Source organism: Alteromonas sp. P256, from assembly GCF_036864455.1.
Classification (GTDB): domain Bacteria; phylum Pseudomonadota; class Gammaproteobacteria; order Enterobacterales; family Alteromonadaceae; genus Alteromonas.
Genome location: NZ_JAZETM010000004.1, coordinates 57,672 through 115,342, shown reverse-complemented (window position 1 = coordinate 115,342; position 57,671 = coordinate 57,672). Strand labels below are relative to the sequence as shown.

Annotated in this window: 48 protein-coding genes (2 of these 48 cut by a window edge); 29 read left to right on the top strand and 19 right to left on the bottom strand. The window is 43.7% G+C overall.

Translation table 11 applies throughout. From position 1 onward, the window contains the following. Together V7R39_RS08350 and V7R39_RS08345 are read right to left on the bottom strand one after the other, a co-directional pair. Positions 1–254, bottom strand: partial view of a DUF6174 domain-containing protein gene (locus V7R39_RS08350; RefSeq protein WP_334029976.1) — the 5' portion only. It extends 511 nt beyond the left edge of the window; only the first 254 of its 765 coding nucleotides appear in the window; it begins with the start codon at positions 252–254; the stop codon falls past the left edge of the window. Positions 255–463: 209 nt separating this feature from the next. Beyond that, positions 464–1,711 (bottom strand): DEAD/DEAH box helicase, encoded by a 1,248-nt coding sequence (locus V7R39_RS08345; protein WP_334030218.1) that lies wholly within the window; start codon positions 1,709–1,711, stop codon positions 464–466. A gap of 781 nt (positions 1,712–2,492) precedes the next feature. On the opposite strand from V7R39_RS08345, the gene V7R39_RS08340 reads away from it, so the two are divergent. From V7R39_RS08340 to V7R39_RS08320, 5 genes are all read left to right on the top strand, one after another. Further along, entirely contained in the window at positions 2,493–3,566 is a 1,074-nt protein-coding gene (locus V7R39_RS08340) for a PQQ-dependent sugar dehydrogenase (protein ID WP_334029974.1), read from the top strand. Positions 3,567–3,774: 208 nt separating this feature from the next. After that, complete coding sequence (locus tag V7R39_RS08335) at positions 3,775–4,257, top strand: GNAT family N-acetyltransferase (protein WP_334029973.1); 483 nt, start codon at positions 3,775–3,777, stop codon at positions 4,255–4,257. Positions 4,258–4,470: 213 nt separating this feature from the next. After that, positions 4,471–4,710 (top strand): hypothetical protein, encoded by a 240-nt coding sequence (locus V7R39_RS08330; RefSeq protein ID WP_287008913.1) that lies wholly within the window; start codon positions 4,471–4,473, stop codon positions 4,708–4,710. A 244-nt stretch (positions 4,711–4,954) separates the two neighbouring features. Further along, positions 4,955–6,787, top strand: a complete 1,833-nt coding sequence (locus tag V7R39_RS08325; protein WP_334029972.1) for an Lnb N-terminal periplasmic domain-containing protein — start codon at positions 4,955–4,957, stop codon at positions 6,785–6,787. 42 nt (positions 6,788–6,829) lie between these two features. Further along, entirely contained in the window at positions 6,830–7,276 is a 447-nt protein-coding gene (locus tag V7R39_RS08320; RefSeq protein ID WP_334029970.1) for a DUF3015 family protein, read from the top strand. A gap of 115 nt (positions 7,277–7,391) precedes the next feature. Here the strand turns inward: V7R39_RS08320 and V7R39_RS08315 are convergent, their stop codons facing one another. From V7R39_RS08315 to V7R39_RS08295, 5 genes are all read right to left on the bottom strand, one after another. Next, a complete protein-coding gene (locus V7R39_RS08315; protein ID WP_334029968.1) occupies positions 7,392–8,249 on the bottom strand; it encodes a PA4780 family RIO1-like protein kinase in 858 nt (285 codons plus the stop codon). A 144-nt stretch (positions 8,250–8,393) separates the two neighbouring features. Next, positions 8,394–9,299 carry a sensor domain-containing diguanylate cyclase gene (locus tag V7R39_RS08310; RefSeq protein ID WP_334029967.1) on the bottom strand — a complete coding sequence of 302 codons (906 nt, stop codon included), beginning with the start codon at positions 9,297–9,299 and terminating at the stop codon, positions 8,394–8,396. A 110-nt stretch (positions 9,300–9,409) separates the two neighbouring features. After that, positions 9,410–12,730: a tetratricopeptide repeat-containing hybrid sensor histidine kinase/response regulator gene (locus V7R39_RS08305; RefSeq protein ID WP_334029966.1), complete on the bottom strand. Its 3,321-nt coding sequence runs from the start codon at positions 12,728–12,730 to the stop codon at positions 9,410–9,412. 5 nt (positions 12,731–12,735) lie between these two features. After that, complete coding sequence (locus tag V7R39_RS08300) at positions 12,736–12,939, bottom strand: hypothetical protein (RefSeq protein WP_334029965.1); 204 nt, start codon at positions 12,937–12,939, stop codon at positions 12,736–12,738. Between the two features lie 13 nt (positions 12,940–12,952). Beyond that, positions 12,953–13,783: an SAM-dependent methyltransferase gene (locus V7R39_RS08295; RefSeq protein WP_334029964.1), complete on the bottom strand. Its 831-nt coding sequence runs from the start codon at positions 13,781–13,783 to the stop codon at positions 12,953–12,955. A 346-nt stretch (positions 13,784–14,129) separates the two neighbouring features. Between V7R39_RS08295 and V7R39_RS08290 the strand changes: the two genes are divergently transcribed. From V7R39_RS08290 to V7R39_RS08260, 7 genes are all read left to right on the top strand, one after another. Then, positions 14,130–14,606 carry a hypothetical protein gene (locus tag V7R39_RS08290; protein ID WP_334029963.1) on the top strand — a complete coding sequence of 159 codons (477 nt, stop codon included), beginning with the start codon at positions 14,130–14,132 and terminating at the stop codon, positions 14,604–14,606. A gap of 5 nt (positions 14,607–14,611) precedes the next feature. Continuing rightward, a complete protein-coding gene (locus V7R39_RS08285; protein ID WP_032097230.1) occupies positions 14,612–14,821 on the top strand; it encodes a helix-turn-helix transcriptional regulator in 210 nt (69 codons plus the stop codon). Between the two features lie 85 nt (positions 14,822–14,906). Further along, positions 14,907–15,878 (top strand): S41 family peptidase, encoded by a 972-nt coding sequence (locus tag V7R39_RS08280; RefSeq protein ID WP_334029962.1) that lies wholly within the window; start codon positions 14,907–14,909, stop codon positions 15,876–15,878. A gap of 170 nt (positions 15,879–16,048) precedes the next feature. Beyond that, the gene (locus tag V7R39_RS08275) at positions 16,049–17,005 is read left to right on the top strand and encodes a YihY/virulence factor BrkB family protein (protein ID WP_334029961.1); all 957 of its coding nucleotides are present in this window, start codon (positions 16,049–16,051) and stop codon (positions 17,003–17,005) included. Between the two features lie 97 nt (positions 17,006–17,102). Next, positions 17,103–19,082, top strand: coding sequence for a RecQ family ATP-dependent DNA helicase (locus V7R39_RS08270; protein ID WP_334029960.1), 1,980 nt, complete (start codon positions 17,103–17,105; stop codon positions 19,080–19,082). Positions 19,083–19,108: 26 nt separating this feature from the next. Beyond that, positions 19,109–20,155 (top strand): mechanosensitive ion channel family protein, encoded by a 1,047-nt coding sequence (locus V7R39_RS08265; protein ID WP_334029959.1) that lies wholly within the window; start codon positions 19,109–19,111, stop codon positions 20,153–20,155. 82 nt (positions 20,156–20,237) lie between these two features. Next, positions 20,238–20,804: a YaeQ family protein gene (locus V7R39_RS08260; protein ID WP_334029957.1), complete on the top strand. Its 567-nt coding sequence runs from the start codon at positions 20,238–20,240 to the stop codon at positions 20,802–20,804. Positions 20,805–21,217: 413 nt separating this feature from the next. Here V7R39_RS08260 and V7R39_RS08255 read toward each other — a convergent pair whose 3' ends face one another. After that, complete coding sequence (locus V7R39_RS08255) at positions 21,218–21,958, bottom strand: glucosaminidase domain-containing protein (RefSeq protein WP_334029956.1); 741 nt, start codon at positions 21,956–21,958, stop codon at positions 21,218–21,220. A gap of 710 nt (positions 21,959–22,668) precedes the next feature. Between V7R39_RS08255 and V7R39_RS08250 the strand changes: the two genes are divergently transcribed. From V7R39_RS08250 to V7R39_RS08225, 6 genes are all read left to right on the top strand, one after another. Further along, complete coding sequence (locus tag V7R39_RS08250) at positions 22,669–23,169, top strand: hypothetical protein (protein ID WP_334029954.1); 501 nt, start codon at positions 22,669–22,671, stop codon at positions 23,167–23,169. A gap of 235 nt (positions 23,170–23,404) precedes the next feature. Next, a complete protein-coding gene (locus tag V7R39_RS08245; protein WP_334029953.1) occupies positions 23,405–24,799 on the top strand; it encodes a TolC family protein in 1,395 nt (464 codons plus the stop codon). Then, on the top strand, positions 24,799–26,550 hold the full coding sequence (locus V7R39_RS08240; protein WP_334029952.1) for an efflux RND transporter periplasmic adaptor subunit: 1,752 nt from the start codon (positions 24,799–24,801) through the stop codon (positions 26,548–26,550). Before V7R39_RS08245 ends, V7R39_RS08240 begins: the two co-directional genes overlap by 1 nt. Continuing rightward, positions 26,543–29,755 carry an efflux RND transporter permease subunit gene (locus V7R39_RS08235; protein WP_334029950.1) on the top strand — a complete coding sequence of 1,071 codons (3,213 nt, stop codon included), beginning with the start codon at positions 26,543–26,545 and terminating at the stop codon, positions 29,753–29,755. Before V7R39_RS08240 ends, V7R39_RS08235 begins: the two co-directional genes overlap by 8 nt. A gap of 64 nt (positions 29,756–29,819) precedes the next feature. Then, positions 29,820–30,488, top strand: coding sequence for a PepSY domain-containing protein (locus tag V7R39_RS08230; protein WP_334029948.1), 669 nt, complete (start codon positions 29,820–29,822; stop codon positions 30,486–30,488). Positions 30,489–30,517: 29 nt separating this feature from the next. After that, positions 30,518–31,642, top strand: a complete 1,125-nt coding sequence (locus V7R39_RS08225) for a PepSY domain-containing protein (protein ID WP_334029947.1) — start codon at positions 30,518–30,520, stop codon at positions 31,640–31,642. Positions 31,643–31,659: 17 nt separating this feature from the next. On the opposite strand, the gene V7R39_RS08220 is transcribed toward V7R39_RS08225, so the two are convergent. Together V7R39_RS08220 and V7R39_RS08215 are read right to left on the bottom strand one after the other, a co-directional pair. Beyond that, entirely contained in the window at positions 31,660–32,295 is a 636-nt protein-coding gene (locus V7R39_RS08220; protein ID WP_334029946.1) for a hypothetical protein, read from the bottom strand. Between the two features lie 52 nt (positions 32,296–32,347). Next, a complete protein-coding gene (locus tag V7R39_RS08215) occupies positions 32,348–32,506 on the bottom strand; it encodes a hypothetical protein (RefSeq protein WP_334029945.1) in 159 nt (52 codons plus the stop codon). 172 nt (positions 32,507–32,678) lie between these two features. On the opposite strand from V7R39_RS08215, the gene V7R39_RS08210 reads away from it, so the two are divergent. After that, positions 32,679–33,566 carry an SDR family NAD(P)-dependent oxidoreductase gene (locus tag V7R39_RS08210; protein WP_334029944.1) on the top strand — a complete coding sequence of 296 codons (888 nt, stop codon included), beginning with the start codon at positions 32,679–32,681 and terminating at the stop codon, positions 33,564–33,566. A gap of 105 nt (positions 33,567–33,671) precedes the next feature. Here V7R39_RS08210 and V7R39_RS08205 read toward each other — a convergent pair whose 3' ends face one another. Beyond that, positions 33,672–33,899 (bottom strand): hypothetical protein, encoded by a 228-nt coding sequence (locus V7R39_RS08205; protein WP_334029943.1) that lies wholly within the window; start codon positions 33,897–33,899, stop codon positions 33,672–33,674. A gap of 312 nt (positions 33,900–34,211) precedes the next feature. Here V7R39_RS08205 and V7R39_RS08200 point away from each other — a divergent pair, with 312 nt between their 5' ends. After that, a complete protein-coding gene (locus tag V7R39_RS08200; RefSeq protein ID WP_334029942.1) occupies positions 34,212–37,484 on the top strand; it encodes a WD40/YVTN/BNR-like repeat-containing protein in 3,273 nt (1,090 codons plus the stop codon). A gap of 111 nt (positions 37,485–37,595) precedes the next feature. Then, positions 37,596–39,740 carry a TonB-dependent receptor plug domain-containing protein gene (locus V7R39_RS08195; protein ID WP_334029941.1) on the top strand — a complete coding sequence of 715 codons (2,145 nt, stop codon included), beginning with the start codon at positions 37,596–37,598 and terminating at the stop codon, positions 39,738–39,740. A 52-nt stretch (positions 39,741–39,792) separates the two neighbouring features. Here V7R39_RS08195 and V7R39_RS08190 read toward each other — a convergent pair whose 3' ends face one another. Continuing rightward, positions 39,793–40,353, bottom strand: coding sequence for a PepSY-associated TM helix domain-containing protein (locus V7R39_RS08190; RefSeq protein ID WP_334029940.1), 561 nt, complete (start codon positions 40,351–40,353; stop codon positions 39,793–39,795). A 616-nt stretch (positions 40,354–40,969) separates the two neighbouring features. Between V7R39_RS08190 and V7R39_RS08185 the strand changes: the two genes are divergently transcribed. Further along, a complete protein-coding gene (locus V7R39_RS08185) occupies positions 40,970–41,659 on the top strand; it encodes an SDR family oxidoreductase (protein ID WP_334029939.1) in 690 nt (229 codons plus the stop codon). 79 nt (positions 41,660–41,738) lie between these two features. On the opposite strand, the gene V7R39_RS08180 is transcribed toward V7R39_RS08185, so the two are convergent. Further along, a complete protein-coding gene (locus V7R39_RS08180; protein ID WP_334029937.1) occupies positions 41,739–43,367 on the bottom strand; it encodes a methyl-accepting chemotaxis protein in 1,629 nt (542 codons plus the stop codon). A gap of 391 nt (positions 43,368–43,758) precedes the next feature. Here V7R39_RS08180 and V7R39_RS08175 point away from each other — a divergent pair, with 391 nt between their 5' ends. The 3 genes from V7R39_RS08175 to gloA all read left to right on the top strand — a co-directional run bounded on the left by V7R39_RS08175 (position 43,759) and on the right by gloA (position 46,501). Further along, a complete protein-coding gene (locus V7R39_RS08175) occupies positions 43,759–44,673 on the top strand; it encodes a dienelactone hydrolase family protein (RefSeq protein ID WP_334029936.1) in 915 nt (304 codons plus the stop codon). Between the two features lie 435 nt (positions 44,674–45,108). Beyond that, positions 45,109–45,786, top strand: a complete 678-nt coding sequence (locus V7R39_RS08170; RefSeq protein WP_334029935.1) for a DUF1456 family protein — start codon at positions 45,109–45,111, stop codon at positions 45,784–45,786. Between the two features lie 142 nt (positions 45,787–45,928). Continuing rightward, positions 45,929–46,501, top strand: a complete 573-nt coding sequence (gene gloA / locus V7R39_RS08165) for a lactoylglutathione lyase (RefSeq protein ID WP_334029934.1) — start codon at positions 45,929–45,931, stop codon at positions 46,499–46,501. A 100-nt stretch (positions 46,502–46,601) separates the two neighbouring features. On the opposite strand, the gene V7R39_RS08160 is transcribed toward gloA, so the two are convergent. The 4 genes from V7R39_RS08160 to V7R39_RS08145 form a co-directional block, all read right to left on the bottom strand. Beyond that, positions 46,602–47,789 (bottom strand): M56 family metallopeptidase, encoded by a 1,188-nt coding sequence (locus V7R39_RS08160; protein ID WP_334029933.1) that lies wholly within the window; start codon positions 47,787–47,789, stop codon positions 46,602–46,604. After that, complete coding sequence (locus tag V7R39_RS08155; RefSeq protein ID WP_334029932.1) at positions 47,782–48,162, bottom strand: BlaI/MecI/CopY family transcriptional regulator; 381 nt, start codon at positions 48,160–48,162, stop codon at positions 47,782–47,784. The genes V7R39_RS08160 and V7R39_RS08155 overlap by 8 nt, the downstream gene beginning before the upstream one ends. Before the next feature lie 277 nt (positions 48,163–48,439). Then, the gene (locus V7R39_RS08150; RefSeq protein ID WP_334029931.1) at positions 48,440–50,425 is read right to left on the bottom strand and encodes a class I adenylate cyclase; all 1,986 of its coding nucleotides are present in this window, start codon (positions 50,423–50,425) and stop codon (positions 48,440–48,442) included. 88 nt (positions 50,426–50,513) lie between these two features. After that, a complete protein-coding gene (locus V7R39_RS08145) occupies positions 50,514–51,089 on the bottom strand; it encodes a DUF4136 domain-containing protein (protein WP_334029930.1) in 576 nt (191 codons plus the stop codon). Positions 51,090–51,314: 225 nt separating this feature from the next. Between V7R39_RS08145 and V7R39_RS08140 the strand changes: the two genes are divergently transcribed. After that, positions 51,315–52,232 carry a hypothetical protein gene (locus V7R39_RS08140; protein WP_334029929.1) on the top strand — a complete coding sequence of 306 codons (918 nt, stop codon included), beginning with the start codon at positions 51,315–51,317 and terminating at the stop codon, positions 52,230–52,232. On the opposite strand, the gene V7R39_RS08135 is transcribed toward V7R39_RS08140, so the two are convergent. After that, positions 52,148–53,809, bottom strand: coding sequence for an isovaleryl-CoA dehydrogenase (locus V7R39_RS08135; RefSeq protein ID WP_334029928.1), 1,662 nt, complete (start codon positions 53,807–53,809; stop codon positions 52,148–52,150). The genes V7R39_RS08140 and V7R39_RS08135 overlap by 85 nt on opposite strands. Positions 53,810–53,969: 160 nt before the next feature. On the opposite strand from V7R39_RS08135, the gene V7R39_RS08130 reads away from it, so the two are divergent. From V7R39_RS08130 to V7R39_RS08120, 3 genes are all read left to right on the top strand, one after another. Then, on the top strand, positions 53,970–54,791 hold the full coding sequence (locus V7R39_RS08130) for a PaaX family transcriptional regulator (protein ID WP_334029927.1): 822 nt from the start codon (positions 53,970–53,972) through the stop codon (positions 54,789–54,791). 37 nt (positions 54,792–54,828) lie between these two features. Continuing rightward, positions 54,829–55,941 (top strand): hypothetical protein, encoded by a 1,113-nt coding sequence (locus V7R39_RS08125; protein WP_334029926.1) that lies wholly within the window; start codon positions 54,829–54,831, stop codon positions 55,939–55,941. 314 nt (positions 55,942–56,255) lie between these two features. Continuing rightward, positions 56,256–56,723 (top strand): DUF3718 domain-containing protein, encoded by a 468-nt coding sequence (locus tag V7R39_RS08120; protein ID WP_334029925.1) that lies wholly within the window; start codon positions 56,256–56,258, stop codon positions 56,721–56,723. Positions 56,724–56,926: 203 nt separating this feature from the next. On the opposite strand, the gene V7R39_RS08115 is transcribed toward V7R39_RS08120, so the two are convergent. Continuing rightward, a protein-coding gene (locus V7R39_RS08115) for a M24 family metallopeptidase (RefSeq protein ID WP_438823529.1) crosses the window boundary here: on the bottom strand, positions 56,927–57,671 show its 3' portion. It continues 596 nt past the right edge of the window; the window shows 745 of its 1,341 coding nt (coding positions 597–1,341); its start codon lies beyond the right edge, outside the window; it ends in the stop codon at positions 56,927–56,929.

Genomic DNA, 57,671 nt, shown 5'->3' with positions numbered 1-57,671 from the left:
CTTTCTTTGATAGTTTGCGACTCAACTTGATTTGCATTAACTACCACCAACCGTGGCCGAGTGTTGTCGGCAATACAAAAGCATGAAATGCTGAAATCAAATTGATAGTTGTCGATGTTCGCACCCTCCCACTTCGCGCGACTGGCATTAAGCTCGCTAAGTGTATCGTTAGAGTCGCTATTGCAAGCAACCAGTAGAAATATGGCAGTGCAAGTAGTCGTAAGAATGGCACTATAGCGTGTTAAGTTATTCATATCAGTTCACTATTTTGAACGGGAAGTAATAAGTTATTGGCATTGAATTTGTGATTTTGATTTGGCAGAGCTGAGTTAACAGAGCTCAATAATATTGCAAACACCGCCAAATTAATCAATAGCTGTGTCGTTGTTTTTTTGTTCAAGTTGCGCCTTCTGCTGCTCAGACCTGCAGCGAATTACACCGTTTAAAAGTACATTTTTGAGTGCTATCTGCGCTTTTTACGCCCTTTCGATTTTCTTTTGCCTATGGGCTTATCAAAAGCTTCGAAATTGCCGTATGCATTTTCTTCTACTTTATCCTTTTTAACCGCTGGTGGTTTTGGCTTTGGTGTAAAATCATTAATAAACGTCTTTTTAAATTGCCGACCAGTAAGGCGTTCAATTGACCTTAGCTGCTTCGTCTCGTCGTCGCTATAAAGTGAAATAGCTAAGCCCTTTGATGATGCTCTGCCCGTTCGGCCTATTCTATGAATGTAGTCTTCAGGCACATAGGGTAAATCAACATTAATAACACACGGCAACTGCTGAATATCGATGCCTCTGGCGGCGAGGTCGGTACCTATTAATACTTTTAGATTACCATTTCTAAAGCCATCTAACGCTTGCGTGCGCGCGTGTTGCGTTCTATTAGCATGGATAGATTCTGCAGCAATACCCATTGCTTCCAATTCGCTTCTTAGTTCATCTGCACCGCGTTTAGTGCGAGTGAAAACCAATACTTGAGACCAGTCATTGCTTCTAAGAAGATGAATGACGAGCTCGTGCTTTCGCTCCTTATCTACCGGGTGCAATATTTGCGTGATATTTTCAATATGATCGTGAGCCGTTGCCAGCTCAATTGTCATAGGTTTGTTGAGCATAGTGGCAGCTAGTGCCTTGATTTCTTTTGAGAACGTGGCTGAAAATAGCAGCGTTTGACACTGTTTAGGTAAGAGACTTTGTATAAAATGAATATGCTCAACAAAACCCAAGTCCAACATGCGATCGGCCTCATCAAGCACCAACATTTTGATGTGCTCAAAATTAATATCGCCTTGTTTGTATAAGTCGACTAAGCGGCCAGGTGTTGCAATTAGAATGTCTACCCCTTGCGCAAGCTCAAATTTTTGAGGCTCAATGCGTACACCTCCAAAAACGGCCGTCGAACGAATATTCATCCCTTCGCTATAGCTTTCAACATTCTTCGCAACCTGCGCTGCGAGTTCTCGCGTTGGTGCAACAATGAGCGCTTTTACACCATGTGGTTTTGAAGGCTGCGTATTTGCCAGTAAATGCAACATTGGCAGTGAAAAGCTCGCAGTTTTGCCAGTGCCTGTTTGAGCTATTGCAATGACGTCTCGTCCATTGAGTACTGCTGGAATAGCGTGTTGTTGAATAGGAGAGGCACTCGTGTAGCCCTTTTCAGTAACAGTAGTGACCAATTCGGTACACAGACCTAATTCGCCAAATGACATTGGAGACGATATGAGAGAAGACGCAGAAGATGACTGGGACGAGGGCATAAAAGAGATATTCACAATGTTAATAAATTAGCAATATGATACGTGTTGTAGAGCAATGATGCGTGATTATTTGTCGACTTATTTTCTCTGTCTGTTCAAAGGAGCCCGTTAAACGTGGTGTTTTGTTTGCGCGGTGCTACGCTTAATAAAAATGAGGTGGATGCCTTCACGCTTGAACGCATTGAACACGCAGAGGTGCCACATTAAACTGAAGATTTATACAACAAGATAGTCAGGATTACTGACTGTGGTCAGTTGATATAGACTTTAGTTGAGCCTAACCGAATTGAGATTCGTAAACATAACCTATAATTATCATTTGTCTGCCATATGTCCATTTGACTAGCCTTTTGTAGCAAGTATTTGCGTTTAGCTTTTGTGTCTAGTTGTTGGGCTCGGTCTTTTGTGAGTAGTAATGGATGCACAAAATGAGTGGCAAGCATACGAAGTTCAACAGGCTCGTAGCGAATAGTGTAATAGCGCGGACATGGCATGTGACATTGATGCTGTGAGTTCACGAGCTTTAACTAAGATTCAACATCAGGATGAGACGATGATTCTTCACAAAAACATGCAAAAGAGAAATCTTCAAAAGAAAAACGCGCAAAAACAATCCGTTAAAACGCGATCAGTTAGTATCCAAACCTTGCCGCGGAAAATAGCATTAATTTGTACGCTAGTTGCAACCTCATACGGGGCCTTAGCTCAGTCTCACTCACCAACGCAGGTGAAAATGATCGGCAGCGAAGGCACGGTGCTGATGGGCAGCGCAATAACATCGTTTGATAATCCTTGGGCGATGGCGTTTTTACCTGATGGCCACAGCTTGGTGACAGAAAAAACAGGTGCAATGTGGTTGCTTGATGAAAATCAGCAAAAGCGCGCTAAAGTCGACAATGTGCCTGAGGTTAACGCACGTGGGCAAGGTGGCCTGGGCGATGTAATTGTGCATCCAGATTTTGCATCGAACAATACTATCTACGTTTCCTATGTAGAGCGGGATGCTAACGATGACGCGTTTAGTGGAGCCGTTGTCGAGCGCGCTACGCTCACCATTAATGATAAGGGCGCAAGTCTATCGAACAGAGAGCTAATTTGGCGTCAATCACCAAAGGTAACTGGAAACGGACACTACTCACATCGCATGGCGTTTTCCCCTGATGGTTATTTGTTTATCAGTTCTGGTGAAAGACAAAAGTTTACGCCTGCGCAAAATATGGCGATGAACTTAGGTAAAATTGTACGCCTGAATGCAGACGGAAGCGTGCCAGAAGATAATCCTTTTTATGGCAATGGTGCCCTAACCGAACAAATATGGACACTAGGTCACCGCAATCCTCTGGGTATTGACTTTGATGCGCAAGGCAATTTATGGTCTCACGAGATGGGGCCTCGTCACGGTGATGAACTAAATATCATCGAGAAGGCACGTAACTATGGTTACCCAACGGTGTCGCAAGGCGATCATTATTCTGGCGTGAAGATCCCAAACCACGAAGACATTCCTATTTTTAAATCGCCGGAAAAAGCTTGGGTACCAGCGATAAGTCCTGCAGGCTTTATTATTTATAAGGGTAGTTTACATAAAGATTGGCAAGGCGATGGTTTTATCGGCGGTCTGTCTTCACAAGCCTTAGTTAGAGTTAGCTTTAACCAGGATGACAAAGGTAAGTGGAATGTTGATGAAGCAGAGCGTTACGAATGGGGCAAAAGAGTACGTGAAGTTGAGCAAGATGGTATGGGCAACATATACGTACTTGAGGACAAAGAGGGCGGACGCCTTATAAAGCTTCAGAAAGCTGATTAAATGAGTACGACCAGTGCTTTGGCGGCATAACATTTATTGGCACAGCATTTAGTGACAAAGCATATAGCGACATAGCGCTTGGTGGCATTATTTGTGATAAAACGAAACTTGGTAACGCGGTTTTTGTTACAGTCATAAGTAATGTAGATAGCGTTAGGGAGGACAGTTTGCAGACCGCTCCCTAACCTCACCAAAAGGTTACGCGTTAATGGAAATAAAAGAAGCCTCTATTCAAGACTTTGATGTTATATGGCCTATTTTTCATGAGGTCGCAAAAGCGGGCGAAACCTATGCGTTTCGCACAGACAGCTCAAAAGAAGAAGCACTTAATATCTGGGTCAAAACTCCCCGCAAAACTTACATAGCATTGGATGACGGTGAGGTGGTCGGTACGTATTATCTTAAAACTAATCACGCAGGCCCAGGGGTTCATGTTTGCAACTGTGGTTACATGGTTGCGGCGTCAGCAAGCGGAAAGGGAGTAGCAACGGCCATGTGTGAGCATTCTCAGTCCATGGCAAAAGAGTTAGGTTATAAGGCAATGCAGTTTAACTTTGTTGCTTCAACTAACGAGGGTGCCATACGCTTATGGCACAAACTTGGGTACGACACTGTTGGGCGGTTACCCAACGCATTTAATCACCCGAAAAGAGGGTTTGTCGATGCGCTGGTTATGTACAAGTGGCTTTAAACCAGCACAGTAAACGTTGTAATACATTTCTACATTCTATCTAAAACTTGAATTTAAAACCCGGTTTCAAAAAATTATCTCAAGGCCTGGTCTCGAGGCTTAGTCCACGGCTTTAGTTACAAGGCTCAGTGCTGAGGGGCAACTTCAACGCTCTTATTCAAACAAATAGGGTGGATAAGCATCACAAATCAATCAACATGTTAAGGACAATACATGACTTTTAACACATCAGACAGTAATCCAAATAATGAAAGTAACCAAAACGACCAGTCCATCGGCGACTTTGCTGCAATAAAAACGTCAATTGCCAATGGCGACATTGATGAAGTTAAAGCGAGGCTAGACGGTAAATCTCTTAAATCACTGGAAAAGGACTATCTAGTAGACCTTGCGAAACTAAGTGGTAATAGTGACATTGTTGATACATTAGAAGCCATGCCGGAAGCTAAGTAATCGATAGTGCTTTTATAACGTTGTATTAGTTAAATTGGTACTATATAAAAAGCCAGCCGTGAGTCGTAGTGTGAACTGGCTTTTTTCGTATCAATATTCGCCCCAATCTCTCATTTTGCATCGTTTTTTAAATTACAGCTTGTATATCTGCATGGCTGCAGGCATATTTATCCCCTTTTTGCATTTAGAGAGTTAACTGTCAGCACTGGCATTGTGAACTTAAATGGATTTATTGTAGGAACTGGTGTTGTATACCTTTTTCATTCGTTGTTGTATTTTGCTTCTCTCAACTGTGTCTCTTGCTTTTGCTGCAAACGTTACGCTTGATGTAGATAGCGCTGCGTCGCAAAGCGTGTGGAAACAACTGTTGCATGCCGAGCAAACAGCAGTGTCGTTACATGCTAGCGGTGAAAACTTTTACTTAGCAGAAAACGGCTTCAAGTATCCCCAAGCAGAGCTTAAAGCAACGATAAGCGCTTTTGCTAACGAGCCAACTAGCCAATGCCAGTTCCCTGCGCGTAAGCTTTTTATTAACAAGCACCTGCCTGAGCTGAGTTTTCCTGATGTTAAATGCCCTCAGTATCAAGAGTACTTAGATGCTTTTTCAACCCAAAGCGCAAGCCTCATATTTGCTTCAGGTTATTTAGGTAACCCTGCGTCTATGTTTGGTCACGTGTTTTTAAAGTTTAATAGCGGCTCAGAAGAGGGGTTATTAGACAACACGTTCTCTTATGGTGCCAAGGTTCCAACTGATGAAAATAAGCTGGTTTATATCACTAAAGGAATATTTGGCGGATACCAAGGCAAGTTCTCAAATCAGAAGTACCATCACCACCATTTAACGTATAGCGAAACAGAGCTGCGTGACATGTGGGAGTACAAGCTCAATTTAACTCAAGACGATATTCAATTTTTGCTAGCCCATTTGTGGGAGCTAGAAAATGCCACTATGACCTATTACTTTTTTGAGCAAAACTGCGCCTACCAACTGGCAAAGTTGCTTGGTTTAGTGTTCGATAAGCCGCTTATTGCTCCCAACAAGATATGGGTGATGCCGTTTGATTTAGTGGTGATGATGCAGCGCCATCAGAGCGATCGAATAATGTTTAGTGACGTTATCTACCACGGTTCACGTCAACAGACTCTGTACGATCGCTGGCAACAGCTAAACCCTCGAGAACAGCAAGTACTGCTAACCCTATTGGAAAACGCACCTCAAGAGGCGCATCAACAGCTTGCATCGCTAACGGATGCGTCTGCAATACGAGTAATAGATACACTCTACGACTATTTTGCATTTATTGAGCAAAAAGAAGACGACCTTACCGATATCCAAAAAGCGCAAAAGCGGCAGGCCATGATAAAGCGATTTTCTATGGCACCTGTGAAGACGAGTTGGGATGCAGTGAAAAGGCGTCCTCCCCATGAGGCGCAGGACACTACTCGTATCGGCTTAGCGCTTTACGACTCGTCAGCGGGTGGTATGGCCGGTGAGCTAAATTTTCGCGCGAATTATTATGATTTACTAACGCTTAATCCGGGGCGAATTCCTTATTCTGAACTCACCACGTTTAATTTACGCCTTCGGTATCTTGAGGCAGAAGGACTGTCGGTTAAGGAGTTTACACCGGTACGCATTATTAACCTCAATGCATCTGAATCTGGGTTACCACTAGATAGCAACTGGGCTTGGAAGTTAGCTTTTGGCTACCGCGACCAAGCAAATAATTGCGTGGATTGTGGCGCGGGTTACATAGACAGTTTTATAGGGAAGTCTTGGGTATTTCGCCACAACCTTGTGGGATATGCGGCACTCAGTACTTCCATTACGAGCTCTAATCTGAATGGCGGCTTTATTGCTGTAGGTTCAGAAGTGGGGGGCGTGGCACATGTTACGCCTGAAATAGCAATGTCATTGGCAGTGGGCCAACAATGGTTTGTAAATCAACCATCAAAGGACCTGCACTATCTCTCAATATCAGCACGATACTTAATTAATCAGCGCTGGGATGTGAGAGTTAATATTGATAATAAGCAAGGTACTGACTTTGGCGTGCTCATTTCGCATTATTATTGAAAATCAAATAAAAAATAAATTTTAAAATCAGAGGAATAATCAATGTTTAAAAAATTAACACTTGCAGCACTTCTTACGACTACTGCTTTTGCTGGAAATGTAGCAGCTGATGACCACATCAATGCGTGGAAACACTGTGGTATTGGCGCTATGATTTTTGACGACAATGGCACAGCAGCTGCTATCTCGAACATCATTTGGGATTTAGGAACTACTGCGGTTTCTTCAAAAATTTCATCTGTTGATTCATGTGAAGGCAAAATGGCAACTGCAGCTATTTTCATTCAAAACAACTTCAACAATGTCATTGAAGAGACTAGCCAAGGTTCTGGCGCACACTTAACGGCAATGCTTGATATTCTAGAAGTCAACGAAGCGGATCGTGCAGAAGTGGTTACTGCTGTGCGTGCTGAAATGGCAGTATCTGTTGCAGCAAACGAAGCGGCTAACCCAGAAGCTTTCTACAACGCTGTTGTAGCAAACATCTAATAGTGCTGGGCAGTGGCCTATTTACCTGTAAAACCAGGTAAAAGTGCCGCTGCCCCAATTTAGCTTTCGTCGTTAGCTGATGTCGCCTGTAAATAGTTGCGGCTTTTGAGAGCGATTACTCAGCATCATCCGTAAAGTTGATACGCGCTAGGCGTTCTTTTTCTTCATCTTCAGCAGCTTGAATCTCTTCAAGAATGGCACCCACATCCGCATCTTCGTCATCATCTTCAAATTCGCCAGTCAGCGTAGAATTAGGCGTTAAATTACCTTCTTCAAACAAAGCCCACATTTCTTTGGCATAGTTCGTTTGTAATAGCTGGGGTGCAAATTCACCGTAATAGCGACGCATGTTGTTTACGTCGCGGGCGAACATGGCTTCAGCGCTATTATTGGCCGAGGCATTAACGGCTTGTGGCAAGTCGATGATTACTGGGCCTTTATCGTCAACAAGCACGTTAAATTCTGAGAGGTCACCGTGAATAATACCGGCGCAAAGCATGAGCATAATGTTGTGCATCATTTCTTTGTGTTGCTTGAGCGCCTCATCTTCACTCATTGAGACATGGCCTAACTGAGGGGCGACATCGCCGCTCTCATCTAAAACAAGCTCCATAAGTAATACACCATCAACACAGCAATAGGTATCAGGTACACGTACACCGGCTTCATTTAAGCGTGATAGGGCGTCAACTTCTGCGGTTTGCCATATCTCTTCCTCTAGCTGACGGCCATAGCTTGAGCGCTTACCCATAGCCCGTGCTTGACGACCACCTCGTACCTTTCTGCCTTCCTGGTATTGAGCCGCTTTTTTGAAACTGCGTTTTACCGCGTCTTTGTAAACCTTTGCGCAGCGAATATGGTCGCCACAGCGAACAATAAACACATCGGCTTCTTTGCCACTCATTAAGCGGCTTACTACTGCATCAATTAAACCATCATCGACAAGGGGTTGTAGGCGTTTAGGTATTTTCACAGCGTGCCTACCAAATGGGGGAGGTGTTTAGTCATGTTTTAAAGCATTGCTCTTTATTTAAGTAAATTCAGCCATAGTATATCAGTCTTAAAAATCAAGAGCATTAATGTTGGCCATTTCCTCTATGTAGCCTCAACAACACGGTTACCTGAATCTAATTGTGTTCCGCCCGTCTTGTTTTGCTTGATAAAGCGCGTTATCTGCTCGCTTTATCACCTCTTCAGGTGTTTGCTTATGTGTTTTTTTGACTTCAGTAATCCCAATACTGACCGTAATTGAAAACGGGGTCGTGCCTTCAGTGAAAGAGGTTTTTTCAACGCATTGTCTTATCCTCTCGGCAATGACCATTGTATCCTCTTGCGACGCATTATGAATAATAGCTAAGAACTCTTCACCCCCGAACCTACCTAAAATATCGACTTCTCTAAGCTGTGAAGAGGCAATTTCGGTGAATTTAAGTAACACGTCGTCACCAACAAGATGGCCATGGTTATCGTTAATAGCTTTGAAATGGTCTAAATCCATGAGCATTATTGAGAAAGGTAGATTATCTCGTTCAAAACGAGATAGCTCTTCGCTCAATGCGTTAACTATTTCGCTTTTGTTCCACAACTGTGTCATGGCATCTCGGCGAGCGCGCTCTTCTAACTCAGCTTCAAGGCGTTTGGTATCAGAGATATCAACCATATAGCCTGTCCAAACTTGATGCCCTTCATAGAATTCATCACTTGGCTTAGAAGACAATCTAATCCAAATCATACCTTTTGCTGGATTGTTTATGCGAACGTCTGAAACAAAAAAGTCGCCTTGTTGGTTTGCATTATTATCTTCTGCTTGCAGTCGTTCTAAGTCGATGGGGTAAACTATATTCCAGAAATTATCGATATCGTCCATCATGTCTTTAGCGTGTAAACCCAGTAAATCATTGCTGCCAGCACTTACATACAAAAGTCTCCCATCGCCGTTAGGGAATAGCACGTATTTGTAAAGTACGCAGGGCGCGAATTCCAACAGATGCTCTAATTCAACAAGAGATATATTTGTGTGCATTTAGTGAAAAAGTCCTTTTCAGTTTTTATAATGAAAGCATAGCTACATGTTGATGAAATCACCAACATCGACGGCTCTACCAGCGATACGGTTTAAAGCTACCATAATAGCTAGCGTGTAGAGGTGCCGTTTGTGTTGAGGTTAACCTTAACTGCTTCATGTATTTCAGCAAGCGCGCGACTCATTATTTCAAGCTGTTTGTCAAAGTCTGTTTCAAAGTCTTCTGCTCCTTCTTCTTGGTTTTGAATGGTGAGTTCGACAGAGCGTGTTAATTCAGCGAGTTCGTATGCACCAATGTATTTAAGAGCAGTACTGTAAATATGCACAATTCGGGAGATTGAAGGGTAGTCTTTATCAGCAATGGCCAGAGCAAGTGCATCACGCTCTGCTTGCAGTGCTAAAAAGTCGGTAAGCAAGGTTGTATATAAAGATTCATCGTTAAGCAAAGACTGCATCGCTCTTGTTTTATCGATGCGAGAAAGTGCTTTAAGAGGTTCAGCATTGGCAGGTATTTCGTTCAACTCTTTCGTTTCAATACCGACTGTAGTGGCTTTATGTTCGCGAATTAAGGTTGCCAGTACACTAAATAGTTTCTCCGGCTCGACAGGTTTATTGAGGTGAGCGTTCATACCCGCCGCTATACTTTTGTCGATGTCTTGTTGCATAGCATGTGCCGTCATAGCGATAATAGGCATCGTAAGCTGCAGCTCACTGCGAATGACTTTGGTTGCCTCTAAGCCATCCATTTCGGGCATTTGGATATCCATAAGTACTAAATCAAAAGCGCTATTGCGACGAAGTATATCGACTGCCTCTATGCCATTACTGGCCACTTGAATATTGGCGTGGGTGTCTTTGAGTAAACCCAAGGCCACTTTTTGATTAAGCGCATTATCTTCAGCAAGCAGAATATTCTTACCGGCAAGATACGGGAATCCAGATACGTCTGTCTCTATTACTTCTGCACTTGCGCGGTAATCTAGACACAACTCTTGAATATTATTGATGAGTTCACTGGCCCCGAAAGGCTTTTTGATAAAGGTCTTAATACCGAGGCGTGTTGCCTGTTCGCGCATTTGGCCCGACTCAAACGCCGACAGCATAATGACTTTGGGAGGCTTAGCAGCAAACTCTTGGTTCATGATCGCGACAACTTCAAGGCCGTCAATATCGGGCATTTTCCAATCTAAAATAAGCAAGTCGTAAGGTGCATTGTTAGCCGTAGCGTTGCGCAATTTGGCTATGGCTTCTTGACCGCCGGTGGCAAGATCAGCTTCAATATTAGCCATCAATAACGCTTCTGATATTGCGTGCCGTGATAAGCTTACATCATCTACAACCAACACTTTTAGGGCAGACAGCTGTTTAGAGGGTGACACTATCTTCACTGCTGAATTGCGTTCTACGTTTACCGTAAAGTAAAAGCTAGCGCCTTTGCCTAACTTACTTTCAACCCATGTTTTTCCGCCCATTAATGAGGCGAGCTGCTGACATATGGCTAAACCCAATCCGGTTCCCCCATAGCGACGAGATGTAGATTCATTGCCTTGATTGAAAGGCTGAAACAGCCTGTTTTTTTCCTCGTTATTTAAGCCAATGCCAGTATCTTTTACCTCAAATTCGAGCAGTACGTTGTCGGCAACAAGTTCACACCCCACGCTAACAGATACCAGTCCATCGTCGGTAAATTTAAGCGCATTGCTTAAAAAATTGTTTAAAATTTGCTGTATGCGCAGCGGATCCCCAATTAAATTGTGAGGAACATCTCTGGCAATGTGCTGAATTAACTCAATCTGTTTTTCGTTAGCGCGGGGCAGGTGATATCGAATTGCCTGATTAACCAACGCGTCAATATTGAACGGCGTCGACTCAATATCCATTTTTCCCGCTTCAATTTTTGAAAAGTCGAGAATATCGTTTACTACGCTCAATAGTGTTTTCGATGCACCTTCTATTTGTAACAGGTTGGTTTGCTGGTCTTTACTTTCAGCAGCGCGCTGAGAAAGTTTTGTAAGCCCGATAATTGCATTAAGTGGAGTTCGTACTTCATGACTCATACGAGCAAGAAAATCAGATTTTGCGTCGGTAGCCTTTTGCAGTTCTTTTGCTAGCTTATTGAGAGCACTGCGCTGCTGCCGAGTTCTAAGCAATAAGCTTATTACTAAAATTAAAGACAAAATAACGCCGCCAATAAAATAAAGCTGAAAAGTATTGGTTTTTTGTTGAATAATATTGCGCTGTTCTTTTAATTGATTGTCTTTCTCAAGCAGTTGAATCGTGTCTTCTTTTTCTGCTATTGCTAAACGCACGCGATTTAACGCAAGTAACCTAGACTGTTGTTCGTTAAAACTTTGCTTGTAGGTTTCTTGAAACAGCTTTGAGTATTGTAAGGCCGACTGATAATCGTTTTTTGATTCGAATAGTGAGATGAGTTGCTCTAGAAACCTGAGCAGCAGCGCCTTGTCGTTCTGCACCTCTTCTTTTTTTAGTCCTGCCTCAAGCTCACTGATAGCCAGTTCGACCTCCCCTCGCTGTAAATAAATTTCAACCAGTTGCAGCAGGCGAGGTCCCTCGGTATATAGAAAGCCAACCTTGCGGTCAGCTTCTGCTGCTTTGTTGAGATTTCGTAGCGCCTCACTCATATTACCTTGAGCGATGTGTAGCTCAGCCATAGAGCTGTATACAATTCCGACAAAGGGGTATTTAGTTTCAGTCAACACTTCATTCGCTAGCAGTAGGCTAACTTTTGCATCCTGATAATTGCCTAACTCTTTATGTGCATAGCCCTGAAAATAGTACGCAATACCTTCATTTTCTTTATTTGCTAATCGTTGCGCAGAAGAGAGATACCGATGGCTAAACGACAGTAACTTTTCAAAGTCTTCGAGGGAGGCATACACATTTCCCATTGCACTGTATACCGATAGCACCTCCTCGCTATTTAATTCACTATATAGCTCTAGGGAGTGATTCAAGGCATCTAGTGCTCGCCCATGCTCACCAGAAAAATCTAAAATAAATCCTTCCAATCGAAATGACTCGGCAAGGGCTAGCTCGTTATTGCCAACCTTGGCATATTCCCGAGCATCTAAAAGCTGTTGATAAGCTGATACATAATCTTGTTTTAAAATATCGCGATACGCTTTTAAATTAAGAAATCGGGCGTGGTGGTAATCGCCAGGGTGTTCAATGAAGTACTGAGAAAGCCCTTCAATCGTGGTTTCTACAGATGGCTCATTTTGCTTGATGCGCTCTTCAAGAGAGCTTAACAGCGCGGGTGTGGGTTGTATCTGACCGAGGCCATTTTCTGGCGTATTATTTTGAACGAGCGTAGTTTGAAGCGGCATATTCTGCATAGCCATCACAGTTTTCATCGATAAACCGATGAAAACAACGACAACAAAAATAAACTGCTGTACTGCAACTTTCACGTAATTTAATAACTCACTACACGATTGGCTTTACTTTCATCGTTAAACCGTTTCCTCACTTCATCCCAGTTTTGCTCTTTGATAAGCACTAAGTCCTCATCAGAGAGCCCGTATTTTTCGGCGGTCCCCACGGGGTCTTTTTTGTATGCTTCCATTAAGTTGCTATTAGTGTCTAATTCTTCTAAAAAATCTATAAGCGAGTTGGCCATGTTATTTCCTAATTTAGTTTACTTTCGGGTTTCGGTAATTGATGACTTGTTCTTTTGTCAGGCCAAGGCGTGCTAATCGTTCCTGGTGATATGCGGGCAGACCCAATGAAGGTACAACAAGAGTTGAAATTAACGTTGGCTTTGCCTGTGGTAAATCGCGAAGCAATATTTTTTGAATTTTGGGCTCACATATAGGTAAGGTAGCGGCTTCGTAAACAATCACTTCGTGGTTTTTGGGGTAATGTTGTATCAGTACATCTGTCAATATCGCCAGCCCATGTTGGCTGTGATTGGCATTTAACACGCTGAGCGAGGCTTCTCCGGCTAGCCCAATTTGCCAGACAATCTGAGTCATGTACGGATCGATTTTGTAGTCACGAAACAAAAACTGAGTTGCTTCATACGATTGGCATCCAAATCGCGATGGGTCTAGGCCTAAGTCAGCGATTAAGCAATCTTCCGCTGACACACCAGGCAACATTTTAGCGTCTAAACCGAGTTCCTGCACTCGTCGAATCGCTTCATGAGACGGAGTGACGAATACACCTGCATGACCATAAAAAGCGGCGCACACGTTGTGACCTTCACCTACGGCTTGCACAATGCGATCAGCCATTTGATGGTAAGTAATTGCTCGGGATTTGCCTTGTTCGTAAAGGTCATCTAGGGAGATGCTATTAGGGTTTATTTTCTTTACGACGTGTTCGCCCACTTTATTCATGATACCCATGAACACAATGTCAGCGTTTTCTATATAGCTTTTTGCCGCCAACGTCATTTGACCAGCAACGCTGATGCCGGTGCCGACAACAACTAGCGATCCCTCTTTAACAGTATCCATCATTCCCTTTTGCCATTGACTACACACTATACGCTCTTACTATAAGACAGATTTGTTGCATTTACTACGTCTGACAATCGCACGCATGCTTTCTCTCAATGACTCATGAATTTTTACTCTAAATAAGCGGTGCGCGACGAACGATTCTCTTCTATCCACACTGGCGCTTCCATTTCTACTGCTTTCAATTTTATTCGTATAAATTTCAAAAGTAATTTATTTCAATCTAAAAGTTAAAAGTACTATACATTGAGTAATAAATTAATTACTCTTGGTTCATTGTAAGCACACCCTCAAGCGCACAAAGTCTTAACTCACGTCGCTGTAAAAAAATTTAATGGAGCTACTGATGAACATGACACTAAAAGAAAAAAGTACCTGGTTATCGCTCGTTGCCACACTGGTGATTTTTGGATCTTACACGTTAAATGTAGTCAGCATTGATTTAGCTAGCGTGTCAGAGCAGCAAGCTGTTGATATTGCCATGGGAAATTTAAGTCAGGCTATTTTATATATCATCATTGTAGAGATTATTTTTCAGTCACTCATTGCTGTTGCAGGCTCTAAAGCCGACATAGAAGGTGATGAGCGAGACCGATTAATCGCGTTAACTGCTAACAACAGCGGTCACTGGGTATTAAGTATTGGGGTAGTCATAACATTAGGTCAGTTATTGCTACCCCATGCACTTGGTGTTGAGTCGTCGATAAAAGCCTATTTTCCCATTCCATTGTTTGAAGTGCATGTGCTGTTACTTATGTTTATTCTTTCGGAAATAGTGAGATTCACACATCAAATCATACTTTACAGAACAGACGCGGTATAACCATTATGGCGATTACGAATAAAGTGAGAGAATGTCGCTTTTTTGCTAACGAGATGACGCAACAAACACTTGCTGAGGCTGTTGGTGTTACGCGGCAAACTATTATGGCTATTGAAAAAAACAAGTATAACCCCTCGCTAGAGGTAGCTTTCAAAATAGCCAAACTCTTCGATAAATCTGTAGAAGAAGTGTTTGCCTATTTTCCTGATGATTAAGGCACCTGGGTGATAAGCCCGCTTGGCTATTGAAAAAGTAGGGCAAAGACAAACATATACATTGAATACATTACCTGGAATGCTCTTGATAACCTTACGCCATTTTCCTACTTTGCTGATATATTTCGCGTTTCTTTTTACGTCGATTTTTGCATCATTTTGTGTGACTGCTGAAGATGAACTGCTATCACAACAAGAAGTCGTCAAGGCGCTGAATAATCTTATAGTGAGTGTAGATAAAGACTACCTGCATGAAAAGCATCGGGAAAAGATGACTGAGCAAATCACCACCTCCCTCAACCAAGGTGACTTTGACGGTCATTATCAATTTCATCGGTTTAAACGAAAGCTCGAATCGTTGTTATATGCTTCAAGCCATGATGCTAATTTTGAGATTACATGGCGGTCTGGGTCAGAAAATTTGGGCAACGTACCAGATAGAGTCTTTCCAAGTACCATTGAAACTCAATTGCTCGAATCGAATATTGGCTACTTGGGAATTGATGGCGACCTTTTTAATGAGCACGCAAAAAGCGATATAGACAATGCTGTAGCTTACTTATCTAGCGCCACTGCGATCATTATCGATTTAAGAAGTGCTGGCTACGTCGACTTAGATGTTGCCAAGCAATTTTTAAGTTACTTTGTACCTACTGGTAAACCCCTGGCAAACCTTACCCTAGCTCACAATAATACCTCTCTACTAGTGGCGAGTGATACTGGTTTTAAAATGGGTGAGAAGGTGCCTATTTTTGTGGTTACATCTCCTTTTGTGGCGGGTTCGTGGGAATTTGTAGCCTATACACTTCAACAGACAAGTAAGGCGACTGTTGTGGGTACGCGTACCATGGGTTTGAGCTATCTATCGACTACCACACCACTTAGTGAGCACATCAACCTTGTGATGACCTACGGCGATTTACGACATCCGTCTACCCAAGAAAGCTGGAAAAATGAGGGAGTCATACCGGATATTCCCTGTGATGCAACCGATGCAGTGACAGCCGCTCTTGAACTAGCTGAGAAACGTTTAACCACTGAAACGATAGGTAACTGAAACGAAAGGCAAGTGAAATGCATACATCTTCATTTTACTTTTGCTTGTTTTTTTGCACCTGTCATTAAAAGCGGTCGCTGGCTGAAATCATAAACTGTGTGAAAATATTTTAATCCTAGTCATACCCACTGCTGTATCTATCCTATCAATAAAAAAATTAACGCGAGACGATGAGCAATACACACCTTAGTGAAGCAAGCACAGCTTTTGAGCTCACAATTAAAAGTTGGTGGAGCATTCTTAAACGTATTTTCACCAATATTAATGGGCATAACATTCCTCTTATTTCTGCTGGCGTCGCGTTTTATTGTTTGTTGGCTATCTTTCCCTTGTTGGGCGCGACGATATCGTTGTATGGCCTCATCGTGTCGCCGGAAGAATTACAGCGTCATATGGCTTTACTCGTAGAAGTGGTGCCTTCCGACAGTAGCTATATCATTGAAGAGCAGCTTAAAACGCTTACGGAAAAGTCGAGCTCTGCATTAGGTTGGGGTTTCTTTTTAACCCTGTTCTTGTCGCTTTGGAGCAGCAGTAAAGGAGCAAATGCATTAATCACAGCCTGCAACATTACCTACAATGAAAGTGAGGGTAGGGGCTTTTTTAACGGCCTAGTCGCGCGTATAGCCTGCACCATCTGTATGATAGCCACCGTTATAGTGGCTTTGGCATGCATTACCATATTGCCCGAGACAATAAGTTGGGTAGCAGGTGGCTCAATTGATAATAAACAGGCCATGTGGCTAACGTGGCCTGTCATGCTTGTGCTGTTCAACTTTTGTCTTTCTGCGCTGTACCGTTATGCGCCTCACCGTCGCTCTGCGCAGTGGCGATGGGTGACACCAGGCGCATTACTCGCCACAGTATTGTGGATAGCGGCCTCGTATGGTTTTTCTATCTATTTAAATGAATTTGCCAGCTATAACAAAACCTATGGATCAGTGGGCGGAATTATCATTTTGCTGATGTGGCTGTATTTAAGTGCTTACATTATCCTTATTGGTGCTGAAGTAAACTCAAGTATAGAGCTGCAAACGAGTGTGGATAGCACCGTGGGTGAAGATAAGCCCATGGGGGAGCGAAACGCTGTCGTTGCTGATAATACACCTGAAGATTTACGCAAGTCTTAAGTTTAAACGCATAAATTACTGATGTATTGCGGTATCATGCCTGCCAGTATTTAAACGAGCTTGTGTAAGAGCCGTTTTTTAAGGAGCAGGCAATTCAATGACCGCAGACTACTCTTGGGCACTACAGGGCCTATTTGGTTTTTCATCCTTTCGAGCAGGACAGCAGGAGGTGGTTGAAGGTTTACTGAATCAGCAGTCGTCGCTCGCTATTTTTCCTACCGGCTCAGGCAAGTCATTGTGCTATCAATTTGTGGCTACGCAATTACCGCACCTTACCGTGGTGGTATCACCCTTGTTAGCACTGATGAAAGATCAGCTCGCATTCTTACACAGCAAAGGCATTGCAGCGGCGAGTATAGATTCAACGCTAACGCCCCAGCAAAACAAGCAAGTTATGAATGACGTGCGCTCAGGTAAGTGCAAAATATTGATGGTGTCAGTAGAGCGGTTTAAAAATGAGCGTTTTCGGCAGTTTATAAAATCGGTTTCTGTATCGATGCTGGTGGTCGACGAAGCCCACTGTATTTCTGAGTGGGGGCATAACTTTCGACCAGATTACTTAAAGCTGCCCGCCTATCAACAAGATTTAAAAATACCTCTAGTGCTGCTGCTCACTGCTACGGCGACTAAAAAGGTTAAGCTTGACATGGCCCGCAGATTTGACATTGCCCCATCAAATATTATTCAAACTGGGTTTTATCGTTCAAATTTGAATTTAAATGTGTTGCCGGTGGTAGAGTCAGAAAAAAATAACGCATTGCTTAATGAATTAGAGCATCAGCAAGGTGCAGGCATTGTTTACGTAACCCTGCAACAAAGCGCTGAGCAGGTAGCCCGTTTTTTACAACAAAATGGCTATACAGCAAGTGCTTATCACGCCGGTTTAGACAGTGATGTTAGACAACGTATACAGCACGACTTCATGGACAATAAGCTTCAGGTCGTTGTGGCAACAATCGCCTTTGGTATGGGAATAGATAAATCAGATATTCGCTTTGTAGTGCATTATGACTTACCCAAGTCCATTGAAAACTACAGTCAGGAAATTGGTCGAGGGGGGCGTGACGGAAAAACGGCTAACTGCACCGTATTAGCTAATTTAGATGGTTTGGTTACCATTGAAAACTTTGTTTATGGCGACACTCCTGACCAACAAGCCGTTCAAGCGGTTATCGATGATATTGCCTCTCAAGGCACAGAAACAGTAAACGACAATGTGTATGAGTGGGAAACTCAGATAAACAGTCTATCGACTAAAAGTAATATTCGACAGCTTCCGCTTAAAACATTGTTAGTGCAATTAGAGTTGGCCAAGGTTATCCGTCCACTTTATGCGTATTTTGCAGAGTTTAAATTTCGCTTTATAACCGAAAAAGCAGACATTCTTAGTCAGTTTGCTAAAGAGCGCAGCGAGTTTCTCAATGCAGTTTTTAACAACACATCAATGAAAAAGGTGTGGGGTGTGGTTAACTTTGATGATATTTATCAGTACTACGGGGCCGAGCGAAGCAGAGTCGTTAGCGCACTAGAATATTTGCACGAGCACAACCACATTGAATTGGCATCGCGTTTAATCACCGATGTGTTTGAGGTGAATCAACAGGCATTACTTGCAAGTGACTTATCCGAAAAATTAGCGCACTATTTTGCCGACAATGAACGCAAAGAAATTCAGCGTATTGCAGCCCTTGTTCGATTCTTTGAGCTCGATAGCTGCTTAAATGCCAATTTATCCGCCTATTTTGATGATAAAAGCGCCCCAGAGCGGTGTGGACACTGCAGCGTGTGCAGCACCAACGTGGCTAAGCTGACTTACTCAAACCCAATAGCGGCGCCTGATGAAGTCGAAATAGCAACCGCAATAACGGCACTTAATAAGCATCTTGAAGGTAAAGTAAACACCCACCTAACCGAAAATACGTACTGCCGCTTTCTTACTGGTATGTCTATGCCGTTGTTTACTAAGATGAAAGTAAGGCAGTTACCGGGCTTCGGTTGTTGTGAAAACTGTCGCTATGCAGATGTAAAAGCGGTGGTTGTTGCGTATTTACAATCGAATACTCGCGGCTCAGTTTAAATAATAAGCAAATAGGCGAAATACACATGGAAATTTTGGCGCTGTGGTTACCTCTGGTTATTACATTGTCTTTTGGGACGGCAGTTATTACCGCAGTACGATGGATATTATTTAGACGTGCTCAAGAATTAACCAGTGAGCAGCGTTTACCTCGACAAATGGTCGTGTTTGTTATTATTTTGGTACTATTGATAGCGGTTTCGCTCACACTACCGGTAAGTGAAAGCTCTAGAAATCAGCTGTTGGCGTTAATTGGCGTGTTAGTGTCAGGTGTTATTGCTTTCTCATCCACCACCATAGTTGCAAACTTAATGTCTGGGTTGGTCATTCGATTCAACAAGCCTTTTAAAACAGGCGACTTCATTCGTTGTAATGATTATTTTGGGCGAGTATCGGAAAAAGGATTGCTCGATACAGAGATACAAACCGAGCAGCGTGATTTGATCCATATAGCTAACAGCTACCTGGTTAATAACCCTGTGTCCGTTATCCGCTCTTCTGGCACCTTGATCACAGCCAATATCTCTATTGGCTACGATGTTCATCACACTAACGTAACCGAGGCGCTCAACAAGGCAGTTCTTGAGGCTGGTTTAGAAGAGGGGTACGTGCAGGTTAGTGAGCTGGGAGATTTCAGCGTGTCTTATCGCGTTGCTGGTCTGCTTAAAGAAGTAAAAAGTGTATTAACGGCACGTTCAAATTTACACAAAGCAATTTTAGATACGCTCCACAATAGCGATATTGAAATTATGTCGCCTAACTTTATTGCTCAGCGACCCACAGAGGCAACACAAAAATTTATCGCCAAGATGCCGACTAATGTGCCAGGTAAGACAAATGCTAGCGTGGAGGATGATGATGCCCAAGAGGCAATTGCATTTGATAAAGCCGAACTAGCGGCGCAGCACGAAGAATCGCTTCGAGATGCAAAAGCCAAAGTTGAGAGTGTGCGTCAGCAGATATCGGAGGCTAAGGGTTCAGACAAAACAGCCCTTGAGAAGGAACTCGAAGGGGCACTTAATCAGGTCGACAATATTATAAAACTAGAACAACAAACAAAAGAGACTGAGTAGGGCCAGTAAAATAAAATACCAGTATCGGCGTACTTAGTCTTTGACGAGAAATGGCCTTTAGAGCACACCAATCAGGATTAACATGGCACTTAAAGCAACGATATTTAAAGCGGATATCTCGATTACCGATATGGACCGCAACTATTACAACGATCACAATTTAACCATCGCCCGTCACCCGTCTGAAAACGACGAGCGTATGATGCTGCGCATTATCGCTTTCATTGTTAATGCCCATGAACAATTGCAGTTTACAAAAGGTTTATCCGACGATGATGTGCCAGATTTATGGCAAAAAAATTTCAGTGACGACATTGAGCTGTGGATTGAATTAGGGCAACCCTCTGAGCAACGCATTAAAAAAGGCTGCAATCAAAGTAAGCAAATGAAGATTTATGCTTATACTGATAACAGCTTCGATGTGTGGTGGAAGAAAGAGCAGAATAAGCTTAATACGAAGAAGAACCTATCTGTGTATACACTTCCTAATGCGCTTTCGGCGACGCTGGCAGAAGCAGTTGAGCGTTCTATGCAAATACAGGTAACGATTCAAGATGGGCAAATTTGGCTCACTTTTGCGGGCCCACACGCAAACACTGGCTTACAGGGAACGGAGAGTTTAGAGATAGAAATAGAGAAGCATCTATAGTAATGCATTCCCACGCTTTGCTAGGAAGCCTGCCAGCGCCTTCTGAGTGAGCAAGTATCTAGGCGGACTGGTTTAAAAGAGTAGAAAATTTAAAGATTAAAAGTTTGCCATGAAAATCAATCTCTCTTTACATGCCCAAAACAAATGCTACATTGAGGTTGTGTTTAGCAGATATCTAAGGAGGTGATCATATGTCTAGTGTTTTGAAAACAAGTGAATCGGCTATGAATGGGGTACGTTCTAACTAACCCTTTTTTCGTCACCATTCTGGCTGGCTGATTTGCTGGCCAAAGCACGGAGGAGTCGCAGTAATGCGACTCCTTTTTTATTTGTCTTTCTGATTTACATAGGGCATTTAGTCGTGTGAGCAGAATGCACAGTACATTGATGAGTTTAATCGACGTTTGCTTAAACTAATCTGCTTCGTTTAGTGCTAATTTATCAAGAGATGACAGTTTGTTAAAACTGATCATTTCACGTAGTTCCTTGCCATATTCATCACCACGTTCAGAATATTTATTTAAGCCGTAGCTAAGAGCAACCCCAGTGACAGCTTCGTCTTTTTTACGCAACGATTGACGAATACGACGTAATGATTTGTACGCATCATGGGTATTTAAATTGAGCATGTAACTTTCTACTGAATCGGCAGGCGAGCGGAAGTCGGCAACTTCATGCGATTTGTTCGCATCTCGCGATTTTGGAACAATGCCACAGCCTTTTGTGAAGCACCATTGACCGAAAAAGTTATTCCCCTGTTTGGCAAAACGAGAGGTACCCCAGGCACTTTCGTTAGCAGCTTGTGCAATTGCCAACGATGCAGGGACGATGTCTGCCCGACGTAGCAATATATTGCAAGGAGAGTCTTGCTCAAGATCAGTGTCGTCAATGCGAAATTTGGTTAGAAATTTGTCTAATGTACCGGTTTCACCGGCGTCACAGGCACGTTGAATTTGCTGTCTATCGGCGGCTAGCTCTTTATTTATATCTACAATAATGGGCGTGAAGTATTCAAAAAAAGCAGCTTTTCGATCAGGACCTGCGGCGTAAGCAGTAAAGTCAGGCGCAGATTCTTTGGCAAAAAACGTGAACCAGGCAGTGATACTTGCCACTACGGCAACAGCTAAAATAACGATATATTTCGAGTTTGACATCAGGTTATACCTCTTTTTTTAATAGAATAATGCGCTTTATCAGCGAACTCCCTGAATGAATGTTATTTTACCATACAGGTTCTTACATGCACTGCAACTTATTGAGAAGAGGGTAAATTAAAGTTAATAAAGGTGGGGCAATTATTCTGTCATGGGGGAAAGCGTTTCTAACACTTTTCGTTGGAAAAGGTATCTGTTACATTTATATGGGCACAAAAAAATCCGATGGCTTGCACCATCGGATTTTATGTCTCACTCGATGAATCTGCCTAACGTGGCGTTCATCGCTCCTTTCGGAGCCATATGCTAGTAGCTAGTCGTGTGCAAGAAGCTTCGACTTTTTCTCGATTTTACAATCTAAAATACGTTGTGCGTTTTTGCGGCCTACGTATGCGGCAACTGCGTATGGGTGCTTGCGTTCGAATAACTTCGTGAATGTCTTAAGCATGATAAGCCCCCTTTAGATAAATTTTCACTATTTAAATTTACATTATTACAGCTGTGTGATCAAGTGTTATTTTTAGTCATTGAAGCTAAGTGAAAGCTTTTAAAAGCATGATATGACTTAATTCAGTTTAATTTTGTCATTATCAATTTTGGTTAATTTGATTACTTACGGCGCGCCTGATTTTCTCTTAAAGGCTGCTGGCACGTTTACTTCAAAATGTGAATCGCATATTATTGCGACGCGTTTTCATTGCGGATGGATTATGTTTAAAGCGTATACCAAATATTTGCTTATTGTATTTATGCTGATTGCTTCAAGTGGTCAGTCGCTTGGACGTGGGCATTCTCTCGGGCATTCTGTCGAGCACTCTAGCGAAGATTGTTCCATGACAAGCTCAAGCATAAACGCAAGCTCAGCGGTAGCTAACAGTGCATTCATTAATTCAGATGTTCATGACAAACATAAGCCTGAATCTTCACAAAATGTAGTTCACACTAACCATTCAGATCATGCTGCTTATGCCGGTGCCGAAGAGTCAGGCTCAACGACGATGAGTGCGAAAGATAGAAAGACAATAAGTGATGGTAACTGCTGTTTCGATGAATGCATGTGCGAGACGAGTACTTGCTCAAACGCTAGTCTAGTTGCTGTAGCTCGACATCCCATCACGGCGTTAACCTACAGCGAGCAAGTGGTTGCCGAGCAGCGTGGTAAACCTAAATCAATATCTTCTTCTCTATTTAAGCCCCCCATTATTGGCTAAACAGCATAGTTGCGTCTTTTTTTCATGAAAGCGCGCACAACCGTATGTTTAACATGGGCCCATATTCAGAAATTATTCAGCCATTACCCAGTGTCTGAATACATCTTAGTAAGTCCATCCCAACGCTTAAATTTATAAAATTCGGTAGGTTTGCCTGCAGCATAAATGACGATGAATAAGATATCTTTCATCTTTGTCCGACTGCATTCACGCTTACTTGTAAGGACTCCATATTATGAAATGCTTAGCCAATGCTTTCGCAGTGTTTGTAGGCTGCTTGTGGGTTTGTTTGCCTGTAATTGGTGCACCCTCAAGCCAGGTTGTTACGCTTGAACAAGCTATTTCACTTGCGCTTCAAAATGACCCCTGGCTTCATGGCAGTGAACTAAAACAAGATGCGGCGAATTATCGAAGCGCTGCAGCACGCGCATGGTCCAACCCTAAAGTGTCTGTTGGCATGATGAATTTACCGACCAATTCATTCTCGCTAAACCAAGAAGCAATGACCCAGTTTAATGTTGGCGTTTCACAATTGCTTCCACGGGGCGACTCATTATCGATTAAAGAAAGTCAGTTAAAAATAGAAGCGTTAAAACTTGCGCAGCTTCGCAATGACAGAAAAGCGAGGTTAAAAGCAAGCGTGTCGGAGCTGTGGTTAGATGCGTATTTAGCTCAGCAAACCATTGCGCTGATTGAATCTGATCGCACGCTGTTTGAGCAAATGGCGGAAGTAGCAAAGGCAAGTTATGCCGCTGCATTAGGCAGTACGCGTCAACAGGATGTCATTCGAGCAGATTTAGAAATTATTCAGTTAGAAGATAGATTAGTGTCACAAAAACAGTTGTTGGAATCTGCCACTGCTCAATTAAGCGAATGGTTCCAGTCATACGATAACGAACCACAGGGCTATAGCGTTAAGTCCAATTTCCAGCCCCAGCCTTTCTCACTTACTGACTCGTTGCCATCAATTAAATTAGCAAGCCCAGAAGCTGCGGATATATCTTCATATGCCAGAGAACAAATGGCGCAGATTTTAGTAGCACACCCAGCGGTAAAAGCCCTAGAGCAAAAGAGAAAAGTGTTTGAGAAAACGACTGAGTTGGCAAAGCAGCAATACACGCCTCAATGGGGAGTGAGCGCCAACTATGGATACCGAGACGACATGCCCTCAGGACAAAGCCGAGCAGACTTCTTTTCGGTTGGTGTGACCTTTGATGTACCTCTATTCACAAAGAATCGACAGGATAAAGAGGTTGCAGCAGCAATAGCAGACTCACAAGCCGTGAAAACAGAGAAATTTTTACTTATCAAACAAATGTTAAGTGCCCTAGAAGTAGAGGTAAAGCAGCTTGCGCGTTTGCGAGAGCGGCAAACTCTCTACAGGCAAGGAATATTACAGCAAACCAATGAGCAAGCCGAAGCCTCTCTTACCGCCTACACGAATGATGATGGCGATTTTTCTGAGGCGGTACGGGCGAGAGTTGCGGTTTTAAATGCGCAAATTGCTGCACTTAATATAGACGTTGAAGCGCTTAAAACGGTGGCGCGAATTAACTATTTTTTTGCAGGTACCGAATCAGAGGCAAACCACGGTAACTTTGAAACACAAACGAACGCGGGAGTAAGATAATGGCGAATAAATCATGGACTACAAAGACTTCTGCGTTCATTGCTAAGCCTTTGCTAATTGGCTTTGCATTAGGTGCATTAGCACTTTTTATTGCTCAGGTTGCATTTGAAACAGTGTTTTTAGAGCACTCAACCTCTCATCACGGGCTGAATACTAAGAACAGCAGCGAGAGTGAAACGGAAAAAGAGCCGCTTTATTGGGTTGCCCCTATGGACGCAGATTATCGCCGTGACCGGCCTGGCAAGTCGCCCATGGGAATGGACTTAGTGCCCGTATTCGAGGACGCGACACCAAGCACCACCGCTGAAAAGGGTACTGTGGTAATAGACCCTCACGTTATTAATAACTTAGGTGTAAGGACAGCGCTTGCCGAGCGTAAGGCAATTAACAGCAACATTGTGTCAGTGGGATACGTTAAATACGATGAAGATGAAATTGTGCACATTCACCCCCGCGTTGAAGGATGGATAGAAAAGCTTTACATAAAAGCAGAAGGTAACGCGGTAGATAAGGGTGAGGCTTTATACACCTTATATTCACCTCAATTAGTCAATGCGCAAGAAGAGCTAGTTATTGCGCTTCGACGACAAAACAGCGGGTTAGTTAATGCTGCAAAAGACAGGCTTAAGGCGTTACAGCTCTCAAAAGGTTTGATAGAAAAACTAGAAACCACACAGCAAGTTCAACAAAACATCACATTTTATGCACCGCAATCAGGCGTAGTAGACGGACTCAAAATACGAGAAGGTTTTTTTGTTAAGCCTGAAAATACACTGTTCAGTATTGCTAAACTAAACAAGATTTGGGTAGAAGCTGAAGTGTATGAGCGCGATGTTGTGCAGATTTCAAAAGGGCTACCGGTAAGCATGACCCTTGATTATTTACCTGGAAGCGAATGGATAGGTACGGTTGACTATGTATATCCCGCCCTAGATGAAAATACACGCACACTGCGGGTTAGGATAGCTTTTGATAATTCGGATAACCTGCTTAGACCTAATATGTTTGCCAATGTGACTATTCATACTCGAGCAGCAGAGACCACACTAGTCGTGCCTAAAGAGGCAGTTATTCGCACAGGCATGCAAAACCGAGTTGTGCTTGCTATTGGCGATGGCAAATTCAAATCTGTCAGCGTGAATATAGGTCGAGTCAGTCAGGACAGCATTGAAATTTTAAATGGGCTTAATGAGGGAGATAGGGTCGTTACTTCGGCGCAGTTCTTACTCGATTCCGAATCTAGTAAAACATCAGATTTTAGCCGCATAGAATCTGATGAGAAGTCTCATTCAGATGCATCTCATTTTGCGGGTTCTCATTCGAATATGGCAACGCCAGAGGTGTCATCAGCAACAGTGACAGGGGTGATAAATGCGGTTAATACATCCACGCGCATCGTGAATATTAGCCGAGGGGCCATCGAGAAATGGAATAGACCGCCCGCCACTATGGATTTTCACGTTGCACAGAGCATCGACCTTACTAGATTTAACATTGGTGATTCCGTTAACTTCACCTTTGAAATTCGTGATGACTTTGTCGTGGTCGCCATGGCACATAAAAGCGCCAAGCCCTTATTGAAGAGGCCCATGCATAAGGGAATGAGCCACGAGGGAATGAGCGATGAAGACATGAATCATGAAGATATGAGCCATGAAGGTATGAGCCACAAAGATATGACTCATGAGAATATGAGCCATGAAAACATGAATCATAAAGCCATGAATCATAAGGATATGAATCATGATTGAGGCGATTATAAGGTGGTCTATCGCAAACCGTATATTGATTGTTTTGCTATCGTTAATAATGGGGGGCGCAGGCATTTATGCGCTTAAAAATACGCCAGTTGATGCCATACCTGATTTGTCGGATGTGCAGGTAATTGTAAAAACCAGTTATCCAGGGCAGTCGCCACAGGTAGTGCAAGATCAGGTGACTTTTCCGTTAACCAGCGCCATGCTTTCGGTACCGGGAGCGAAAACCGTTAGAGGTTATTCCTATTTTGGCGACTCTTATGTGTATGTTATTTTCGATGACAATACCGATGTGTACTGGGCTCGAAGCCGGGTGCTGGAATACTTGAGCCAGGTATCAGAAACGTTGCCTGCCTCGGCAAAACCCCAGTTAGGGCCAGATGCTACAGGCGTGGGTTGGGTTTACATGTATGCGCTCATCGACACTACAGGCAATTATGATTTAAGTCAGCTTCGAAGTATTCAAGACTGGTTTTTAAAATACGAGTTACAAACTGTGGCTGGTGTTTCTGAAGTGGCATCTGTAGGGGGAATGGTAAAGCAGTATCAAGTGCAGGTAGAACCAAACAAACTTCGTGCTTACAACATTCCCCTCAGTCACATACAGAACGCCCTGCAGCGGGGAAATAAAGAAACTGGCGCGTCTGTTATTGAAATGGCTGAAGCTGAGTACATGGTCACGACGACGGGCTATATCGAAACGGTTGCCGATATTGAGCGCATACCCCTTGGATTAAACGAGCAGGGAACGCCACTTCGCATAGGCGATGTAGCCTACGTCAGCGTGGGCCCACAAATGCGCCGTGGCGTTGCTGATTTCAATGGGGAAGGCGAAGTGGTGGGCGGTATTGTTGTTATGCGCTATGGCGAAAATGCCCAGCAAATAATAGAGAGAATAAAGAATAAAGTTGCGTCGCTGACGTCCTCTTTACCCTCAGGCGTTGAGATTGTTCCGGTATACGATCGCTCAAAATTAATAGCGCGAGCGGTCGATAACATCTGGGATACATTGCTAGAAGAGCTCGTTATTGTTGCATTGGTTTGCGTGGTATTTCTGTTTCATATTCGCTCATCCCTAGTGGCTATTTTCACACTGCCGTTGGGTATTTCGATGGCCTTCGTCGTTATGTACCTACAGGGAATTAATGCCAATATTATGTCGTTAGCTGGCATCGCCATTGCCATTGGCGCAATGACCGATGGCGCAATCGTGATGATAGAAAATATGCACAAGCATATAGAAAAGCTGAACAAAAATGGCGATACCTTAAATAGTCAAAACCGCTGGCATGTGGTGTCAAATGCGGCAAGTGAGGTAGGCCCTGCGCTGTTTTTTAGTCTACTGATTATTACCGTTTCATTCTTACCCGTATTCATATTAGAAGCCCAAGAGGGCAGAATGTTTGCACCATTAGCCTATACCAAAACCTATGCAATGGCCGCTGCAGCAGGTTTAGCAATTACGCTAGTACCGGTGCTTATGGGGTATTTCATTCGAACAAAGGTAACTTCACAACAAAGAAACCCGCTCAACCGATTGCTAATTGCCCTGTATCTGCCGGTATTAAAAAGAGTAATGGCGTTTCCAAAGTCCACCATAGCGCTGGCGCTTATTATCACCGCAGTGGGTTTTTGGCCCATCGACAAGATAGGCAGCGAGTTTATACCTACCCTCGATGAGGGCGACTTACTTTACATGCCCACTACCTATCCAGGCATTGCTATAGGTAAAGCAAGGCAGCTATTACAGCAAACCGATAAGCTGATTAAAACGGTGCCCGAGGTGGACACGGTTTTTGGCAAAGTGGGGCGAGCCGACACGGCTACCGATCCTGCACCGCTAACAATGATTGAAACCTTTATTCAATTAAAACCAAAAACGCAGTGGCGAGACGGCGTCACTACTGATTCGCTAAAAGCGGAGTTAAACCAACTGATACAATTCCCGGGGGTAACCAATGCGTGGGTCATGCCGATTACAACGCGCATCGATATGCTGTCGACGGGGATTAAAACGCCCGTTGGAATAAAAGTAGCGGGGCCAGACCTCAATACAATTCAGACTATTGGAGAGCAAATAGAAACAGCATTGGCTGACGTATCTGGCACCGTCTCAGTATACTCAGAGCGAGTTGCTGGCGGGCGGTATATCACCGTTGACATATCTCGCGAGAAGGCCAGTCGGTACGCGCTAAATATCGATGATATTCAACAAGTGGTGGCGATTGCTGTTGGGGGCATTAATGTAACGCAAACTATTGAAGGACAAGAGCGATATTCAGTAAACCTTCGCTATCCACAAGATTACCGAAACTCGCCTGAGCAATTGGCGCGATTACCGGTGTTAACAGAAAACGGACAGCGCATTGCGTTGGGGGACGTGGCAGATATTAACGTTGAGACCGGGCCTTCGGGAATAAAAAGCGAAAATGCACGGCTCAATGGATGGGTGTATGTCGATATTGAGAATGTGGATTTAGGCTCTTATGTCGCTACTGCAAAAGCACACTTGCAGGAACATATCGACCTTCCTGTTGGCTATTCAATAACGTGGGCGGGACAATATGAGTATATGGAGCGAGCACAAGAAAAATTAGCCTACGTATTACCGTTAACTATCGCCATTATTGTCGTTTTGCTTTATCTTAACTTTAAGGCCTTAAGCGAGGTAGCCATCATTATAGTCACACTGCCAATGGCATTGATTGGCGGCTTATGGTTAATGTACTTTGAGGGTTATAACTTTTCGGTGGCAGCCGGTGTAGGCTTTATTGCACTGGCGGGAGTGGCGGTAGAAATAGGCGTGATCATGTTAGTGTACCTAAATCAATCTTTTGACGAACTTAAGATGCAAGCCACAGAGCGAGGCACGGCAATATCCATTGTGGAATTTCAAAACGCTTTGCTGGCAGGGGCTGGAATGAGGGTGCGCCCAGTGATGATGACGGTGGCAACCATTATACTAGGCTTGCTGCCGGTTCTTTATGGTGAAGGAACAGGCTCTGAGGTAATGAGCAGGGTAGCAGCCCCTATGGTTGGCGGCATGACAAGTGCCGTAATACTCACGCTTGTCGTGTTGCCTGCGTTATATTTATTGGTGAAAAAGCCCCAAGTCAGTGTGTTTAATCGCAGGTTTAATAGTGGCCTTAATCACAATCTCGACCACGGTCTTAGTCACAAATCTGCCCACCTTGATTAGTCTGATGAGGTGGCGGCAGTCGCTGCAGTTTAAAGCTGCAGCGAGGAAGTACCACAGATGGTTGATGGTCGCAGTCGGCTTACAGTTTCTGCTGTGGACTTTCACTGGCGTGTATATGGTAAGTATGGATATTCACTATATACACGGAGAATCATTAATAAAGCCTCAATCAACGACGTTGAACCTTTCTTCTGTCAACGTTTCGATGTCTACGCTATTTGCACAATACCCTAATGCTTCTAAATTCACTCTCACGCAGTTGATGGGTAGCCCAATTTATATTGTTTCAACTGGCTCCAGTAAATTTATTGTTGATGGAAGTACAGGGGAACGAAAACCGAGTATTGATGAAGAGGCAGCCCGTCAAATTGCCCAGTATTACTACGTTAAATCTGACGCTATAGAGAGTACTAGATTAATCCAAAGCTCAGCAGAAATGCCTGCTGAATTATCCTCTCGCCACCTTCCTGTATGGCAAGTTGAGTTTGAAGGCATTGCCAATCCTACGTTTTATATTAATCAGCAAACAGGAGAAGTCGTCACCAAACGCCATGATTACTGGCGAATATTCGACTGGATGTGGCGTTTTCATATTATGGATTACGATGACGGGGAAAATGTTGCAAACTGGTTTCTGTTTATTATTGCAGCTTTAGGCGTTGCTGCTGTGCTTTCAGGAAGCGTGTTACTCATTGTACGCTTTGGCGAAGCGCGTAGTGAGCATACTCGCTGATGGCGTCTTTCAAGCTAAAGGCGCCATGGGTGCATAAATGGCTTTCGTTATTGGTGGGGGCGCAGCTTTTAATTTGGCTTGTGACAGGGCTTTACTTCAACCTTATGGACGCCGAAAAAGCGAGCGGTAACGAATTACGAGGGGCAAAGCCCTCAAACTTAGCCATTAAGGAAACTAATCGCCGAGATGCCTTCTTCCTCAAAATGCTTCCAGTTAAAGAGCTAGCCCTAGAGGAGCGCTTTTCACACCCAATTAAGCCGCTTAAGAAAATAGAATTAGTGTGGGTGCTCGAGCATCCCTATTATCATGTAATTAGTCGCCAGGGGCCGCATGCTTATCAACCTCGCTCTTCACTATTATTTGATGCAGTTAGTGGTGATAGAACGGCGCTAACACCTGCGCAAATATCACAGATTGCCAATAGCTCGTATACCGGCGACAGCGCATTGGGTAGGCCAGAGTTACTGCAACCACCGTTTTCAGACTATGCTGCACAACAAAACCCAATGTGGAAAGTGTCTGCCAATGATAATAACAATACTGCAATTTATTTAGACAGCGTAACCGGCCAAGTAATCAAACACGTGAATGATGACGCTAGGCTAAAGGCGCTGATGTTTAAACTTCATTTTATGGATTATAGTAATACCGGGGGCTTCAATCACGGGCTAGTTATTGTATTTGCAATATCGGCTCTCATGCTCTCTGTGTCGGGCGTGATGTTGTTGATTCAGCGTTATCAGCAGGGAAACTTTTCGTTATCAATCTTCAGTAAAAACCGGTCAGTGTCTGTACTTTGTGCTAACGCGCTTCCTCTCAGTGACATTCATTCAAACTCATCAACAACATTAACCGTTAAACTTGATCCCAAAAGTAGCCTTTTTAGAGGGCTTTCTCGGGAAGGAGTCCAGTTACCTTCGGTATGTGATGGCGCTGGTACGTGCGGTAAATGCAAGTTTTTAGCTGATAATCACTTAGTGATAACAGCGGCTGAAAAGGCGAATTTGCCGTCATCGGAATTAGAAAAAGGATTTCGATTAGCATGTCAGCATAAGTGCTCAGAGGTATCTAAGATTAGCGTTATTCTTGCTGGTAATAACGCTGGTAATAGTGCTGGTAATGGTCCTGACAACAGTGCGGGAAGGGCAGGTTAATGGTTAAACTTTTTAGTTTAGGGAAGCGGAGTATATCCCCAAGGCGTTTTTGGTAGGTCAATAGGGTTTGTTAAATCAAAGTCTACTTGAACTTCCCTTGCAGGACGCACTAAGCGATAACTAAAACGCTTTGGGTAAATCATCATCTGCCAAACGTTGTCAGTGGAAGCATTAATGCCAGAGTCGATAAATAACTGTTTTGAGTATGCATCAGCTGGGAATGACTGAACCTCATTATAGCCGCGGCTATCAGTGTGTCCGCCATACATGGTAGAGGTGTGAAAACTGCCATCTTCATTACGATGGTCGTGTTTAAGCATTAACCCGGCACCTGTTTTGGTGACAATCCAAGTGCGAGAGGCGTCATCCCCGACGTGAAATGGAATATGCAGTTTAGTATCTGAGCACTCCCTTACATGCATAACCAACTGTGCGCCGCCGAATGTGTTGCCTACGTTATCCTTTGTCACCTCTCCAATAAACGCTTTACCGCAGTGCGCTTTTATTGCATTAAAAAAGTTATCGTGAGTGTCGATAGACACCAAAGGAGCGGACGCTGCGCTTGTTAATGCGGAGAACGCCGTAATGTATGCCGTAAAAAACACAGTACAAAAAGCAGAAAAAGTTTTTGTTTTAGTCAACGTAGTTTTCATAATAAACCTGTTAGTAAGATGCGCTTTTTCAAACGCTCTGATAATCCTTACCTTAAGTCAGTGAAGCGGATATGTCACTGTTATACTGCCCTTTAAGCGTTTGTTTAAAAGCGCTTGTTAACCTACTAGCACTTACCACATTGATTTTTATATCGATGCCGAGAAAATACACAATAAAATTCGGTACGTTGTAATCCAATTCAATATTCATTTCATGAAGCTAAATAAATCAGTCAAATAAAGTATGTCTATACTTTCCTTCATCATACTCTACATATCAAACATTAATGGGTCGCTGCTCTTAGCCACACAACAAGCTAATAGGCCCAGCTACTAGGTCCAGCAAATAAGCCAAGTCATGAAGAGTATAAAAGATGAATAGTATGTCTAACGAATTTAACGGTAAGACCGCAATTATATCCGGCGCAGCCGGTGGTATAGGGCTAGCTGTTGCCGAAGCGCTGGCAGGGCAGGGTATGAACATTGTTATGGGAGATATTGATTCTTCCACGTTGTCTGAGGCAAGCGACGTGTTAAAAGAAAAAGGGTACAACGTTCTTACCTGCCCCTTAGATGTTACCGACTATACGCAGTGGGAGTCCATTGTGGAAAAGGCAAAGGAAGCCTTTGGTAAGGTACATATGGTGGTTAATAACGCCGGCGTTGGCGGTACACCTGGCAAGATTGAAGACGCTGAGCACGAGACATGGCGTTGGGTGATGGATGTTAACGTGATGGGCGTGCTCTATGGTGCTCAGGCAACAGTACCTGCAATAAAAGAGCACGGTGAAGGCGGCTGGGTTTTAAATGTGGCGTCCATGGCAGGAATGATGGGAATGCCTTACGCAGGTGCATATTGTGCATCGAAAGCTGCGGTGGTATCGATGACCGAAAGTTGGATGGCTGAACTACAGCCTCACAATATTCATGTATCTGTGCTGTGTCCTGCCTTTGTTAAAACGCGAATTCATGAGTCTTATCGCAACAGGCAAGAAAAATATGCAGTGGCAAAAGAAAAGCGAATGAGTAAAGACAAGCTCATGGCTGGTGCGCAGGCCGCGGCGGCTGCCGTCGAATCTGGTATTCCGGTATCTATGCTGGCAGAGAGAGTGGTTGAGGCGTTACGCTCTAAGCAAACCTATATTTACTCTCACCCCAACTATAGAAAAGTAACTCGCGGGCGAGCGAAAGCTATCGACATGGCATTTGTCGATGCCGAAGAAAGTGCAGTGGTAGGGCATTTGATTAACGATGATATCGTCACGTTTTAAAGAGGCCCTTTCACTCTTTTAAATTACCTGAAATCTGTCTACGTTTATGCTTTGGATATTGCTTCTACTTTAACATTGTCGAGCACAATACATTAAAATGTTACCTTAGCTTGCCCTTTTGCGTTGCTGTTTATTTGCATTTTCTTGAGCTTCATTTACGTCTTTTTTTGCTTCAAGAAGTTCGTAACAAATCCCAAGAATGATAAACAGTAATGCGGTTTGTAAACTATCGTGGTGGGTATTTAGTTCAGGAGATGTAATGAATGCATAAACAGCTTCAAGCATAAGGAGAAGCGCCGCTGCACCAATTGCATAGCTGAATTTAAATTTCATGGGTATTTCCTTATGTCGTATTTTGACGAGCCGTATTTTCACGTGCCGTATTTTCAAGTGCCGTATTTTCAAGTGATTGGGGACTGACTTTGAACTGTTTCTAAAGTAGCGCCTTTATCAAAATTATCAGCAGTCTATGCCCAGTGAAACTGGCCAGCATATGTGTTTTTAGTCATCCTCCAACACTTTCCCATTAGAGATGGTTCCATGCATCTGACCTCTATTATCGTTAGTTGGTCGTTTGTTCCATTGAACACTTGTACGCTTGTTTGTAACGTCATTAATGGAAAGTTCACAAACTAGGCAATAACAATGAAAAAAATAATTAACGCTGCAGTTGCTGTAACCATGGCACTGTCAAGCGTGCCAGCATTTGCAGATAAATCAGAGACAGACAAAAACGCCCCTTTCAGCAGCGCCACGTTTAAAGCGATGGAAATGAGAAGTATCGGCCCGGCCTATATGTCGGGGCGAATAGCTGATATCGCCATCGATCAAAACGACCCATCAACCTGGTACACCGCGGTAGGTTCTGGCGGTGTGTGGAAAACGAAGAATTCAGGCACGACGTGGGAACCTATTTTCGATAATGAAGCCGTTTACTCAATAGGCGATGTCACCATTGCGCCAAGTAATTCAAACATTGTTTGGGTTGGCACGGGTGAAAATAACGGCGGTCGTCATATCAGTTTTGGCGATGGTGTATACAAATCACTTGATGGCGGTAAAACGTGGAAAAACATGGGGCTTAAAAAGTCAGAGCATGTTTCCGACATTATCATTCATCCAGAAAACCCCGATGTTGTGTGGGTATCGGCGCAAGGCCCTTTATGGTCTAAAGGCGGCGAACGAGGGTTGTATAAAACCACCGATGGCGGCGAGAATTGGAAGCGGGTACTTACCCCTGATGATGAATGGACGGGGGTAACATCACTTCTATTAGATCCGAACGACCCCAACAGGCTTTATGCTGCAACATGGTCAAGACAAAGAACCGTTGCAAATTACGTGGGTACAGGCCCAGCAGCCGGTATTCACACCTCTGACGATGGTGGCGAAACCTGGACTGAATTAAAGACCGGTTTGCCGAAAGGCAACATGGGTAAAATTGGAATGGCGATTTCACCCATCGACTCCAATGTACTTTATGCGACGATTGAGATAGACAATCGCGAAGGCGGTTTTTATCGCTCAGCGAATAAAGGCGCAAGTTGGGAGAAGATGTCTGATGAAGTAGGTGGCGGTACTGGCCCACACTACTATCAGGAAATTTTTGCTGATCAGCACCAAATGGATAGAGTCTACATAGCCAGCAATTACAGTAAAGTGTCTGACGATGGCGGAAAAACATGGACGCCGATTAATACTAAGCGCAAACATGTTGATGATCACGCGATGGCATTTCACCCCACCGACCCAGATTTCGTTTTAATGGGGTCGGATGGCGGTATTTATATGTCTCATGACAGAATGGATAACTGGCGCTTTATGGCAAACTTGCCATTAACCCAATTTTATAAAGTCGCGCCAGATGATACTAAGCCATTTTATAATGTATATGCCGGTGCGCAGGATAACTCTACGCAAGGCGGCCCTTCGCGAACTAATCGCGAAGAAGGAATTAAGAATAAAGACTGGTTTTTGACCCTTGGCGGCGACGGACATCAACCTGCTGTTGAACCGGGTAATCCAGATATTGTGTATTCTCAGTGGCAGCAAGGTAACCTCACTCGCGTGGACATGACCACGAAGGAAGGAGTGTACATTAAACCGCAACCGTTGCCGGGCGACCCAGCGGAGCGATTCAATTGGGATGCGCCTATCAACGTATCTGCTCACGATCCTAAGCGAATTTATTTTGCGTCGCAGCGCGTATGGCGCTCTGACGACCGTGGTGACAGCTGGACTGCACTGTCGGGCGATCTCACTAAAAATGGTAACCGCATGCATATGCCCATGATGGGACGAACCTGGTCTGTCGAGGCGGGTTGGGATTTATATGCCATGTCTGAATATCACACTATTGCGAACTTTGCTGAAAGTCCGGTTGATGAGAATATCCTTTGGGTTGGCACCGACGACGGCATTATTCAGGTAACTACGAACGGCGGTAAGTCGTGGAAAAAGATAGAGCTAGATGATATTCGCGGTATTCCTGCTACCGCTTATGTGAATGATATTCGCGCTGACTTGTTTGACCCTAATGCCGTGTATGTTGCGCTAGATAACCATAAATATGGCGACTATAAACCGTATCTGATTAAGTCGACTAATTTAGGGAAAAAGTGGACATCCATGGCAGATGAGCTGCCTGAAAAACACTTAGTGTGGCGTATTGTTCAAGACCACGAAAATAAAAACCTGATGTTTATCGGTACTGAATTCGGTATTTTCTTTACCGTCGACGGTGGAGAGCAGTGGGTAGAGCTTGAAGGTGGTATGCCTACTATCTCAACGCGAGATGTGAAAATTCAGCGTCGTGAGAACGATTTAGTGGCCGGTACGTTTGGTCGAGGTATTTATATACTCGACGATTATGCACCCCTTCGCTCGTTAACGAAAAAGTCGATGGAAGAAGATGCTCTGCTGTTTGCGCCTAGTCGCCCAGTTAAGTGGTATCAACCCGACGATAACCATACAGATTCAGACGGTGACGACCGCTATGTAGCAGAAAACCCAGAGCATGGCGCAACGCTGACTTATTACCTTAAAGACAGCCTGCTGACAGCGAAAGAGAAACGTCAAAAAGCTGAGAAAAAGCTTATGGAGGGTAAAGGCAAATATCCGAAGTATCCAAGCTGGGAAGCGGTTGAAGCAGAAAATCAAGAAGCTGCGCCTGCCGTCTATCTTGAGATAAAAGACGCTAAAGGTGATGTGGTTAACCGGGTAGAAGGAAGCACCAAGAAAGGCTTGCACAGAGTTACATGGGATATGACCTATGCGAATGCAATGCCTATTACGGATAAAGAAAGTGCTAGTCGTTCACGTGGCGCATTAATGGCGTTACCAGGCAGCTACACGGCAACGCTGTTTAAGCGCGAAGGTACTGCAATAACGCCGTTGGCAGAACCTGTTAGTTTTGTGCTTGAGTCTATCTACGAAGGTGCACTAGAAGGTGCGACAGCACAAGAACGTGCTGCCTATGATAGTAAAGTGAGTGACGCCCAAAAACGAGCGGTAACCACTACAAGCGTGCTGGCTAATGTGAAAGACACCATGGAAGTACTTCGCAGTGCTATAAACCGTACTCAGGGTGATATCAGCAAGCTTGAAACACAATTTGCCGATGTGCAGACTGAAATTAATGCCTTAAGCCGCGAGCTTTATGGTTTAGAGTCTCGCGACCGCAAGGGGATAAAGCCTGCGAATATAACCAGCCGTTTACGTTACGCTCGCTCTGCCGTGGGGTCTTCTTATGGACCTACTGTGCAGCATCAAGACCAATTGCGTTATGCTAGCGAAGGGTTGGTTGCAGTAAGTAAGCGCGTAAGTGCACTTCAGCAAACCACCGTACCTGAGCTACAGCGTGCAATAGTGAATGCTGGTGGCCCATGGACAGCTGGTCTGCCGATTATTACTGAATAACGGTTAATGCAATAAACGGGGTGTTATACCCTTAAAAACGGCAGTGTTCTCACTGCCGTTTTCTTTTTATCAACATGCCCTAAATTTTCTAAACAAAATAACATAAGCGCTATGACAGGTTCGCGATTCTCTATTTCTTTGTACATCATGCGCAGTAGTGCACCTTTGGCGGTGTGTACACAGCTTATGTTCAAATTAGTCATTACACTAGCGCTTATGACAGCGCTTGTATTAGCAACGTTTCCAGCGTATTGTGCAGCGGTTGAACAATCAGAGGTTAGCAAATTAGGCGCTAACGAATCAGATGTAGAGAACATAGTGGTAAAGGCTACGAGACCCTACTACCACGATACGCTTGAGCGTATCCTTCCCCTATATAACTACTCACAGTCTTCAGTTGCCGAGCCCACTAACATTAATGATGTATTAGTGCAGTCCCCGGTAATCAGCCTGAACGGGCAGGGAGGGCAAATTCAAAATGTGAGTATTCGCGGTTTTTCCCGCTGGCGAATTCAAACGCTGTTAAACGGCGTTCGTATTTTTAGTGATAGGAGAGCCGGCGCAAGTGCTGGCTTTATACCCCCTTCATGGATAACTCAGGTGTCAGTTGTGCCTGGCGCAGCGTCGACATATCTAGGTTCTGGTGCAATAGGCGGCGCGGTTAACCTGCAGATTGCTGCACCGAATGAGCAGAGTCTTTATGTCACAATGCTGAACAATGGTGAAACCCAAGAATACGGTTATGAAGGCTTTGCTGACAGTTCATTTACGTCCAGTACTGATAAGCGCCATGCCTATGCTGGAAGCACTGATTGGAAAGTCTCTTATCGCAATGCAGATAACACGCAAGATGCCAATGGCAATGCGTTGTTTGAGCAATTTGAGCAAACTGCGCTATTTATACGGCATCAGCCGGAGCAATCTAATATCATTGAGGCGTGGTCGCTGTTTTCACACAATAGCAATGTTGGAAAGTCGAGCAGTGATTATCCACAAGATAGAGTGACAACATACCCTAACAATACCCATTGGCTAGGCAAGGTCAGCGCGGTTTTCGACGAGATGACTGGCAATGTGTGGTGGCATCAGTCTCAATTAGATACGCAAACGTTAAGGCCAGAAGCGCGCATTAATGAAAGCAGAAGCAAAGCATTCGATTATGGCAGTGATATTGGAGGTAGGCAGCGTGTAGGTATGTGGCGAGTGAATTGGCAAGCTCAACTACAAGGACGTGAAGGAGTAAGAATTAATGAAAGTGAAACGCCGATAACATCGCTAGGGGCTCAAGTAACACCCGAGGCGGCAATATCAGCTCAAGCTCTCTTTATACACGAGCTATCTTTACAAGCAATCCCTATACAAGCATTCCCTGCACAAGTTGCTAAGACTGACGCCTTTAGCATCACCACACTTGATGCCAGTGAGGTTGGAGTAGCGGGCGTGATGGACGCCTCAAGAACGTTCCAGAAGCTGTCTGTAGCGGTAGGTACACGCCTTGACTGGCAGCATCAGAGTCGAGATGGATATAACGTAAAAAAGCTAAACGTCAGCGGGTTCACTGGTGCTAGCTATATGCTGTCTCCTCACTGGTCTGCAAGCTTATATGTTTCAAGCGCTTTCAGAAACCCATCGCTTACAGAACGTTTTTTCTCTGGAGTAACCCCTCGAGGTACAGTGCTGGGTGATGAGAACTTGGACACAGAGCAGTCTGTGAACATCCAAGGTGCGCTCTCATATAAAAGCAGACGTTTATCGGCAACCACAGAAGTGTTTAGTCAAAAGATACATCACTATATCGAGCGCACAGAAGTAAGCGAAGATGTGTTGGAATACGTGAATTTAGATAGCGCCACTATTAATGGGCTGAGTTATACGGCTAATTGGGCACCGGATAATAGCAAGTTGTCTTTGCAGTTAAGCGGTGCTTGGATAAAAGGAGAGGACGAAAGCGGGAATGTTATCGCGGATATTCCCGCGCACAATCATCGGCTCACGGTGGGGTACCAGGTGGGCACAATACGCTTTTTTTCAAACGTGCTTTATCGGGCTAGTAAAACCGACGTTGCTGATGGAGAGCGGTCATTAGATAGGGTAGTGACGTTAGATGTTGGGGCATCTTTGCCGTTCAATAATAAAGTGAATGGAAGAGTGAGTATTCGAAACCTCACTAATCAGCTTTTTTACGTGAGTGCTGATGACAGGGCGGCTTTTGCTCAAGGTCGCAGCATTCAGTTTGCGCTACGTTTTTTGTTTTAGAGAGTTTGCTTCAAAAGACTTGCTTTAGAGTGCTTGTTTTAACCAGATTGTACTAACTAGACTGCTGCAAGCGAGCCTGTTTTTTCCGATATTTACTTTTCAGCGTGGTGAACAACATTACTATGCCAGTTAACCAAATGACAAAAAGAAGCAAAGCGGCGGGTAGAAACAGGTAAAGCTTAGCACCTTCAAAAAACCAACTCCCGTCGTGGATAGACTCTATGGTGTCGGTACGTCGATACGCTGTTTGCAGCACCGCGCCAGTGTAGGCGTTAAGCTGCACTTCCCAATGATTATTGCCACGTACTTTTATGATGCCTTTGTTCGGTCTAATATCCAGTCTGTCAATGTCTTCCCAGCGCGTTAACTGGGCGTTGGATACGGTTTGGACCGCTTCTAAAATCTGTTGCGAACTTATTATGGTACTGGACGAGTCTGTTGCTTCTTCTAAAGGAGTTTGGCTTACTTTTTGGGTTGGCGGCTGGATCCAGTCTATCTCTTTTTTCACCTGCAGCAGCAGGCCGCTACCAATCACGATGATGACGGGAAGAAAAATACTCAAGGAAATCCACAAGTGAAGATGTCGACTGACTTTTCGTAGTTTGTTGGGCATTCGAATACACATCTGAAACGGGCTAATACTATACTGCATAGGGCTTTCAGAGTAAAAGCGGTAGTCATGCTACTGGCCGCTGAAAACGGCTAAACAACCGCTTTTTAAGCGCTAAGTAAGCGCTAGCCAAATGCCCACACCAATCATTAGTGTGCCCGCTATTCGGTTCACTAACTGCACATTGTCGCTTTGCATTAATAAAGAGCGCATGGTTCGCCCACCTGATGCATAAATTAATAAGCAACTAAACTCTAGCACTAATATGATGGCGATTAAGCTAGCTAACCGATATCTGCTATTGTTATTTTTGGCCCTGTAAGAACTTCTTGCCCGTTGAAAAATAAACAGAACATGCAGAGACCATTATTTGGGTGATAAAATTAAAGTATATATTAATCAGTGATTTATGTTTTTTATGGACCGGCGTTTTTGGATCGCTTGTTGCACCTCTCTAGCTTCATGTTGAGCAAAGTTACATAGTAAGGAGAGCTAAAAGTAAGAGTACATTTTTTCTACAGCACTGCTTTCTCAGGCAGAGCTTTCTCAAGCAGAGCTTCTCTGGAGAGTAGTATTTTGAAGAATTCGGTGAATAGAAAGAAAAGAGGAAAACCTAATTATGAGTAAGACTAAACAATCTAAAGTCGTTGTTATCACGGGGGCATCTAGCGGTATAGGTAAGGCAACGGCCAAATCACTCGTGCAAGAGGGGCATCGCGTTGCGCTAGTTGCAAGAAGTGAAGATAAGCTAAACAGTCTTGTGGAAGAGTTGGGTAGCGAAAATGCGTTTTCAGTAAAGGCCGATGTAAGTGATTTTGACGAAATAGAGAACGCATTTGCCAAAATAAACGAGCACTTCAAAAAAATAGACGTCGTATTCGCCAATGCGGGAACCGGCGCGAGTTCGCCAGGCATTGAAAAAGGCGATGTGAGCGACTGGTCAACTATGCTGGGGGCGAACGTAAATGGTCTTTTATACACAGCAAAAGCAGGGTTACCGTTTCTAAGAGAAAGCACGGGGCATTTCATTCTCACTGGCTCAGTAGCTGGACGCATCGCTCTTAAAGGCTCAGTATATGGCGCTAGCAAGTGGTTCGCTTATGGCTTCGGTCAAAACTTAGCCGAGGAAATGCGTGAATGGGGTGGAAAATGCACAACAATCTGCCCTGGTATGGTAAATACACCATTTTTTGATGAACCTAAAGAAGATAAGTTGGCACCAGAAGATATTGCAGATGCGGTTAATTACGCACTATCAAGCAGCGACAAAGCATGTGTAAGAGAAGTATATGTAATGCCAACGTCATAACTTTTAGTTATTGCAGGTCACGGTTCTAATTATTATTGTCGACGGTTCTATTAATCACTGACCGCTTGGCCTGTTTAATTTACACGCTGAAATATGCACATCGTTTTTCTAGGGCCATCGCTGTAGCAGTAAGTTCTGACACTTTTTCATCGGTTTTTATCGCAGTTGTTGATGTTTCATCGGCAAGCGAGTTCACGCCTACTATTAAATCATTTATTTCTTTTGCAACCGTGGCCTGCTCTTCAGCAGAGGAGGCAATTTGCTGATTCATACTATTGATTGCTTCAGCTGAACCTTTAATTGTTTCAAATGCCTGTTGTGCGCTTTGAGACGCCGCTTGAGTGTTTGCTGCTTCATGCGATGTTTCAGTCATTAACTGAACGGCTTTATCTGATTCTTTCTTAAGGCTAGTGAGCTTTTCTTGAATGTCGTCGGTGCTTTGCTGAGTGCGCGTGGCAAGCGTGCGCACCTCATCGGCAACAACGGCAAAACCGCGACCTTGTTCTCCTGCTCGAGCGGCTTCAATGGCAGCATTCAAAGCAAGTAAATTTGTTTGTTCAGCAATAGCATTTATTGTATTTAAGATGGCGCTCATGCTCTCAGCTTCCTGCGTCAGGCTGTCGATTGACGATGAGACGTTATTAATTTTAGTCACAAGCGTTGTGAGGCTTTGTGCACTTTGCTCGATGGCCTTGCTACCAGAATGGACACTTGAATTTGCATTTTCAGCTGATGTGGCGGCATGTTGCGCATTTTCAGTAACATGCGCAATGGTGACCGTCATTTCTTCCATGGCAACCGCAATTTGGTTTAACGTATCCATTTGTTGCTGTGCGCTCGATGAGGTAGTGGCAGACATATCCGTTAAAGTAGTGGCAAGATGATTGACGTTCAAAGATGCGTTTCGAATATCGCTAATAACCCCTTTAAGTTCTGCCCCCATTTTTGAAAGTGCTTTGTATATGCCATTTTTATCTGATGTATTTGTAGAAATTGAACTCAAATTGCCATCAGCGCATTGATCTGCAATATGCAGAATATCTTTCGGTTCACCACCCACGGTACGCAAGATTTTTTGTGGTAAAAAATAAGATATAGCCAAACAGATAAATGTAGCGACGATAACCAGTATCAATATCACGGTGTTTGATATGACCACTATGTCACTAACTTCAGTGCCCAACTTTTCTTGAATGCGATTAATTCTGGCTGTCGTTGATTTTAGTAAATCGGCTAACTCGGGACCTAGTACGTTGAGTTTGTCGTTGATAATGCTGTCGCGGGCAGAAATTACCGCCTGAGATGGTGATAAGTTGCTGTCATACAGCTGCGATAAAGATTGAAAAGCCTTCTTATACTCGTTGAATTTGCTCTCGATGAGTTGAATATTTCTCTGATTTTGCGGATCGACAAAGTCTCGGCGAGCAATAACAATTTGCTTATCGACAACGGCTGCCCACTGTTCGAAATTTGAGATATGCTCATCGGATTGTTCTGAAAAGTATTTGATCGCTTGTACTCTTGCCATCAGCAAGCCTTCCTGGAGTTCAGAAATAACAGTTGAGTTTGTCGTTTGTATTTGATAATCAGCAAAAGAAAATGAGGTTTTATTCGAGCTAACTAAAGCAGTTGAAGAAATTATCAGCACAATAAGCAGAACAGTAACAAAAGCTATTCTTAATTGTGTTTTTAGGCCAAGTTTACTCACGAGCTTCTCCAAGAAACCTTAGTAGTTATAGGGTTATTTTAATGAGTTATATGCTTAGACTTTAGTCGGAATTTAGCAAGGTGATATTACATTTTTGTTAGAAAAAATGACTTCAGATAATCTCAATGTAGATAGTAAGTCGATACACTTGTGTTAACGCAATGCGAAAGAAGCTTTTTAGAGCAAACATTATGAAGTTGAGCTGTGTAAGAGCACTCGTGCCGCAGCAAAACAGTTCTCGATAGCGCTATATGTATAAAGTCGTTAGCCTGATAACCCTGGCTTTTAGTCCCGTTTTTTCGTTCTTGATCCGTAAATTTCTGTAAGGTGTGGTTACTTTATGCTCAATGTTATTTAAGACGATTAATCCTACAACGTGGCAGGCAAAAGAATGAAAACAGATAAACCTTCTGTAACAATCCCTCAAGAAGCTTTTGATTGGTATGACGAATATGCTCATGGCAACATAGACAGGCGCACATTTTTAACCCGCGTGGCCTCATTGTCCATCGCAGGTTTGTCTGCCGGTGTTATCGGCCGCGCTCTAATCCCTGACTATGCTAAAGCTGAACAAGTGTCCTTTAACGACCCCGCCATTAAAGCAACATACGAAGAGTTTCCATCCCCTGAAGGCCATGGTACTGGAGGCGGGTATTTGGTAGTGCCCACTGAGGCTAGTGCCGAAAGCCTTATGCCGGCGGTTGTTGTGGTGCATGAAAATAGAGGGCTGAACCCCTATATAAAGGACGTTGCAAGACGCTTAGCCATGCAAGGGTTTATTGCATTCGCGCCAGACGCTTTATTTCCCTTAGGAGGTTATCCTGGTAATGATGATGACGGTAGGTCAATGCAGCACAGTCTCGATAGACAAAAAATTGAACACGATTTTATGGCGGCCGCAAAATGGCTAAGTCACTTTGAAAAGACCTCAGACAAGCTTGGTGTGGTTGGTTTTTGCTTCGGCGGATACATTAGTAACCTTTTAGCCGCTACCCTTCCTGATGTGATTGATGCAGCCGTTCCATTTTACGGTACACCTGCAAAAGAAGAGTTACAGGCCCAAGTGAATGGGCCGCTGCTTCTGCATTTTGGCGAGAATGATAAGCGAGTGAATGCAACTTGGCCTGAGTATGAAAAAGTGCTGAAGGCCAATGGGGCTGAGTATACCGCTCATGTTTACGACAAAGCTCAGCATGGCTTTCACAACGACTCAACAAGTCGTTACAGCCCAAAAGATGCCGAACTTGCGTGGCAGCGCACTGTTGATTTCTTCTCTACTCACCTTAAAGCCCCAACAAGTCGGTAAATTAACAAGTCGGTAAATTAACAAGTCGGTAAGCTAATGAGTCGGGAAATTGATACGTCGGTGAGCAAGTAAGCCTGCAATACAAGCTCTTAATGCAAAACGTTTCAAATTCAAAAAAAGCGCCACCATAGGCGCTTTTCTATGTTGAGCATTATGATGATGTTTACAAGCATGGAGATGGCGGTAAAACCTGAACTGAGTTAAACTATACGCATCCCGCATGTACTGCTGCGCGAACTGCTGCAGCTGTTGCATGAGCCGTCATGTTTCGTTGTTATAGACCTACTTGTGCGCTGAGAATGGGTAAGCACCATGCAATGAACTAGTAAAACGTTCTGCTTTAATAAAACGCTTCGCTTGAATATAGCACTGTGCTCAAAAGGCCTTAGCGTAATCAAACACAATAACTACTTCTATCCTTAAAGGTTATCAATCATGTTCCACAACGATGTTCTACGCCGCATTCGCTATGCGCTTGCTATAAACGATACCGCGGCTATCAGTATTTTTAAGCTGATGAATTACGAAATGGACATTGATTACCTTCATAGCATCATGAAAAAAGAGGATGAAGAGGGTTATTTGCCATGTAGAGACAAGATCCTTGCGATGTTTTTGGATGGTTTAATTATCAAAAATCGTGGTAAGCAAGAAGGACAAGCGCCCAAAGTGCTCGGCCTAAAAGAGCGCTTGAGTAATAACGAAATACTGCGAAAAATTCGCATTGCGATGAGTTACAAAGACGAAGATATGATTGCCGTATTGTATATGGCTGATTTCAGGCTGAGCAAAGGCGAGTTGTCAGCACTATTTCGAAAGCCTGATCACCGCAACTACAAAGCGGCCGGCGACCAGGTTGTACGAAATTTATTACAAGGCATGGTAATCAAATATCGCCAAAATACGAAACCTCGCACGTCCAATCAAAATGCATTTGCATCAAAAAGCAAAGGTGGTGTTACGGCTAAGTCTGGCTCGTCTGAAACACAGAAAGCAGGCACTAAAACCCTTAACCTTAAAAACTCAGGCGCTAAAAAACAAATAGTCAAAAAAAAGAGTAATACCTATCGCGTAGATAATAAGCCCGCAGACTCTGTGCGAAGTAAGGACTAGCTCTTCTGCACTAAGCTAGAAGTCGGCAAGGAAATCGATAGATAGCAAAAATGGCGGGCGAGCGGCAGTTGAAAGGTAAGTGTTCAGCGCACATAGTGTTGCTATTAATATGGACAACTAATGTAAAGCGAGGAAGACCCTTATGGCTAAAGCGATAGATACACCGACCAGTAGACATTTCGATAATGCAGACGGGCTTTGCGAAGAAAAAAGCGACGCAACAAGAGGGTTTGTCTTTAATCAAACCATGTTGCGAATTGCTGATCCAAAGCGCACCTTAGACTTTTATACCCGCGTGATGGGTATGACGCTGATAAAGCGACTAGACTTTGAAGAGATGAAGTTTAGTTTGTATTTTCTAGCGGCAGGGGATGACTTTTCGAATATAAGCGATGACGCTGAGAAGCGCACGCAGCAAACCTTCGGTCGCCCTGCGATGTTAGAACTTACTCACAATTGGGACGACACCCCAGAAAATGTGTCTTACCACAACGGTAACAGTGAGCCAAAAGGCTTTGGCCATATTGGTTTTCACGTGCCAGATGCAGAGGCTGCCTGCGAGCGATTTGAAGCCCTTGGCGTACCATTTCAGAAAAAGTTAAATGACGGGGCTATGAAAGGCATTGCGTTTATAAAAGATCCCGACGGCTATTGGATTGAAATTTTTGATGCCAGCAAGGTAGCAGAAACCTGCGCGCCGCATTTAAAAGATTAGAACAGCGCGCTTGATATCTTGTAAGCGTTTTTATGCCGTTTTATAAAAACACTAAAAGGAGCCGCGCTCCTTTTAGTATTCTTTTTACTTTCTCTCTTCGTTAGTCAGCATCGTCAGAAGACAGCTTATAATCAAGCTGCACTAATAACCCTGTTTGCCTTAATGCTTGGCCATTTTGAACCCGCGGCTTATATTGCCACTGCTTGAGAGCGCTACTGGCACTTTTATCGAATACGCCTTCAGGCGACGACTTGACTACCGTTATGTTATCAGTAGCGCCTGTTTCTGTAATATCAAATTGCAACACGACATACCCTTCAGTATTTGTCTTTGCGGCGTCTTCAGGGTAAGTCGGTGAAACGTGAGCTATCGGTGAGGCTTCATTTACCTTCGGCTCATTTGGTACATGGCCATTTCCCTCAGCATGATTTTTCGGCGATGGCGGCATATTGGCCGCAGCAGTATTTGCCATTAGTAATACGCTCAGTGCCACTGCAGCAAATGCCGCTAGTCTGCTTTGCGGAAATTTTTCCTTCATTAACATTAAACGCTTTTTCATGGTGCTTTTTTCTCCAAAGGTAGGGTACAGACTCAATGTCTGCGGGGATTGCTCGGCACACTGCACGAGTGCTTTTGCATAAATAAGTGTCTCCTTATCGCTTTTGTTTGATAGGACTTTGTAGTCGCAGGCTAGCTCTTGGTTAGTTCGAAATGCTTTAAGCGCAATCCAAACGAGAGGGTTGAACCAAAAAAGCGTTATCAAAACGAAGGTAAAACCATTCCACAGATGGTCCATGTGATGCTTGTGGACAGATTCATGCTCGATAATCATTTGCTGTTGCGCTTCACAAAACATGCGCTCAAAGTTCAAGGGCAGCACTATTTTAGGGTTAATAAAGCCAAATAATATGGGGGAACGTGCCTGCAATGAGTAATACACGACGTCACGGTTGATACTTACCTTTTTTAAAGAGGAATTGACGGACAGATAATGAAATAGGGTAATAATGATTATCGCACCGGCTCCTAAAGCCCATAAATAGAATAGTACATTTACGTGTTGCGTTGCCACTGTGGGTGTCGTGTTCACCGTATACTGAGAGATTGAATAGCGTGTTACCAATATACTATTAGTAGGTAAGTTATTGAGTAGTAAAATAGCTGGCACTATTGTCCACAATTTATAGGTAAACAAAGCGCCCATCTTTGCGGTAAATCGCTCTGCTATCAGCATTAAACCAAGGGCAATACTTAAAGCACCTTGTTGTGCTATTAACCATTCAGTCATTGTCTTCTTCCCATTGTGCTATTAACGCTTTTAACTCGTTTACATCATCTTTTGACAATGTTTTCTGGGTTGCAAACCCTGCTACTAATGGTGTGATTTTGCCCTTGAAAAGCTTGCCAACAAAGCTCTCTGTTTCTTGTGCGGTATAGTCTTCTCGAGCGATAAGTGGGTAATACAGATATTGACGCTGCTGTTTTTCAAAACCAATAACGCCCTTTTTTACTAGTCGGCCTAATAAGGTTTTAATTGTTTTCTCATGCCACTCTTTATGACTAGACAAGGTTTGCACCACGTCGCTCGCACTTGCAGGGTTGCGCTCCCACAGTACGTCGAGTACATCAAATTCTGCATTGGAAATATCGGGTTTAGACATGGTCTTGCTCACCTCTACCTTTTCGATTACAACTGTAGTCTTTTATTTAAGATTACACCTGTAATCGCTCTTTGCAAGTTTTTTTAGTTCTTTTTTCACCAATGTAAAAAAAGGGTAGATTAAATCAGCTGAGGTTTGGTGTTACTGGTACAAAAAGAGCGAGTCAGGATTGAAAAGTGTAAAAGAACGAGGGAGAAACGAAAGGGCGAAATAGTCGACATCAATTTATAGCAAGAACTCAAAAACAAATAGCTAATAGGAAAAAGTAAACCTTACATCAATGAACCACGGAAAATGAAAGGTCTGTAGATTCAAGAAACTCACCTAAAATACGAGACTGTTGATTTCCGCGAGGCACCATAACGTAGCACTTAGGCTTTGGCGATACCTCTGAAAGTTCGTACCAGAGACTATCTAGCACGTTCGCATCGTGTTTTAAAAAAGTCTCACCCCAGGTAGTGCTGTAAAGTACATACACATCTTCTACGGTAGGTTTTTGGCGAAGGGTGGGAAAATTAACTAATGCCATGCATGTCTCAATGCGTTCTGGGGCCAGTAGATCCTCTCGCGGCAATGCAGATACCCGTACTGGTGGAAACAACGCGCACAGGTGTTTGAGCAGGTCATTTAGGTCGAGCTCGCTAATTTCGCAGTAGTTGTAATCTAGGTGAATTTTTGTATTCGTGTCCATTATGCGACTGGCAACACACCACACAAGTAGCGCCACTGCATTAGATGCCTGTGAAATTTTTTGCGATTCATCGATAATACCCGACTTGCTCAGCCTATCACCCGCGTAAGCGGTCCATATCTCATCGCCATTCTTAAGTGTTTTCACGGCTATGGTTACGGTAGGACAATATAAACTTTCATCAAATGCTCTGCGAAGAAACTCTACTTTATTGTGTTTTTTACCGTAAAACGTGCTCAACCGGCGACCGAGTACCGTCATGTCTTTTTCATCCATGATTTGGGTTTGGCCATCAAGTTGACTGGAGATACGTCTATAGCATTTCAGTAAAAAGCGATGTATGCGACGACTTAATTGAACACGCTCGTTAAAGTTCCATTGTTGAATATTATCAAGGTGCTCTAATGACCTTCTGCTCCAGCCCCAGCTTTTTGCATAGGCTGCCATAATTCGTCGCTTAAAGTTAGGCGTTTCTCCTTCATACAAGGGCTGACTGAGACTACATCCACATTTAAGGTACAAACATTGCTGCAAAATAAGAATATCTTCTGGTTGGCCATAAGCAGTGTAGTGGGTGATCAGCTCATTGAACATCAGCGCATAGGGGTCAATATCAGTCACTTTTCCTGGCGCTTCAGAGCCCAAGTGAACATGCTTTTTAAGGGTATTGCACAGCGGCTGCTCGCTGCCAATATTGGCCAGATAGACTTCTAACTTTGCCATTTTCAGCAGCGACTTAAATGGCGAGTCCATTGCCTTACCTAACTGCCATATGGCCGCGCCAAATAGCTCGCCGGCATCAAGTTTTTCCAAATGACCTAAATCCATAAACCAATCTAAGTCGGGAGAGCCTCCTTTTTCAAGACTTCCCAAAATGCCGTCGTATTGCTTTATGGTAGATTTTTCTGGCGTTAGCCACCAAAAGGGCACTTTCCCCGCTACAACAATGTTAGTGCTGTAAAACTCCGCTTTTAAAAACAATGCTTGTGCAGAACCAGCACTTTCTCCGTCTGCAACGCCAAAGTCATTGTGTTTTACTTTCTCGATATCAGAGAGAAAAAAGTGGACTTCAGTACCCCATTTTTTATCAGCCCATTGCTCAATTGCTCTTAGTTTTTGAGTTAATAAATCGAGGGATTGGGGAGAAAACTGCTTTCCGTCTACACACACCCAATAGTCAAAATCTGAGGTGTCGGTTTGCGCAATTGTGCCTATGCTGCCCATTAAAACCAGCGAGTCTATGCACCGCTGGCGGGGCCAAATAGATTTAATATCAGCAAATAAGGACTGAAGTGAAGGAAAGCAGCGCGTCAGCGCCATCTCAATATCTTTTCTAAATGAGTAATTGTTGATACCAAATGGCACTAATACATCGTTAGAAGGCGATTCAACATACCCGGGTAATTCGGGGTGATTAACGTGTATTAAAAATGGCAATACATGAAACAGAGGTCTGTTTTCAAGAGGCAATAGACTTAACGCACGCTCTGTTCGTGATTTGTTATATCGCAATACGCGCAGTAACCTTATCGTAAGGTTTTTCTGTAAAGAGAGCGATTTTTGCCCAACCATATCTTAGTCTTTGCCCACTTGCTTTTGCTTGAGGTTTATTGTTTTGTATTTTGTACCAAGCATAGCGCGATTCACTGCCATCTGCTTGTTATTTATCTTTATTGGTTGGGTAGTTTGCAAGAAGTGATTCTACTAGTTCGTTTAGCGCCCGTTGAACGGTAATCGCATCATTTGATTTAATTTCGGTACTGCCCGAGGCACTGTAAACAAAGGTGTTTTCCTTTGTGATGTCTATTTGCAAGTTTTGATATTCTGTAAATTGCTCTCCAACAGGAATGCTAAACACGCTACCTATCGATATTCCGCCCGAACGACCAAATGTGCCGCTGCCTAGGCCTATGTTTAAACGTGTGCCGTCATCTTTAGATTCAACAAAAGGGAAAAAACCGATGAAAACGCCAGCTTCATCCTTTGAAACCTCAGTTAACCCTTTCTCTGTCATTACATTGGCTATGGTTTCTGCAATACTGTTTTCAAGCGTTGAGTTTACGCTGTTTAGCGGTGGCTTCACATGAAAGCTATCAATGCTTTGAAAGTCTTGTGTTTCGTTCAAGCTGATAGACGGTGCGTTAGAAGCACAGCCCGTTAACAAACCACCGAACGCGATCAAACAGAAAAGCAGTTGGATCTTTCCAAGTCGTTCTCTCATCGTTTTATCTCTCATTTTTTGTCGATCGCCTTTTGCCGCTTAAGAAGAGCTTTTGCAATCAGTTGATTACGGTCAGATTATGCCACAAGCCCCTGCGGTTCAGCACCAACAGGATCGCCTATTGCAGCATCAATGGCAACATCTAGGGTAATCACTTATGAATGATTAGACTAATTCATAATTGTTGAAAATTTAAACATCGTTAATACTTCGCTTGTTTTCAACTTCTCGAAATGACTTATGTTCAAACTATTGCTCTCGATGACTGCTTTTATGATGTGCTTCGCCGCCAGTGCAGCGGATGCGCCAAGCGGCGACGTAATGCTGGTGGATAAGACAGAAAAAGTAACGATAACCTGGGCGGTAAACCCCGCACCTCCTTTTCATATATTTGAGGGCAAATATGCGTCACAAGGCATAGGTGACGTAATGCTTAACTCGATAATCGCTCACATGCCAGAAGCAAAACACACTATAGTTCGGATGCCTCACTCAAGAATAAGTAAAAGGGTTGATGCTGATATGAACCTTTGTTTTCCTTGTTTGATTAAAAGGTCCCGAAGTAGCAAGTGGATTTATTCCAACGCAAATGTTGAGTATCTACCTCCTGGTGTCATTGCCCTTCCTGAAACTATTGCGCCTTTTCTGGACAGCGATGGTCGAGTTTCTTTTAAACACTTAGTAGAGAACTCTCAGTTAACATTCGCAAAGCCAGTGGCAAGAAAATATCCCGATGTGATGCAGACGATAGTTGAAAGCGCAAAAGGTAATCCACGTTTTGAAACAATTGCTGGAGCAGACAGTGCTACTAGAGTACTCAACCAATTAAAGTATGGTCGCATTGATTTTACATTGGAGTATCCAGCTATTCTGACATATCTCACGCGTACCGAGGGGGAAAGTAAACTGCAATATTACTACACCACTGAGTTGGGGGAGGCCCCCATACCTGGTGCAGTGGGGTGCACCAACAATGCGTGGGGAGCAAACGTCATAGAGCGTGTGAACGAAGCACTGAATGCCATTGTCGATTCTCCCGACAATAGGGCATCCCAAGCGCTCTGGCTTTCACCCTATTCTCTGCGTGATAAAGCCCCTGCAGTAATAATCTCCTCACATGGCGTAGAGGCCGGTAACGTACCAAATGCCAACCCATGATGGCCGGCCAGCCTGCTCTCGCAAAAGCTGTGTGCAATATTGCGTATTTCAGCATCTTCGTTATTTAGCAGTACACAAGCCTGAAGCGCTATCGCAGTTTGCTCTGTTAACAAACGACTGCGCATTTCCAATGCTTCAGTATTGCTAAACCCTTTAGAGAGTTGCGCAACATACTCATCGAAATGCATATTTTTTCCTTTAGCGCTTTGTAGTTCTGTAAATAACGCTTTCTGTGTTGCTGGTTCTTTTGCCATGGCCCGCAACACATCCAAACATTGCACATTGCCGCTGCCTTCCCAAATTGAGTTTAGTGGCGCTTGGCGGTACAGCCGCGGCATTATGTTTTCTTCCACATAGCCAATACCACCGAGACATTCTTGCGCTTCATTCACAAACGTTGCGGTACGTTTACAAATCCAGTATTTGCCAATAGCCGTGCAAATGCGAGCGAGGGCAGCCTCATGAGGGTTGTTACTGCTTTCATCAACGGCCTTTGCTACTCGCATAGTTAGCGCAGTAGCCGCCGCGCTCTCGATGGTGAGGTCTGCCAACACATTTTGCATGAGAGGCTGATTGATAAGCGTATTGCCAAAAGCGTCTCGGTGGCCAACGTGGTGTGTTGCTTGAACGAGAGCCTGTCTCATAAGAGCACAAGAGCCAATCATGCAGTCGAGTCGGGTGAGCGATACCATATCGATAATCACAGATACACCACGACCTTCTTCGCCAAGTAAATAAGCAGTCGCCTCTTGAAACTCTACTTCTGATGATGCGTTACTCCAATCTCCCAGCTTGTCTTTAAGGCGCTGAATACGAACATGATTTAATTCTCCACTTTCAAGTATTCTAGGAAGAAGGAAGCAGCTCAGACCGCCTTCTGCCTGAGCCAATATAAGGTGGGCATCGCACATTGGCGCAGAATAAAAGAATTTATGTCCGGTAATGGCATAGCTTCCGTCAGTGTGTTTTACAGCCTTGGTAGTGTTACGCCTTACGTCGGAGCCTCCTTGTTTTTCCGTCATGCCCATACCCACAGTAATGCCGTTTTTTTCAAATGCCGGGAGTTCTCGCGGGTCGTACTTCCCGTTTATCAGTTTATCGAGCCAATATTTGGGAAGTTGCGTAGAGTGCCTCATAGCGGGTGCGGCTGCATGAGTCATCGTTAGCGGACAAGTAGTACCTGCATCAGTTTGGCTATGCATATATAAAAGAGCGGCGCGAATGACATGAGCTCCACTTTCTGAGTTGTTTTGCCACGAGTATGAATGAACTTGATGCTCCATGGCCGAGTCCATCAGAGCATGATAGCTTGGATGAAATTCTACCTTGTCAGTTCTGCGTCCATATCGGTCAAACGCGTGCAATATGGGCTTATTTTTGTTGGCAAGTTCACCATGTTCGAACTGCGCGTGACCACTGTATTGGCCGAACTGCTCTAGCAGTGTGGGAACAGAAGCATGATGGTGCTGTCTCACCATACTATGTAGTAGCGGGTCAGCTAGCCAAAGATTGTAAGCAGGGAGCGGATAAGGTTGATTTTCTACCTCATGTGTATGAAATTTGTTTGTTGCTATCATAATATTTGGCCTGGCGGTTGTTCTCTCTTAAACAAGCAATTCGCTAAGAAATGAGCTAGAAAGTTAAGTAAGAAATTACACAAGATAATAAAATAAGTCAAAGTTTGTAATTTTTGATGTTAGATTGCCCTCAATAATTTGTCGTTAAATGGAAAGCTGTGTGAATAAAGCGGAAACTAAAAAGCCAGTTGCAAGAAAATTGCTACTTAAGCTTTTAGGCTCAAGAGCAAAGGTAAAAATAACTGCGTCAAGTGCCGTGCGAGTAGGTCGCCTTTTTGATATCTCTGAAAATAACATCAGAGTCACTATTAACCGTTTACACAGTGCTGGCGTGTTATCGCTTGTCGATAGGGGATATTACCAGCTTGGGAATGAGGGCGTGGAATTTGCGCGAGAGATCAATAGCTGGCGAAATGCAGAAACCTCATTGCTACCTAGCTGGAACGGCGATTGGATAGTGGTGCAAACGCATATGCTTGCTAAAAGTGATAAGAAACAGGCTAGACGGAATGACCGTGCATTAAAAATCCTTGGGTTGAAAAAACTGCTCCCTGATATGTACATCAGACCTGCAAACATTCAAGGTGGTGCCGGTGTGGTTAGAGAAAAGCTGCAGGTATTAGGATTAAGCCAACAGGCAGTGGTTTTTTGCGCATTCGATTTAGATTCAAAGCTACATTCACAAACCCGTAAATTGTGGAATACTGCGGGGTTGGAGAAGCGTTATCAGCAGGGCGTAACTGAACTAAAAGAATCGTTGAATCGCCTGCCAACGCTGTCACTAGAAGACGCCACAAAAGAGTCGTTTGAAATTGGGGACAGTGCACTTCATCAGTTAGTATTTGACCCGTTGTTACCTTCACCATTGATAAATGAATCGCTGCGAAGAGAGTTCGCAGAATTAGTTAGACATTACGACGATACTGGTGCGCAGATTTGGCATCAGTTTTTATCATTAGATAATACCCATTCGCCAGGCTAAAAGAGAAGAAGAGCCAGGGCGAAAACAAGGAATACGTATGTCCACATCTCGTCCATTGTTTAAACATATTCGAAATCACACATCGTTATTTACTGAGCTATCTCAGTATCGCGATACCGCCTTAGATTCCCTCGGATTTGCGAATTACGAGTTTCACAAAGTGCCAAAGTTCATCACCGAGGATGGGCAAAGGCTGACCATTGAGCCTGAGCGCAGCATTGTGTTGCCAAATGTGAAAATGTTAAGCGGTGTTAAAGCAAAGCTAGAAAAACACATACCGTCTTTCAAAATGGTAGAGAACAGCGAAATTGGGTATCGTTATCCCACAGCGGCCCTTGCAAACTTAGATGCCCCTTTTATAAAGCGAATACGTTCAGAGTATTTTCATAAGGTCGATGAGGATCGCAGTATTTGTCGTCCAGTGAATCTATCTTACGGTATTAAAAGTCGAGGAAAAGCTGACAATCGCCAAGAATACGAAGTGTGGATGCCCGACGAGGCACCTGAGCAAAACCCGTTGCCATTACTTATAGAGCGCTACGGAGAAGATTTGCCTAATGACGTTCGTCATTTTGTAGAGCAACCCTCAAAAGTACATGGTTGGATGGGAGTAAAGCGAGCTGCATTTGAGGCGCTTTTTACCGATAAAAAACACTGTGGCGACCTGGTTATTTGTATTGCCATGAGCGTAGATGCTTACAATATTGGTGCAAAACCTGACTTATCGTTTTCGCCTGAGGCAGATAGTTCAATTGCTGTGAGTAATGCTGAACTAGAGTGGGAAGTAGAGGGGTATTATGCGCCACGAGGGTGGCACTTTGATCATGATATGGTTTGGAATGCCATTCAACACACTCTCGAAGCGGTTAATGCGCCGTTGGTAGACATGTACAGCAATACGTTGATACCGATTGCAGAAAGCAAGACCGAGCGGATTTTGTCAACGCTCACTTCTTTAGGCGTTACCCAAGAAGAGATTGACCATTTGAATCTACAACCTTGGGAGTTTTTGCAAACAGAAAGCACACACAGAATGAAGCATAAAGATCCCAACCACTCTGTTAATTTGCTCGGTAGGCTGAACCGCCTTTTCTATCAACCTGAAAATCCACTCCCATCGTTGAACTGGATGCACGACCTTATTAGCTAAATTCAACAAAGGCTGTTGAAGGCGCCCCTTTTATTGAAGAGTCTATCCGTTAAAAAAGCGCGTTTGTTCCCAACAGACCAAGCGCGCCTAATATCTTCGCTATAAAACCGTCAATAGCATTCTCTGGAATTGTAAACAAAACGATAAGCGAGATGCTTTTATGTAAATAACTTTCAGTATTATCGTAATTTGAATGTTTTTTTACTCATTTTTGTAATTAAGTTACATAAAGTGCTTTATTTATCCCTCTTTTTGGTCATAATGTAGTCATTGCTTTCGCGATATCTAATTAAGTTACAAAAATAGGAATACATATGAAACTGTCTACATTTGCAATCTCACTTCTTTTCTCTGTTGCTGCTACTCAGTCTTTTGCTAAAGACGTTCGCTTACAGCCTGTGGATGAAAACATCGAAACAAAAGTGTGTTTAACTGCTGCGAATGAAGGCTATCAGCCTGCGCTTCGCTTAGTGCGCGCGAATGGTTTTGACTCTGATGAATTCAGTGCGTCAGTTCGTTGTAATGGAGAGTCATTAAGAACGTTTGCGTTCATGTACAGAAATAATCAAGTGTCTGAAAATGCTAAGAAAGTTGCTCTAGTGGCTAAAAATAACAATGCCGCATCACAGGCTTGTTTAGAAGCACTCACCATCGGTAAAGACAAAGCGTTAACTAAATATGGTTTGAAAGGTGAGAGCGTGATTTGTAATCGCAAAGACATCGCTGATTTTGTTCGTACCTACAAATCGCAAAATGTAGAAGTTCGCACTGCTGACGAATAACCGTTAGGGTAGCGTTACGAATAAAGGCTATTAGCAATATCAGTTTCAGGGCCCTTTGCTTACAAAGCAAAAGGCCCGCCACTTTATTTTCTTCCTCAAGCCTGTGTGGCTAACTTCTCTCAGCCCATATGGCTCTTGTTCTGCTGAATCGTTTTACTGACTCATTTTATTAGCGCTCAGTCGATAACGTTGTGTTTTTGCGCTTACTTGGCTTCAGAAGAAATTAAATGAAACTCTGTTTGTCTCCCGTCTAAGTAAGACACCGAGCTACCGTCAAAAAACGCATCTTCCTCTAGCATAATCCTGACTTCTTTACCCCAATCTTCAATCATCACAGCGGCATTTAGCTCAACCGAATAAACGGTATTTTCATACATAGGATAGTCGCCTTTTATGGGGATTCCCTCTTGCGCATCCCACATGCCAATGGTTGGTCCTGCTGCATGCCCGTGTAATCCAAGCGGGTGGGTATAAATAGTGGGCTTTATATTCTCTTCTATGGCTTGGGCTCGAGAGCGCTTTAAAATTTCATTACCTGAACGACCTTTCTGGAAATTAGTGGTTAAGATATCTTGCAACCTATTGCCCTTGGTAAGTGCGTCTTTTAGGTACTTAGGCGCATCCGTTTCACCAGGTTTTAAAATGTAGGCATGCTGCTGTTGATCGGTATTTAAGCGCAAATAGGTAATGCCAAAATCAACGTGAATAAGGTCGCCAGGTTGAATAATATTTTGTTCTGGTCGCTTGCTGAAGGCCTTTATCTGATCAAAAGCTTCGCTGTCTGCCCGTTGAATTGACACGGTTGGGTGAAACCAGTTTTTAAGACCTAGCTCGTTGGTTTTGTCTCTCAACCACCACACAACATCATCAGTGGTGGTAACGCCAGGTGTGATCACCGCATTGGAAAATGCAGTCGCAATAAGGTTATGGCCGATTCGCGTCAGTATG

What these genes read in the sequence shown, in the direction of transcription:
- V7R39_RS08345 (WP_334030218.1), bottom strand. Translation starts at nt 1,711, where the DNA reads ATGTCATTTGGCGAATTAGGTCTGTGTACCGAATTGGTCACTACTGTT.
- V7R39_RS08340 (WP_334029974.1), top strand. Translation starts at nt 2,493, where the DNA reads ATGATCGGCAGCGAAGGCACGGTGCTGATGGGCAGCGCAATAACATCG.
- V7R39_RS08335 (WP_334029973.1), top strand. Translation starts at nt 3,775, where the DNA reads ATGGAAATAAAAGAAGCCTCTATTCAAGACTTTGATGTTATATGGCCT.
- V7R39_RS08330 (WP_287008913.1), top strand. Translation starts at nt 4,471, where the DNA reads ATGACTTTTAACACATCAGACAGTAATCCAAATAATGAAAGTAACCAA.
- V7R39_RS08320 (WP_334029970.1), top strand. Translation starts at nt 6,830, where the DNA reads ATGTTTAAAAAATTAACACTTGCAGCACTTCTTACGACTACTGCTTTT.
- V7R39_RS08310 (WP_334029967.1), bottom strand. Translation starts at nt 9,299, where the DNA reads ATGCACACAAATATATCTCTTGTTGAATTAGAGCATCTGTTGGAATTC.
- V7R39_RS08300 (WP_334029965.1), bottom strand. Translation starts at nt 12,939, where the DNA reads ATGGCCAACTCGCTTATAGATTTTTTAGAAGAATTAGACACTAATAGC.
- V7R39_RS08295 (WP_334029964.1), bottom strand. Translation starts at nt 13,783, where the DNA reads ATGATGGATACTGTTAAAGAGGGATCGCTAGTTGTTGTCGGCACCGGC.
- V7R39_RS08290 (WP_334029963.1), top strand. Translation starts at nt 14,130, where the DNA reads ATGAACATGACACTAAAAGAAAAAAGTACCTGGTTATCGCTCGTTGCC.
- V7R39_RS08285 (WP_032097230.1), top strand. Translation starts at nt 14,612, where the DNA reads ATGGCGATTACGAATAAAGTGAGAGAATGTCGCTTTTTTGCTAACGAG.
- V7R39_RS08275 (WP_334029961.1), top strand. Translation starts at nt 16,049, where the DNA reads ATGAGCAATACACACCTTAGTGAAGCAAGCACAGCTTTTGAGCTCACA.
- V7R39_RS08270 (WP_334029960.1), top strand. Translation starts at nt 17,103, where the DNA reads ATGACCGCAGACTACTCTTGGGCACTACAGGGCCTATTTGGTTTTTCA.
- V7R39_RS08265 (WP_334029959.1), top strand. Translation starts at nt 19,109, where the DNA reads ATGGAAATTTTGGCGCTGTGGTTACCTCTGGTTATTACATTGTCTTTT.
- V7R39_RS08260 (WP_334029957.1), top strand. Translation starts at nt 20,238, where the DNA reads ATGGCACTTAAAGCAACGATATTTAAAGCGGATATCTCGATTACCGAT.
- V7R39_RS08255 (WP_334029956.1), bottom strand. Translation starts at nt 21,958, where the DNA reads ATGTCAAACTCGAAATATATCGTTATTTTAGCTGTTGCCGTAGTGGCA.
- V7R39_RS08250 (WP_334029954.1), top strand. Translation starts at nt 22,669, where the DNA reads ATGTTTAAAGCGTATACCAAATATTTGCTTATTGTATTTATGCTGATT.
- V7R39_RS08245 (WP_334029953.1), top strand. Translation starts at nt 23,405, where the DNA reads ATGAAATGCTTAGCCAATGCTTTCGCAGTGTTTGTAGGCTGCTTGTGG.
- V7R39_RS08240 (WP_334029952.1), top strand. Translation starts at nt 24,799, where the DNA reads ATGGCGAATAAATCATGGACTACAAAGACTTCTGCGTTCATTGCTAAG.
- V7R39_RS08235 (WP_334029950.1), top strand. Translation starts at nt 26,543, where the DNA reads ATGATTGAGGCGATTATAAGGTGGTCTATCGCAAACCGTATATTGATT.
- V7R39_RS08230 (WP_334029948.1), top strand. Translation starts at nt 29,820, where the DNA reads ATGGTCGCAGTCGGCTTACAGTTTCTGCTGTGGACTTTCACTGGCGTG.
- V7R39_RS08220 (WP_334029946.1), bottom strand. Translation starts at nt 32,295, where the DNA reads ATGAAAACTACGTTGACTAAAACAAAAACTTTTTCTGCTTTTTGTACT.
- V7R39_RS08215 (WP_334029945.1), bottom strand. Translation starts at nt 32,506, where the DNA reads ATGAATATTGAATTGGATTACAACGTACCGAATTTTATTGTGTATTTT.
- V7R39_RS08210 (WP_334029944.1), top strand. Translation starts at nt 32,679, where the DNA reads ATGTCTAACGAATTTAACGGTAAGACCGCAATTATATCCGGCGCAGCC.
- V7R39_RS08205 (WP_334029943.1), bottom strand. Translation starts at nt 33,899, where the DNA reads ATGAAATTTAAATTCAGCTATGCAATTGGTGCAGCGGCGCTTCTCCTT.
- V7R39_RS08200 (WP_334029942.1), top strand. Translation starts at nt 34,212, where the DNA reads ATGAAAAAAATAATTAACGCTGCAGTTGCTGTAACCATGGCACTGTCA.
- V7R39_RS08195 (WP_334029941.1), top strand. Translation starts at nt 37,596, where the DNA reads ATGACAGGTTCGCGATTCTCTATTTCTTTGTACATCATGCGCAGTAGT.
- V7R39_RS08190 (WP_334029940.1), bottom strand. Translation starts at nt 40,353, where the DNA reads ATGCCCAACAAACTACGAAAAGTCAGTCGACATCTTCACTTGTGGATT.
- V7R39_RS08185 (WP_334029939.1), top strand. Translation starts at nt 40,970, where the DNA reads ATGAGTAAGACTAAACAATCTAAAGTCGTTGTTATCACGGGGGCATCT.
- V7R39_RS08175 (WP_334029936.1), top strand. Translation starts at nt 43,759, where the DNA reads ATGAAAACAGATAAACCTTCTGTAACAATCCCTCAAGAAGCTTTTGAT.
- V7R39_RS08170 (WP_334029935.1), top strand. Translation starts at nt 45,109, where the DNA reads ATGTTCCACAACGATGTTCTACGCCGCATTCGCTATGCGCTTGCTATA.
- gloA (WP_334029934.1), top strand. Translation starts at nt 45,929, where the DNA reads ATGGCTAAAGCGATAGATACACCGACCAGTAGACATTTCGATAATGCA.
- V7R39_RS08160 (WP_334029933.1), bottom strand. Translation starts at nt 47,789, where the DNA reads ATGACTGAATGGTTAATAGCACAACAAGGTGCTTTAAGTATTGCCCTT.
- V7R39_RS08155 (WP_334029932.1), bottom strand. Translation starts at nt 48,162, where the DNA reads ATGTCTAAACCCGATATTTCCAATGCAGAATTTGATGTACTCGACGTA.
- V7R39_RS08150 (WP_334029931.1), bottom strand. Translation starts at nt 50,425, where the DNA reads ATGGTTGGGCAAAAATCGCTCTCTTTACAGAAAAACCTTACGATAAGG.
- V7R39_RS08145 (WP_334029930.1), bottom strand. Translation starts at nt 51,089, where the DNA reads ATGAGAGATAAAACGATGAGAGAACGACTTGGAAAGATCCAACTGCTT.
- V7R39_RS08140 (WP_334029929.1), top strand. Translation starts at nt 51,315, where the DNA reads ATGTTCAAACTATTGCTCTCGATGACTGCTTTTATGATGTGCTTCGCC.
- V7R39_RS08135 (WP_334029928.1), bottom strand. Translation starts at nt 53,809, where the DNA reads ATGATAGCAACAAACAAATTTCATACACATGAGGTAGAAAATCAACCT.
- V7R39_RS08125 (WP_334029926.1), top strand. Translation starts at nt 54,829, where the DNA reads ATGTCCACATCTCGTCCATTGTTTAAACATATTCGAAATCACACATCG.
- V7R39_RS08120 (WP_334029925.1), top strand. Translation starts at nt 56,256, where the DNA reads ATGAAACTGTCTACATTTGCAATCTCACTTCTTTTCTCTGTTGCTGCT.